The 54650-nt window shown below is 68.6% G+C and carries 58 protein-coding genes (1 of these 58 running past the window's edge); 17 read left to right on the top strand and 41 right to left on the bottom strand.

All coding sequences use genetic code 11. The features are described 5' to 3' along the window. Nucleotides 1–510: 510 nt before the first annotated feature. Both ACYVII_RS15515 and ACYVII_RS15520 read right to left on the bottom strand, forming a co-directional pair. Nucleotides 511–795, bottom strand: a complete 285-nt coding sequence (locus tag ACYVII_RS15515; protein ID WP_460536716.1) for a DUF2277 domain-containing protein — start codon at nt 793–795, stop codon at nt 511–513. A 60-nt stretch (nt 796–855) separates the two neighbouring features. Beyond that, a complete protein-coding gene (locus tag ACYVII_RS15520; RefSeq protein ID WP_460536719.1) occupies nt 856–1371 on the bottom strand; it encodes a MarR family winged helix-turn-helix transcriptional regulator in 516 nt (171 codons plus the stop codon). Between the two features lie 153 nt (nt 1372–1524). On the opposite strand from ACYVII_RS15520, the gene ACYVII_RS15525 reads away from it, so the two are divergent. From ACYVII_RS15525 to ACYVII_RS15535, 3 genes are all read left to right on the top strand, one after another. Further along, nucleotides 1525–3051 carry an FUSC family protein gene (locus ACYVII_RS15525; RefSeq protein ID WP_460536721.1) on the top strand — a complete coding sequence of 509 codons (1527 nt, stop codon included), beginning with the start codon at nt 1525–1527 and terminating at the stop codon, nt 3049–3051. Between the two features lie 82 nt (nt 3052–3133). After that, entirely contained in the window at nt 3134–3568 is a 435-nt protein-coding gene (locus tag ACYVII_RS15530) for a DUF1707 SHOCT-like domain-containing protein (RefSeq protein WP_460536723.1), read from the top strand. Nucleotides 3569–3589: 21 nt separating this feature from the next. Beyond that, complete coding sequence (locus ACYVII_RS15535) at nt 3590–4060, top strand: Lrp/AsnC family transcriptional regulator (protein WP_460536725.1); 471 nt, start codon at nt 3590–3592, stop codon at nt 4058–4060. Between the two features lie 90 nt (nt 4061–4150). On the opposite strand, the gene ACYVII_RS15540 is transcribed toward ACYVII_RS15535, so the two are convergent. Genes ACYVII_RS15540 through ACYVII_RS15555 form a run of 4 tightly spaced genes read right to left on the bottom strand, consistent with a single transcriptional unit; the run spans nt 4151 to nt 7851 of the window. Beyond that, nucleotides 4151–5122, bottom strand: a complete 972-nt coding sequence (locus ACYVII_RS15540; RefSeq protein WP_460536916.1) for a glycine betaine ABC transporter substrate-binding protein — start codon at nt 5120–5122, stop codon at nt 4151–4153. A gap of 35 nt (nt 5123–5157) precedes the next feature. Then, on the bottom strand, nt 5158–5967 hold the full coding sequence (locus ACYVII_RS15545) for an ABC transporter permease (RefSeq protein WP_460536727.1): 810 nt from the start codon (nt 5965–5967) through the stop codon (nt 5158–5160). Continuing rightward, a complete protein-coding gene (locus ACYVII_RS15550; protein ID WP_460536919.1) occupies nt 5964–7169 on the bottom strand; it encodes an ATP-binding cassette domain-containing protein in 1206 nt (401 codons plus the stop codon). Before ACYVII_RS15550 ends, ACYVII_RS15545 begins: the two co-directional genes overlap by 4 nt. Before the next feature lie 34 nt (nt 7170–7203). Then, complete coding sequence (locus ACYVII_RS15555; protein ID WP_460536921.1) at nt 7204–7851, bottom strand: ABC transporter permease; 648 nt, start codon at nt 7849–7851, stop codon at nt 7204–7206. Between the two features lie 448 nt (nt 7852–8299). Here ACYVII_RS15555 and pdhA point away from each other — a divergent pair, with 448 nt between their 5' ends. The 4 genes from pdhA to ACYVII_RS15575 all read left to right on the top strand — a co-directional run bounded on the left by pdhA (nt 8300) and on the right by ACYVII_RS15575 (nt 12905). Further along, on the top strand, nt 8300–9472 hold the full coding sequence (pdhA, locus tag ACYVII_RS15560) for a thiamine pyrophosphate-dependent dehydrogenase E1 component subunit alpha (protein WP_460536729.1): 1173 nt from the start codon (nt 8300–8302) through the stop codon (nt 9470–9472). Next, nucleotides 9469–10491: an alpha-ketoacid dehydrogenase subunit beta gene (locus ACYVII_RS15565; protein ID WP_460536730.1), complete on the top strand. Its 1023-nt coding sequence runs from the start codon at nt 9469–9471 to the stop codon at nt 10489–10491. The genes pdhA and ACYVII_RS15565 overlap by 4 nt, the downstream gene beginning before the upstream one ends. Continuing rightward, nucleotides 10491–11840 (top strand): dihydrolipoamide acetyltransferase family protein, encoded by a 1350-nt coding sequence (locus tag ACYVII_RS15570; protein ID WP_460536732.1) that lies wholly within the window; start codon nt 10491–10493, stop codon nt 11838–11840. Before ACYVII_RS15565 ends, ACYVII_RS15570 begins: the two co-directional genes overlap by 1 nt. A gap of 249 nt (nt 11841–12089) precedes the next feature. Continuing rightward, nucleotides 12090–12905, top strand: coding sequence for an LLM class oxidoreductase (locus ACYVII_RS15575; protein WP_460536735.1), 816 nt, complete (start codon nt 12090–12092; stop codon nt 12903–12905). Nucleotides 12906–12927: 22 nt separating this feature from the next. Here the strand turns inward: ACYVII_RS15575 and ACYVII_RS15580 are convergent, their stop codons facing one another. From ACYVII_RS15580 to paaA, 6 genes are read right to left on the bottom strand one after another with little or no spacing between them, the layout of a single operon-like run. Next, nucleotides 12928–13692, bottom strand: a complete 765-nt coding sequence (locus ACYVII_RS15580) for an enoyl-CoA hydratase/isomerase family protein (protein ID WP_460536738.1) — start codon at nt 13690–13692, stop codon at nt 12928–12930. A 14-nt stretch (nt 13693–13706) separates the two neighbouring features. Continuing rightward, on the bottom strand, nt 13707–14888 hold the full coding sequence (gene paaE, locus ACYVII_RS15585; protein WP_460536740.1) for a 1,2-phenylacetyl-CoA epoxidase subunit PaaE: 1182 nt from the start codon (nt 14886–14888) through the stop codon (nt 13707–13709). After that, nucleotides 14888–15391, bottom strand: a complete 504-nt coding sequence (paaD, locus tag ACYVII_RS15590) for a 1,2-phenylacetyl-CoA epoxidase subunit PaaD (protein WP_460536742.1) — start codon at nt 15389–15391, stop codon at nt 14888–14890. The genes paaE and paaD overlap by 1 nt, the downstream gene beginning before the upstream one ends. Further along, nucleotides 15385–16206, bottom strand: coding sequence for a 1,2-phenylacetyl-CoA epoxidase subunit PaaC (paaC, locus tag ACYVII_RS15595; RefSeq protein ID WP_460536744.1), 822 nt, complete (start codon nt 16204–16206; stop codon nt 15385–15387). Before paaC ends, paaD begins: the two co-directional genes overlap by 7 nt. Further along, on the bottom strand, nt 16203–16541 hold the full coding sequence (paaB, locus tag ACYVII_RS15600) for a 1,2-phenylacetyl-CoA epoxidase subunit PaaB (RefSeq protein WP_460536747.1): 339 nt from the start codon (nt 16539–16541) through the stop codon (nt 16203–16205). The genes paaC and paaB overlap by 4 nt, the downstream gene beginning before the upstream one ends. After that, entirely contained in the window at nt 16541–17527 is a 987-nt protein-coding gene (gene paaA / locus ACYVII_RS15605) for a 1,2-phenylacetyl-CoA epoxidase subunit PaaA (protein ID WP_460536748.1), read from the bottom strand. Before paaA ends, paaB begins: the two co-directional genes overlap by 1 nt. Before the next feature lie 89 nt (nt 17528–17616). Between paaA and paaI the strand changes: the two genes are divergently transcribed. The 3 genes from paaI (at nt 17617) to ACYVII_RS15620 (ending at nt 20334) form a co-directional block, all read left to right on the top strand. Next, the gene (gene paaI / locus ACYVII_RS15610) at nt 17617–18051 is read left to right on the top strand and encodes a hotdog family protein (RefSeq protein ID WP_460536750.1); all 435 of its coding nucleotides are present in this window, start codon (nt 17617–17619) and stop codon (nt 18049–18051) included. A gap of 133 nt (nt 18052–18184) precedes the next feature. Beyond that, nucleotides 18185–19507, top strand: a complete 1323-nt coding sequence (paaK, locus tag ACYVII_RS15615; RefSeq protein ID WP_460536752.1) for a phenylacetate--CoA ligase — start codon at nt 18185–18187, stop codon at nt 19505–19507. Between the two features lie 203 nt (nt 19508–19710). Beyond that, nucleotides 19711–20334, top strand: coding sequence for a TetR/AcrR family transcriptional regulator (locus ACYVII_RS15620; RefSeq protein ID WP_460536754.1), 624 nt, complete (start codon nt 19711–19713; stop codon nt 20332–20334). A gap of 123 nt (nt 20335–20457) precedes the next feature. Here ACYVII_RS15620 and paaZ read toward each other — a convergent pair whose 3' ends face one another. After that, complete coding sequence (paaZ, locus tag ACYVII_RS15625) at nt 20458–22515, bottom strand: phenylacetic acid degradation bifunctional protein PaaZ (RefSeq protein WP_460536756.1); 2058 nt, start codon at nt 22513–22515, stop codon at nt 20458–20460. 171 nt (nt 22516–22686) lie between these two features. On the opposite strand from paaZ, the gene ACYVII_RS15630 reads away from it, so the two are divergent. Continuing rightward, nucleotides 22687–23043, top strand: a complete 357-nt coding sequence (locus tag ACYVII_RS15630) for a PaaI family thioesterase (protein WP_460536923.1) — start codon at nt 22687–22689, stop codon at nt 23041–23043. Between the two features lie 4 nt (nt 23044–23047). On the opposite strand, the gene ACYVII_RS15635 is transcribed toward ACYVII_RS15630, so the two are convergent. The 7 genes from ACYVII_RS15635 to ACYVII_RS15665 form a co-directional block, all read right to left on the bottom strand. Then, nucleotides 23048–23905: a 3-hydroxyacyl-CoA dehydrogenase family protein gene (locus ACYVII_RS15635; RefSeq protein WP_460536758.1), complete on the bottom strand. Its 858-nt coding sequence runs from the start codon at nt 23903–23905 to the stop codon at nt 23048–23050. Next, complete coding sequence (locus ACYVII_RS15640) at nt 23902–24675, bottom strand: enoyl-CoA hydratase/isomerase family protein (protein WP_460536760.1); 774 nt, start codon at nt 24673–24675, stop codon at nt 23902–23904. Before ACYVII_RS15640 ends, ACYVII_RS15635 begins: the two co-directional genes overlap by 4 nt. Before the next feature lie 336 nt (nt 24676–25011). Then, nucleotides 25012–26514 carry an IMP dehydrogenase gene (guaB, locus tag ACYVII_RS15645; RefSeq protein WP_460536926.1) on the bottom strand — a complete coding sequence of 501 codons (1503 nt, stop codon included), beginning with the start codon at nt 26512–26514 and terminating at the stop codon, nt 25012–25014. A 222-nt stretch (nt 26515–26736) separates the two neighbouring features. Then, the gene (locus ACYVII_RS15650; protein WP_460536761.1) at nt 26737–27117 is read right to left on the bottom strand and encodes a hypothetical protein; all 381 of its coding nucleotides are present in this window, start codon (nt 27115–27117) and stop codon (nt 26737–26739) included. A 143-nt stretch (nt 27118–27260) separates the two neighbouring features. Further along, a complete protein-coding gene (gene rarD, locus ACYVII_RS15655) occupies nt 27261–28322 on the bottom strand; it encodes an EamA family transporter (protein WP_460536764.1) in 1062 nt (353 codons plus the stop codon). Nucleotides 28323–28369: 47 nt separating this feature from the next. Beyond that, nucleotides 28370–28666, bottom strand: coding sequence for a co-chaperone GroES (gene groES, locus ACYVII_RS15660; protein ID WP_170024899.1), 297 nt, complete (start codon nt 28664–28666; stop codon nt 28370–28372). A 151-nt stretch (nt 28667–28817) separates the two neighbouring features. Then, nucleotides 28818–29381 carry a flavin reductase family protein gene (locus ACYVII_RS15665; RefSeq protein ID WP_460536766.1) on the bottom strand — a complete coding sequence of 188 codons (564 nt, stop codon included), beginning with the start codon at nt 29379–29381 and terminating at the stop codon, nt 28818–28820. Nucleotides 29382–29660: 279 nt separating this feature from the next. Between ACYVII_RS15665 and ACYVII_RS15670 the strand changes: the two genes are divergently transcribed. Continuing rightward, nucleotides 29661–30851, top strand: a complete 1191-nt coding sequence (locus ACYVII_RS15670; RefSeq protein ID WP_460536768.1) for a class I SAM-dependent methyltransferase — start codon at nt 29661–29663, stop codon at nt 30849–30851. A 54-nt stretch (nt 30852–30905) separates the two neighbouring features. On the opposite strand, the gene ACYVII_RS15675 is transcribed toward ACYVII_RS15670, so the two are convergent. The 9 genes from ACYVII_RS15675 to glmS form a co-directional block, all read right to left on the bottom strand. Further along, nucleotides 30906–31586, bottom strand: a complete 681-nt coding sequence (locus tag ACYVII_RS15675; RefSeq protein WP_460536770.1) for a DUF4190 domain-containing protein — start codon at nt 31584–31586, stop codon at nt 30906–30908. An 89-nt stretch (nt 31587–31675) separates the two neighbouring features. After that, on the bottom strand, nt 31676–32131 hold the full coding sequence (locus ACYVII_RS15680; RefSeq protein ID WP_460536772.1) for a DUF4190 domain-containing protein: 456 nt from the start codon (nt 32129–32131) through the stop codon (nt 31676–31678). A 248-nt stretch (nt 32132–32379) separates the two neighbouring features. Continuing rightward, nucleotides 32380–33441, bottom strand: coding sequence for a tRNA (adenosine(37)-N6)-threonylcarbamoyltransferase complex transferase subunit TsaD (tsaD, locus tag ACYVII_RS15685; protein ID WP_460536774.1), 1062 nt, complete (start codon nt 33439–33441; stop codon nt 32380–32382). Then, entirely contained in the window at nt 33438–33923 is a 486-nt protein-coding gene (gene rimI, locus ACYVII_RS15690) for a GNAT family protein (protein WP_460536776.1), read from the bottom strand. Before rimI ends, tsaD begins: the two co-directional genes overlap by 4 nt. After that, nucleotides 33920–34555: a tRNA (adenosine(37)-N6)-threonylcarbamoyltransferase complex dimerization subunit type 1 TsaB gene (gene tsaB / locus ACYVII_RS15695; RefSeq protein WP_460536778.1), complete on the bottom strand. Its 636-nt coding sequence runs from the start codon at nt 34553–34555 to the stop codon at nt 33920–33922. Before tsaB ends, rimI begins: the two co-directional genes overlap by 4 nt. 130 nt (nt 34556–34685) lie before the next feature. Then, nucleotides 34686–35201 carry a tRNA (adenosine(37)-N6)-threonylcarbamoyltransferase complex ATPase subunit type 1 TsaE gene (gene tsaE / locus ACYVII_RS15700; RefSeq protein WP_460536780.1) on the bottom strand — a complete coding sequence of 172 codons (516 nt, stop codon included), beginning with the start codon at nt 35199–35201 and terminating at the stop codon, nt 34686–34688. Continuing rightward, nucleotides 35194–36312 carry an alanine racemase gene (gene alr / locus ACYVII_RS15705; RefSeq protein WP_460536782.1) on the bottom strand — a complete coding sequence of 373 codons (1119 nt, stop codon included), beginning with the start codon at nt 36310–36312 and terminating at the stop codon, nt 35194–35196. The genes tsaE and alr overlap by 8 nt, the downstream gene beginning before the upstream one ends. Further along, nucleotides 36309–36686 carry a holo-ACP synthase gene (locus ACYVII_RS15710; RefSeq protein ID WP_460536784.1) on the bottom strand — a complete coding sequence of 126 codons (378 nt, stop codon included), beginning with the start codon at nt 36684–36686 and terminating at the stop codon, nt 36309–36311. Before ACYVII_RS15710 ends, alr begins: the two co-directional genes overlap by 4 nt. A 107-nt stretch (nt 36687–36793) precedes the next feature. Continuing rightward, complete coding sequence (glmS, locus tag ACYVII_RS15715) at nt 36794–38644, bottom strand: glutamine--fructose-6-phosphate transaminase (isomerizing) (RefSeq protein ID WP_460536786.1); 1851 nt, start codon at nt 38642–38644, stop codon at nt 36794–36796. Between the two features lie 59 nt (nt 38645–38703). Between glmS and coaA the strand changes: the two genes are divergently transcribed. Further along, the gene (coaA, locus tag ACYVII_RS15720; RefSeq protein WP_460536788.1) at nt 38704–39654 is read left to right on the top strand and encodes a type I pantothenate kinase; all 951 of its coding nucleotides are present in this window, start codon (nt 38704–38706) and stop codon (nt 39652–39654) included. A 46-nt stretch (nt 39655–39700) separates the two neighbouring features. On the opposite strand, the gene glmM is transcribed toward coaA, so the two are convergent. The 5 genes from glmM to aceB all read right to left on the bottom strand — a co-directional run bounded on the left by glmM (nt 39701) and on the right by aceB (nt 44992). Beyond that, complete coding sequence (gene glmM, locus ACYVII_RS15725; RefSeq protein WP_460536790.1) at nt 39701–41062, bottom strand: phosphoglucosamine mutase; 1362 nt, start codon at nt 41060–41062, stop codon at nt 39701–39703. A 29-nt stretch (nt 41063–41091) separates the two neighbouring features. Then, the gene (rpsI, locus tag ACYVII_RS15730) at nt 41092–41583 is read right to left on the bottom strand and encodes a 30S ribosomal protein S9 (protein WP_440292534.1); all 492 of its coding nucleotides are present in this window, start codon (nt 41581–41583) and stop codon (nt 41092–41094) included. 52 nt (nt 41584–41635) lie between these two features. Next, entirely contained in the window at nt 41636–42082 is a 447-nt protein-coding gene (rplM, locus tag ACYVII_RS15735; protein WP_460536792.1) for a large ribosomal subunit protein uL13, read from the bottom strand. Between the two features lie 208 nt (nt 42083–42290). Next, nucleotides 42291–43202, bottom strand: a complete 912-nt coding sequence (gene truA / locus ACYVII_RS15740) for a tRNA pseudouridine synthase A (RefSeq protein ID WP_460536794.1) — start codon at nt 43200–43202, stop codon at nt 42291–42293. 191 nt (nt 43203–43393) lie between these two features. After that, nucleotides 43394–44992, bottom strand: a complete 1599-nt coding sequence (aceB, locus tag ACYVII_RS15745) for a malate synthase A (RefSeq protein ID WP_460536796.1) — start codon at nt 44990–44992, stop codon at nt 43394–43396. Nucleotides 44993–45220: 228 nt separating this feature from the next. On the opposite strand from aceB, the gene ACYVII_RS15750 reads away from it, so the two are divergent. Together ACYVII_RS15750 and ACYVII_RS15755 are read left to right on the top strand one after the other, a co-directional pair. Beyond that, nucleotides 45221–45985, top strand: coding sequence for an IclR family transcriptional regulator (locus tag ACYVII_RS15750; RefSeq protein WP_460536798.1), 765 nt, complete (start codon nt 45221–45223; stop codon nt 45983–45985). Then, the gene (locus ACYVII_RS15755) at nt 45982–46770 is read left to right on the top strand and encodes an SDR family oxidoreductase (RefSeq protein WP_460536800.1); all 789 of its coding nucleotides are present in this window, start codon (nt 45982–45984) and stop codon (nt 46768–46770) included. The genes ACYVII_RS15750 and ACYVII_RS15755 overlap by 4 nt, the downstream gene beginning before the upstream one ends. A 41-nt stretch (nt 46771–46811) precedes the next feature. Here ACYVII_RS15755 and ACYVII_RS15760 read toward each other — a convergent pair whose 3' ends face one another. Both ACYVII_RS15760 and ACYVII_RS15765 read right to left on the bottom strand, forming a co-directional pair. After that, nucleotides 46812–47687: an HpcH/HpaI aldolase/citrate lyase family protein gene (locus tag ACYVII_RS15760; RefSeq protein WP_460536928.1), complete on the bottom strand. Its 876-nt coding sequence runs from the start codon at nt 47685–47687 to the stop codon at nt 46812–46814. A gap of 225 nt (nt 47688–47912) precedes the next feature. Then, entirely contained in the window at nt 47913–49253 is a 1341-nt protein-coding gene (locus tag ACYVII_RS15765; RefSeq protein WP_460536802.1) for a cation:dicarboxylase symporter family transporter, read from the bottom strand. A gap of 139 nt (nt 49254–49392) precedes the next feature. Between ACYVII_RS15765 and ACYVII_RS15770 the strand changes: the two genes are divergently transcribed. Together ACYVII_RS15770 and ACYVII_RS15775 are read left to right on the top strand one after the other, a co-directional pair. Further along, nucleotides 49393–51093: a sensor histidine kinase gene (locus ACYVII_RS15770; RefSeq protein WP_460536804.1), complete on the top strand. Its 1701-nt coding sequence runs from the start codon at nt 49393–49395 to the stop codon at nt 51091–51093. Further along, a complete protein-coding gene (locus tag ACYVII_RS15775; protein ID WP_460536807.1) occupies nt 51086–51766 on the top strand; it encodes a response regulator in 681 nt (226 codons plus the stop codon). The genes ACYVII_RS15770 and ACYVII_RS15775 overlap by 8 nt, the downstream gene beginning before the upstream one ends. Before the next feature lie 56 nt (nt 51767–51822). Here ACYVII_RS15775 and rplQ read toward each other — a convergent pair whose 3' ends face one another. From rplQ to rpmJ, 5 genes are all read right to left on the bottom strand, one after another. Further along, the gene (rplQ, locus tag ACYVII_RS15780) at nt 51823–52428 is read right to left on the bottom strand and encodes a bL17 family ribosomal protein (RefSeq protein WP_460536809.1); all 606 of its coding nucleotides are present in this window, start codon (nt 52426–52428) and stop codon (nt 51823–51825) included. A 45-nt stretch (nt 52429–52473) separates the two neighbouring features. Continuing rightward, nucleotides 52474–53463, bottom strand: coding sequence for a DNA-directed RNA polymerase subunit alpha (locus tag ACYVII_RS15785; RefSeq protein ID WP_440293699.1), 990 nt, complete (start codon nt 53461–53463; stop codon nt 52474–52476). A 124-nt stretch (nt 53464–53587) separates the two neighbouring features. Further along, nucleotides 53588–53986: a 30S ribosomal protein S11 gene (gene rpsK / locus ACYVII_RS15790; protein WP_170024924.1), complete on the bottom strand. Its 399-nt coding sequence runs from the start codon at nt 53984–53986 to the stop codon at nt 53588–53590. Between the two features lie 40 nt (nt 53987–54026). Further along, the gene (rpsM, locus tag ACYVII_RS15795; protein WP_440293700.1) at nt 54027–54401 is read right to left on the bottom strand and encodes a 30S ribosomal protein S13; all 375 of its coding nucleotides are present in this window, start codon (nt 54399–54401) and stop codon (nt 54027–54029) included. Nucleotides 54402–54553: 152 nt separating this feature from the next. After that, nucleotides 54554–54650: the 3' portion of a 50S ribosomal protein L36 gene (gene rpmJ / locus ACYVII_RS15800; RefSeq protein ID WP_460536811.1), read on the bottom strand. Its footprint extends 20 nt past the window's final position; the window shows 97 of its 117 coding nt (coding positions 21–117); its start codon lies beyond the right edge, outside the window; the stop codon is at nt 54554–54556.

Consider the following 54650-nt stretch of genomic DNA (forward strand, 5'->3'; position numbering starts at 1 on the left):
ACACCAGGGCCTCCGCTGCATGTCGGCATCCCGAGCCACTCTCGAGATGATCCACGAATCTGCACCGTGAGGCCCTGGGCCTACAAGACCAAACCCACAACCCCACACTCATAGGGTCTGAGCCGAGCGCAAAGCGAGCTCGCTCGCTTTGCCGAACCGATGGAGTCGGTTGAGCGGCGAAGTCGCGAACAGTTGCGAGTGAGCCGAGCGCGATGCGAGCTCGCTCGCGTCGCCGAGGCGATTGAGCAACTCGAGCGGCGCAGCCGCGAACACCGACGACTGAGGTGAGCGCCGGGCGAGCTTGCTCGCGTGGCCGAACCGATGGAGTCGGTTGAGCGGCGAAGTCGCGAACCCGCTTCCCGAACCCGCGTTGCCCTCCCGAAAACAGGCAGGAAGGCGCTTACCACCGGAGAACAGGCAGAATCTGCCTGTTCCGGGGAGATCTGCCTGTTTCCGCGGCCCCAAGGCGGACACCGGCGCGGCCGGGCCGCTCTCGTGCCACCGGCCGGCTCAGGCGGATGCCGCAGCGTAGCGGCCGGAGCGGATGGCGCGTGCCCTCGCCTTCGCCGCCTCCTCCTCGCGGTTCTTCGGCGGCGTCGTGGCCACGAGGTCGTCGAGGAGGTGCTGCGTGATGTGCGCGATCTCGTGCACGGCGTGATCGAAGGCATCCTGATTGGCCTTCGACGGCTTCGTCGTACCGGCGATCTTGCGCACGTACTGCAGCGCGGCAGCATTCACCTCGTCCGACGTGGCGGCCGGTTCGAAGTTGTGGAGGGTGTGGATGTTGCGGCACATACCGCGACCATAACCCCGGGAACGGTCGGCGGAACAGGGGTGTTCAGGGGTGAGCGACGGTCAGGCGACGGCCGGGTCCGAACGCCGCAGCTGTTCGTCGACGGGCTCCAGTGCCGCCTCACCCATCGCCATCCGTTCCATGATGCCGGCCGCGAGTTCGAGAACACCACGCTCCGTGGGCGACAGCTTCTTCATGGCCTCGGCGAGCCAGGCATCTCGCTGAGCGAGGTCGGCGGCGAGCGCCGCTCGCCCGGCATCCGTGATGGAGAGGATGTGCTCCCGGCGATCCGTCTCGCTGCGCTCGCGGGTGATGAGCCCCTCGAGTGCGAGCTCCGCGAAGATCCTCGACAGCGATTGCGGCCTTTGGCGCTCAACGACTGCCACCGCACCGGCGGGCAGCGGGCCGAGGCGGCTCAGTGTTCCGAGCACGCTGAGCTTGTTGCTGCTGAGCGACCCCAGCACACGCTCGGTGCGCAGTCGCCGCGCCAATCGCATAACGCCACGGCGCACAGCCTGCACCGATACGGATGCCTGCCGCTCGACGAGCACGTCCCCTCGCTTCCAGTTCGAATTCATTAAGCACTATCGTACTATCTAGTCTTCGTCGATGCTGGTTGTCCGGAATGCATATCGGCCAGAACTAGCCCAGCCGATGAGAAACCTGGAGCCGAAACCAACCAGCGGATAGGCCCATCGATCGGTACGAACATGCGAAACAGTTTACGAGCGTTGGCGCGCAGCCTCGTCGATCCCGGCCTGCTGCGCCTTCGGTCGACGGCCGTCACGTACGCCACCGTGCTGATCAGCGCCGCGATCGCCTGCGTGCCGGCCGTGCGGTTCGGCCTCGGGATCTCGATCGTGGTGCTCGCGGTGATGCTCTCGATCAGCTTCACGCCGGAACGGGCCGGAGCGAGCGCCCGGCAGCGCTGGGTCTCCATCGTGGTGCTGCCGCTTGTCGGGGTCGCGGCGGGCGGAGTCGGATCGCTGATGTTCGAGGCGCCCGTCGTCGGCGATTCGCTCTTCGTGATCGTGCTCTCCGGTGCGATTTGGATTCGCCGCTACGGCCCGGTCGCGACACGCATCGGGACGCTCATCGCGCTCCCCTTCGTCACCGTGCTGATCGTGCCGGCACCGATCCAGCCGGGGGAAGGGTTCGCACCGTGGGCCGCCGCGACGGCGTTCGTCGTGGCCGTGGTCGCCCTCGCCCTGCAGTGGGCGGCACGGGCATCCGGATTCCTGCCGCGCCCAGCGACCGGTCCGGTCGCCGGCAGTCGGACTCCCTCTGCGGCGGCCCGCTCGACGATGCGCCCACGCGGCAGCACGCGCATGGCCGTGCAGATGGCGATGACACTCGCGGGCGCCTTCCTCATCGGTCACCTCGTGTTCGGCGAGCACTGGTTCTGGGCTGTGCTCACCGGCTACGTCGTCGCCAGCGGAAACCGTGGGCGCGGCGACGTGCTGTTCAAGGGCATCCATCGCACGCTCGGCGCCCTCGGAGGCACGGTGCTCGCGACCGGGTTGTCGACGTTCGCCTCGCGCGGCGCCGAGACCGGGCTGACCGCGGGGATGTCGGTGCTCGCCATCGGCGTCATCCTCGCGCTCGGCCTGTGGCTGCGCCCTACCGGCTACGGCTGGTGGGCGGCGGCGATGACCGCGATGATCTCGATCCTGCACGAACTGGAGGGCACCTCTCCCGGATCCGCGATGCTCGTGCGGCTCACTGCCATCGTGGTCGCCGGCGCCTTCGCGATCGCCGTCGCGTGGTGTGTGCTTCCGGTGCACACCGCGACAGTGCTGCGCGGACGCGTCTCCGCCGCGCTTGCCGCGCTCACCGACCTGCTGGTGGCGTGCATCAGGCAACCGGAGGAGGTCCCCGGCCACCGCGCGGCCCTCGACACCGCGCTCACGGGCATCCGGCAACTCGGTCCCACCCTGCGCCTGGAGCGCACGGCCCGCCTTCGCAACAGGGAGAGGGCGCATCGCGCCGACATCATTCCCGCATTCGAAGCGTGCTGGGAGCCGGCCGACGCGATCGCCGCGCGAGTGGAGCACGGGCATCCGTTGTCACCCGAGGAGACCCGCGAACTCGGCGCCCTCGCTCGCCGGGCCGGAGCGTGCCGCAGGATGCTCGTTGGCGCGCCTCCACCGCCACTCACCGACGCGCCACGCGCGTTCCCCGAGCTGCATGCGGCGATCACCGGCCTGGAGGCTCCTCTTCCGCTCATCGCCCGGTCGCCCGAGCCGCAGCCGTCGTGAGCGAGCGGATGCCGGTGCCTGCGGCAGCCGCTCTCCCGCGCGGACACTGGCATCCACGCCCGGAACCGGGCAGGCTGTGCTCATGGTCGACTACGCGAATCCCCTGCGGCCGAACGAACGCATCGCCGACCGCGATCGGCAGGATGCCGTCTCCGCGCTCTCACGCGCCCGCGACGAGGGCCGGCTCACTGCCGACGAGTTCGAGCAGCGCTCAGCTGCGGCGAGGTCGGCCGTGACCTGGAGCGACCTGGCACCGCTTTTCACCGATCTGCCGCGGCCGGCGACGCCGTCGGAATCCGTGCCCCACGACGACTGGGGCAGGCACTCCCGGGCGCTCGGCGGGGCGTGGGGAGCGACGATCATGTCGTTCGTTCCGTTCGTGGCCCTCGGGCTGTTCTTCATCGGCGGGTACGCGTTCAACGGCTGGACGTGGAGCTGGCTGTTCTTCCTGCTGATCCCTCTGGTCGGAGCGATCATCTACGGACCGGGAGCCGAAGCGCGCCGTCGACGGTACTGAGGGCGAGGGGCTTCTGTGGCGATGAACGTGGACAAAGTCGACCGGGCGATCATCGCGCAGCTCAGCGCCGATTCCCGTCTTTCCGTGCGGGCTTTGGCGGAGCGCGTTCACGTGTCGCGCAGCGCCGTCGCGAACCGGCTGCAACGGCTCATCGCCGACGGTGTCATCGAGGGGTTCGGCGCCCGCGTTGACCGCAAGGCGATCGGGCTGCACGTCACGGCTCTCGTGATCGTCAAGGTGGAACGGCAGCCGGGCTGGCAGGATGTCGCCTCCGCACTCACGGCGCTCCCGTTCGTCGAGTCCGTGCTCGCGGTCAGCGGCGACATCGACTTCGTGGTGACGGTGAGCGCACCCGATCACGAGAGCCTCAGCGACGTCATCATGCGGCAGCTTCACGAGGTGGACGGCGTGGCATCCACCCGCTCCTATATCGTGCTCGAGTCGTGGGACGGCACGGCGCCCGGCATCGCCCGCGACTCCTGGGACGTCTGAGCGCCGTCTCCTTCGTTCAGGTCGCAGTTTTCGTCGGAATCCGACGCTCATAGCGACAAAAAGTGCGACTTGAACGAGACTCACCGACCGCTACTGGGGTGACGAGATGAAGCCCTGTTCTTTCATCCAGTCGAAGGCGACGGTCGCGGGCTCCTCTCCCTTGACGTCGACCAGGTAGTTCAGCTTCTGCTGCTCGGCGTTCGAGAGCTTGTCCGTGATCTGGGCGAAGATGTCGGCGAGCTGCGGGTACTGCTGCAGCGTCTTGGTGTTGACCACCATGGACACGTTGTACGCAGGGAAGAAGTGCTTGTCGTCGTCGAGCACCGTGAGGCCGAGCGCTTTGATGCGGCCGTCGGTGGTGAAGACCTCGCCGAAGTTGCAGCTGCCGCGATCCGTGGCCGTGTACACGGTGCCGGTGTCGAGGATCTTCACGTTCTTGGTCGGGACGCCGTCGGGTGAGCCGAGGGTGAGGCCGTAGTGCGCCAGCATCGGCTTGAATCCGTCGGAGCGCGAGTTGAACTCGGACTCGACGCAGAAGGTGCGCTCGTCAACCGGGAGATCCTTCAGCTGGGACAGCGAGGTGATACCGCCGAGCTTCTTGACCGCCTCGGATCGCACGGCCAGCGCGTACGTGTTGTTCAGCTTGGCCGGCGGAAGCCAGGTGAGCCCGTTCTTGCGGTCCTCGTCGCGCACCGCCTCGAACTGCTTCTGCGGATCAGGGATGCCCTGCTTGTGGTCCAGGTATGTCAGCCATGCGGTGCCCGTGTACTCCCAGGTCAGCTGTCCCTTGCCGCTGAGCATGAGCTGACGCACGGCGACGCTGCCTGGCACGTCCGTCATGTCGGTGACGTCGAACCCAGCGGCCTTGGCGGCCAGCACCGCCATCTTGCCGAGGATGAGCTGCTCGGTGAAGTTCTTCGCGGTCACCGTGATGGAGGCACCGGCCGGCAGGTCGTCGATGGGATGGATGGATCCCTCGGCCACGGCGGGAACGAAGGCGGTCGCCGGCTGCAGCCCGCACCCGGTCAGGGTCGTCGCTGCGGCGACGGAGGCCGCCAGCATCAGAGCGCGCCGGATCGATCGCGTACGAGGCTTCTTCACGCTTGCAGTCCTTTCGGGCGGGCGTAGTGCTCGACCACGCGACCCGCCCAGTCGACGAGAAGCGCCAGCAGCGCCGTGAGCAGCGCCCCCGAGATCAGCACGCGGGGCAGGAACAGGTTGACGCCGGTCGTGATCAGAAGGCCCAGTCCCCCGGCGCCGACGAACGTCGCCAATGCGGCGGAGCCGACCAGGAGCACCAGTGCGGTGCGGATGCCCACGAGCATGACGGGCACGGCGAGCGGCAGCTCGACGCGGATCAGCACGGCCAGTGCGCTCATCCCCATGCCCCGGCCGGCCTCAACGAGGCGCTCATCCACGCTCTGGATCCCGATCATCGTGTTGCGCAGCACCGGCAGCGCCGCGTACACGACCAGCGCCACGACGGCCGCCCAGAATCCGAATCCGAGCCAGAACGCCAGCAGCACGATCAGGCCGACCGCCGGCGCCGCCTGCCCGACATTCGCCAGGGCGAGAATCACGCCGCTAGCGCGGATGAACGGCCGACGCGTGAGCAGGATGCCGAGGGGAACGGTGATCACCAGCACGATCGCGGCAGACACGAATGTGAGCGCGAGATGCTGGCCCGTGTAGGCGAGGAGATCGTGCGGATTGAGCGTGCTCCGCTCCGTCGGGGACAGGTGCGCGGTTGCGAGCCACACCACGAAGCCCGCAAGGATCAGCGCCACGACGATCGGTTGGATCAGCAGCCCGCGCCAGCTTCGCGCGCCGCCCGGCGCGTCCCCGCGGACGGGCTCGGCAAGCGTCGTCTCGCCACGAGTCGTCTCGGCACCCAGCGTGTCCGTCACGCGGCGCCGTCCGTCACGATCTGGAGCGAATCGGTGTTGGTGCCCACCGGTGCGACCGCCGTGCCGCGGGCATTCGCTCGCGCGGTGGCGATGGCATCCATGATGACCTCGACGGTGATCATGCCCGCGAACGAATCGCGGCGGCCGGTCACCAGCGCGGCTCCTGCATTGGAGACGAGCATGGTGTCGAGGGCGTCGTTGAGCGTGGAACCCTGGCCCACCACGGGAAGCTCCGGATCGGCAGACGCCGAGATCGTCGTGAGCCGGCCGAGCTGCCGGCGCGACGGCCAGCTCAGCGGCCGCTGCCTGTCGTCCAGGATGACCGCGTGGTCGTGACCGGCCGCGACGATGCGTTCGAGCACGTCGACCGCCGCCTCGCCGGGGTGCCCGATGATGGCGTCGGCGAGCGCGACATCCTTCACGCGGTTCAGCGTGAGCTGCTTCAGCCCGGCACCCGACCCGATGAAGTTCTCCACGAACTCGTTCGCCGGCTCCGCGAGGATGCGCTCGGGACTGTCGTACTGCACGATGTGCGCGCCTTCGGAGAAGACCACGATCCAGTCGCCGAGCTTCACCGCCTCGTCGAAGTCGTGCGTGACGATCACCATGGTCTTCTGCACCTCGTCTTGGATCTTCAGCAGCTCGTCCTGCAGCCGCTGCCTGGTGATCGGGTCGACGGCGCCGAACGGCTCGTCCATGAGCAGAACGGGCGGGTCGGCCGCGAGCGCCCTCGCCACGCCGACGCGCTGCTGCTGACCGCCGGAGAGCTCCCGCGGATACCGGTCGCGGTAGGCGGCGGGATCGAGCGAGACCAACTCGAGCAGCTCGTCGACACGGGCGGCGATCTTCGCCTTCGGCCAGCCGAGCATCTTGGGCACGAGACCGATGTTGGATGCCACGGTCATGTGCGGAAAGAGTCCTCCCGCCTGGATGACGTAGCCCATGCGACGACGCAGCTCATCGCCGTCGATCGTCGTGACGTCTTCGTCGCCGAGCTTGATGCGACCCTCGGTCGGCTCGATGAGCCGGTTGATCATCTTAAGCGTCGTCGTCTTGCCGCAGCCGGACGGGCCGACGAGCATGACGATCTTCCCCGCGGGGATCTCGAGCGTGATGCCGTCGACGGCCGCCTTGGCCTGTCCCGGATACCGCTTGGTGACCTCGTCGAGAAGGATGCTCGTCGAGGTCGCGCTGGTGGACACGGTCGCCGACTCGGGTGCGTCGGCGAGTGCGTTGTTAGTGGCTGACACGAATACCTCGCGAAATGGTCAGGCGGCCGAGGCCGAGGAGAAGGAGATCGAGGATGAGGGCGAGGACGATCACACCGAACACGCCGACGACGACGGACTCGAGCGAGTTCGCACCACCCAGCCGGGAGAGCCCGGAGAAGATGAATCCGCCGAGGCCCGGTCCCAGCGCGTACGCGGCGACCGCGGCGATTCCCATCACCATCTGGGCCGAAATGCGCACCCCGGTCAGGATGATCGGCCAGGCGATCGGGAACTCGATCGTGAACAAGACCCGCAGCCGGCTCATCCCGATGCCGCGCGCCGATTCGACCACCGAGCGGTCGACGGTGCCGAGACCGACGATCGCGTTGCGGAGGATCGGGAGCACAGCGAAGAACGTGACCACGAACACCGAGGGGGCGACGCCGAATCCGAGCGGCGTGATCAGCAGGCCGATCAGCGCGAACGACGGGATGGTGAGTCCCACGGCCGAGACGCCGTTCGCGATCGAGCTCAGCTGCGGAACGCGGTACACCAGGAACGCGATGAGCATCGCGATCAGGACGGCGAGCGCGAGCGACTGCACCACGAGTGAGAAGTGCTGCCACGATGCGAACCAGATCTGGCCCCATCTATCGACCAGAAAGTTCCACAACATGCATCGCCCTTCACACCGGTTACGTATCGTCAGTCCCTCGTCGCCGCGGTCATGCGCTCCGGGCAACGAGCAAGAACCCTAGCGATGCTCGAGCACCGGGTCACAGTCGAGTCGGGCGTCTCGCGCCGCCTTCTGCGCCAAATCGTTATATTCGGGCCCAGCGGAATGGCTGATGAAAGCGGATAAAGAGATTTCGACGGCAGGAAAGGATAACGATCGGTGCGGCGGCAGCCGATTCGTCGTGATCCCGGTCCGCCGCCGTCGGTCTCGAGGCGTTCGACCGGCGCAGGCCTGCAGTGGATCTACGGCTGCTGCGGTGGACGAATGGCACGTTCCACGACCGGTTCCGTGCCTGATTGTCGCGACAGGCGCGCCACTTCTGCCGTCTGAATCGACGTGAGCGGATGCCCACCCGGACGCTCCTGCGGCAGCCCACGATGGAAGGGTGAGTGACGAGGAAGTCATGGGTGGTGCACGTCCTCCGGGGCAGGCTGCGCCGCATCCTGTCGTGCCGACCGCGGAGTCGATCCGGCTGATCGACGAGCACGGGAGACGAGCCGGGAACGACCGAGCCGCGGGGTTCGAGCTGCCTGATGCGGGCATCCTGCTCGATCTCTATCGCCGCATGGTGCTGGCACGGCGTTTCGATGTGCAAGTGAGCGCCCTCACCAGGCAGGGCAGGCTCGCGACCTACCCCAGCGCACTCGGCCAGGAGGCGTGCGAGATCGGCGCAACCGCCGCGCTGGCCGAGGCGGACTGGCTGTTCCCGACCTACCGCGACTCGATCGCGCTTCTCACCAGGGGCGTGAAGCCGATTCAGGTGCTGTCGTTCTTCCGCGGCGACTGGCACTCGGCGTTCGATCCCGCTGAGCACCACGTGGCTCCGCAGGTCACTCCCCTGGCGACGCAGGCGCTGCACGCCGTCGGCTTCGCTCACGCCGCGAAGCTCAGAAGCGAGCCGACCGCCACCCTTACCTTCCTCGGCGACGGCGCCACCAGCGAGGGCGACGCGCACGAGGCGTTCAATTTCGCGGCCGTATGGCAGACGCCGACGGTGTTCGTCATCCAGAACAACGGCTATGCGATCAGCGTGCCGTTCGCCAAGCAGTCTCACGCCCGCACCCTGGCCGACAAGGCGATCGGCTACGGCATGCCCGGCTGCTTCGTCGACGGCAACGACGTGGCGGCCGTCTACGCCGTGGTGACGGATGCTCTCGAGCGTGCCCGCAGCGGCGGCGGCCCGACGATGATCGAGGGCCTCACCTACCGCATGGAGGCGCACACCAACTCCGACGACCCCACCCGCTACCGCACCGACGACGAGGTCGAGCGGTGGCGGGTGCTCGATCCGATCAGCCGTCTGGAGTCGTTCCTGGCCGACGAGGGCGTGCTGACCGAGACGCTGCGCGCCGAGATCGCGGATGCCGCCGAGCAGCTCGCGGCATCGACGCGGGAGGCGATGAACGAGTCGCCGCATCTGGATCCGCTGGAGCTGTTCGACCACGTGTACGCGTCGCCGCGTGCATCACTGGCGGAGCAGCGGGCGTACCTGGCGGCCGAGCTGGCGGCATCCGGATCGCCCCTGGCGTCCGCCGACGACACGAGGAGCAGGTCATGACGATCGCACACCACACGGAACCCCCGGCGACTGCGACGCGGCAGGCGCCGGCATCCATCACCCTCGGTGGCGCACTGAACGCGGCACTCTCCGACGCGCTGGCCGACGACCCGAGCGTCGTCGTCTTCGGCGAGGACGTCGGACCGCTCGGAGGCGTCTTCCGGGTCACCGACGGCCTCGCCGCGCGGTTCGGCGAGACGCGCGTGTGGGACTCCCCTCTGGCGGAGGCCGGCATCGTGGGCACCGCGATCGGCATGGCCATGAACGGCATGCGGCCGGTCGTCGAGCTGCAGTTCGACGCGTTCAGCTATCCGGCGTTCGAGCAGATCACCTCGCACCTGGCCAAGATGCGCAATCGCACGAAGGGACGCGTTCAGCTGCCCGTGGTCATCCGCATTCCGTACGCGGGTGGCATCGGCGGCGTCGAGCACCACTCCGACTCGTCCGAGGCGTACTGGACGCACACGCCAGGCCTCACCGTGGTGACGCCGTCGAACCCGGCCGATGGCTACTGGATGCTCCGCCAGGCCATCGCCAGTGACGACCCGATCGTCTTTCTGGAGCCGAAGAGCCGCTACTGGATGAAGGATGCCGTCGACCGCGAGCATGCGCCCGCCCCGCTCGACCGTGCCAGGGTCATCCGCACCGGAACGGACGTGACGCTCATGGCGTACGGCCCGACGGTGAAGACCGCGCTGGATGCCGCGGAGCTCGCCGAACTCGAGGATCTCTCGGTCGAGGTGATCGACCTGCGCACCCTCTCGCCATTCGACGACGAGACCGTCGGCGCGTCCGTGCGCAAGACGTCGCGGGCGGCGGTGATCCACGAGGCGGCGCAGTTCGGCGGCTACGGCGCGGAGGTCGCCGCACGTGTCACGGAGCGCAACTTCTTCCACCTCGCGGCGCCGGTTCTGCGCATCACCGGGTTCGACATCCCGTACCCGTCGCCGAAGCTCGAGGAGTACTACCTGCCGACGGCGGAGCGCGTGCTCGCGGCGCTCGACACATGGGAGTGGTGATGGCGGGCATCGAGCGCTTTCTGCTGCCCGACCTCGGCGAGGGGCTCACCGAGGCGACGATCGTGTCCTGGCTGGTGCAACCAGGAGACATCGTCGCGGTCGACCAGCCGGTCGTGGAGGTGGAGTCGGCGAAGTCGATCGCCGAGTTGCCGTCGCCCTACGCCGGACGTGTCGATGAGCTGCACGCGGCGGTCGGCGACACGGTGAAGAAGGACGACCCGCTCGTCACGATCGCGGTCGGCGCGGCCACGCCCGCCGGCTCGGATGAACACGACGAACCATCGGTGGAGACGTCGCCGTCTCCGGAGGCCGCCGAGCTGGTGCCGGGCACGGCGTTGCGACCGGATGCCGCGGGCGCGTCCGGCGCCGTGCTCGTGGGCTACGGCGTCAGCGAGTCGACGCGCACGTTCGCGCGTCCGGCCGGCGGTCGGTTCGGGCGCGGTCGCCGGCAGCACACCGGAACGACGACCCGCTCCCCCGTGGTGTCACCGATCGTGCGCAAGCTGGCGCACGACAACGGCTTCGACGCGACCCAGCTCAGCGGCAGCGGTCCCGGCTCGCTCGTGATGCGGGAGGACGTCGAGAGGGAGATCGCGGCGCGCCACGGAGCGACCTCGCACACAGGCGTCGGCGAGGCGCGTAGCGGCGATGCACGGGCATCCGACCAGCGCATCCCGATCACGGGCGTGCGCAAGATCGTCGCCGAGCACCTCACCCACTCCAGGCAGACGATTCCGGATGCGACGATCTGGCTCGACGTCGACGCCACCGAACTCGTGCGAGCCAAGGAGCGGCTCGCCGAGAGCACCGGGGAACGGTACAGCGTCACGGCGCTCGTCGCACGGTTCGTCGTCGCGGGTTTGCGCCGGTTCCCGGTGCTGAATTCGTCGGTCGACGAGGCTGCTGGGGAGATCGTGCAGCACTCGGCCGTGAATCTCGGGCTGGCGGCCCAGACGGGTCGCGGGCTGATGGTTCCGGTCGTGCACGACGCGCAGGCGATGACGCTGAACCAGCTTCGGGATGCCGTCGCCGCCCTCGTCGAGCACGCCAAGACCGGCGACTACCCGTCCTCGGCACTCACCGGGGGCACGTTCACGCTGAACAACTACGGGTCGCTCGGCGTCGACGGGTCGTCGCCGATCATCAATCACCCCGAGGCAGCGATGCTCGGCCTCGGCCGTCTGATGGAGCGTCCGTGGGTCGTGCAGGGCGAGCTGGCGGTGCGCACCGTGACGACGCTCTCACTCGTGTTCGACCACCGGGTGTGCGACGGGGACGTGGCATCCGGGTTCATCACCTACGTTGCGCGCTGCATCCAGGAGCCGCTGCTCGCCCTCACGGAGCTGTAGCCGGGCGCAGGGCCTTCTCACCGTCGCGCAGTGTCTCAGAAGGTGCCAGCTCGAGGCGGCGACGGTCGCGTGTTCGCAGACACGAGTACTGACGGTGTCGCATAACCTGCGGGCTCTTGGCTCGGAACCCGCAGGAACTGAGACACGCCAGCGACCCGCCGAGGCGTACTCGCTCCGGCTGACGATCCCGCCCCGGAAGCACTCCATCTGGAGGATGCGCTGCCCCGCGCTACGAGACAGGCTGACGCTATGACATCATTCCGATTCGGCGTGGTCAGCGGCGCTCACGGCGACGCCCGCGCCTGGGGCGAGACGGCGCGACGACTGGAGACGAGCGGGTATTCCGCGCTGCTCATTCCCGACACGCTGTTCACCCCGTCACCGTTCCTCGCCCTCACGGCCGCCGCGGCGGCGACCACGACGCTGCACATGGGCACCTGGGTGCTCTCGGCTCCGCTGCGCACTCCGGCTCAGACAGTGCGGGAGACCCGCACCATCGCCGAGCTCTCGAACGTGCGGTTCGAGTTGGGCATCGGTGCTGGCCGACCGCAAGGAGACGGCGACGCCGCGACGCTGGGCGTCGCGTGGGGCTCGCCGCGGGAGCGCGTCGATCGAGTGCAGGCGACGCTGGAGGCCGTGAAGGTGGCGTTCGGCGACGAGGTACCGATCACGCTGGCGGCAAGCGGGAACCGGATGCTCCGTCTCGCCCGTGAGCACGCCGGCACCGTTGCGCTACCGCTGAACCCGACCGCGCTCATGTCCGACGTCGACGCCGCGGTCGAACGCTTGCGCGCTGCAGCGGTGAGCGACCGGCCGCTCCCCGAGCTGGCGCTGCAGATCTCCGGCGTCGGCGACGATGTTCCGGAATGGCTGCGAAACAATGCCGGCGCCACGCCCGAGGCGCTGCGCGACGCCGGCGCGGTGGGCCTGCTCTCCGGCGACGCATCGCGGGATGGGGATGCCCTCGTGGCGCTGCGCGAGAAGACCGGCGTCTCGTTCATCACGATCTCCGACGAGTTCTCCGAGAGGCTCGCGCCGCTCGTCGCCGCGCTCAGCGGGCGGTGAGGGGCCGAAGGCGGACAGTCCGTCAGCGGCCGGTGAATCGGGGGCGGCGCTTCTCGCGGAACGCGGCAAAACCCTCCGCGTAGTCGTCGGTCGTCGAAAGGGCGACCTGGGCATCCGTCTCTTCGGCCACGGACTGCCACAGCCCGACTCGATCGTCGCGGATGCGTGCGACGAGCCGCTTCTCCACGAGGAACGCGGCCGTGGGGCCTGCCGCGACGGCAGCGGCCTTCTCCCGGGTGAACTCGAGAACGTCGTCGGCGGGCACGACGCGGCTGAAAACGCCGGATGCCACGGCATCCGCCCCGCTCATCAGCTCGCCGGTGTAGATGAGGTCGAGTGTGCGGTGCGCGCCCAGCCGCTCGACGAACAGCGCATGCCCGCCGGAGTCCAGCGCGGCGCCGAGGCCGGCGAACGGCGATCCGATCTTCGCCGAATCGGCGACGTAGACGACGTCGCACGCTATGAGCAGGCCGAGGCCGACGCCGAGACAGGCACCCGTCGCCACACCGAACGTCGGAGCGGGGAAGTCGCTCAGCCGGTGCTGCAGGGCCGTGAGCCGGTCGAGGTAGCCGCGCGGGTCATCCGTCGCCGGATCCACCTGCGACACGTCGCGACCTGCGCAGAACGCCCTGCCCTCCCCGCGCAGCACGAGCGCACGCGCGCCGAGCGCGGACTCGAGGGAGGCATCCAGCTCGTTCAGCCCGTCGAGATCGAGCGCATTGAGCTTCTGCGGCCAGTCGAGCACGACCTCGGCGACGTCACCGCTGCGTTCCACGCGTACCGGCATGGCGTTCCTCTCCTTCAGGCGTCGTAGTCGACCACGACCTCCTCGCTCGTCGGGATCGACTGACACGTCAGAACGTAGCCGCGATCCAGTTCCTCCTGCTCGAGCGCGTAGTTCTCAACCATGTCGACCGTGCCCTCGCGGAGCACCGCGCGGCACGTGCCGCACACTCCGCCGGCGCACGCGAACGGTACATCGCCTCTCACCCGGAGCGCGGCATTCAGGATGCTCTCCTGCGAGTGCTCAGCGGTCGTCACCGTCGAGGTCGTCCCATCGAGCCGGAACGAGATCGTGCACGTCTTCTCGCCGGGGTCGACCACGATCGGTCGCCCGCGCTGCGGCGATGGGCTGCCCGGCTCCCCCGTGGTGAACAGCTCGTAGCGGATGCGATCGGCCGGCACCCCGCGTGCGCCGAGCGCGTCCCGACACAGCTGCACGAGTTCGAACGGCCCGCAGAGGAACCACTCGTCCACATCGTCGACGGGAACCAGATCGTCGAGAATGCGGTTCAGTTTGCCGGCATCCAGGCGGCCGCTGAGCAACTCGGAGCTTCGACGCTCGCGGGTCAGCACGTGGTACAGCGCGAGCCGCGACGGGTACCTGTCCTTCAGGTCGGCGAGCTCGTCGACGAACATGGTGTCCATCGCCGTGCGGTTGGAGTAGACGAGCGAGAACCTGGTCGTCCCCGACGCCGCGAGAACGCTCTGCGCCAGCGCGATGACGGGCGTGATGCCGCTTCCCGCCGCGATCGCGGCACAGTGCACCGGCCCGGCCCCGTCACCCGACGTCACCCGCGACGTGAACCGCCCCTCCGGGCTCATCACCTCCAACGTCATGCCGGGGTGGAGGTTCTCCAGCGCCCAGGTCGAGAACACGCCGCCGAGGTCCCGCTTGATGCCCACCTTCAGCTCACCGGTGGTGCCCTGTTCACCGATCGGGTGGGATGCCGGTGCCTGGCAGATCGAGAAGCTGCGGCGCAGCACGTCACCGTCGATCTTCGTGCGAATCGCGATGTACTGCCCCGGCTCGTAGTCGTACGCGTGCGCCAGCTCGGCGGGCACGGCGAACGTCACCTCGACGGCATCCGGCGTCAGCTGCCGAACTGCCGAGACCGTCAGCGGGTGGAATGCCCCACGTCGCTTCGACTGCGATGGCAGCGGCGACGACTCCGCCGGTGCCTCCGCAGGTGGGGCTGCCATCAGTGCGCCTTGAAGTGGTCGAACGGCTCTCCGCACTTCTGGCACACGTACAGCGCCTTGCACGAGGTGGACCCGAAGTGCGAGAGCTCGCGGGTGTGCAGCGATCCGCAGTGCGGGCAGCGGATGCCCAGTCCCAGCCCCACGCGCCCGTCGCGCGCACGCGGCCCCGGCGGCGCGATTCCGAACGCCTCGAGCTTCTCCTTGCCGGCCTCGCTCATCCAGTCCGTCGTCCATGCGGGAGCCAGTACTGTGCGTACGTCCACGTTCCGGTATCCGGCATCCGTGAGCGTCGTCGCGATGTCGTCGCGCATCGCGTCGACGGCGGGGCAGCCGGAGTACGTGGGCGTGATCTCGACCCGCACCGTCGCATCCGCACCCTCTCCGGCCACGTGCACGGAGCGCAGCACCCCGAGGTCCTCGATCGTGAGCACCGGCACCTCCGGGTCGCGCACCTCGGCGGCGAGCGCCCACACGCGGCGTTCTTCCGTGGTCGCAGTCACCATGTCGCCCCCGGATGCTGCCTCGCGAGCACCTGCATCTCCGCCAGCAGGTGCCCGAACGCCTCGGTGTGCACACCGCGCCGTCCGCCGCCGCCGGCAGCGGGAACCTCGGGCAGCTCGAGCCCGGACTCCGCGATCACCGCGGGCACCGTGCGGTCGAAAGCGTCGCGCAGGGTCTCCGGCGGCACTGCCACGCCGTCGAGCGCATCGGCTGCCGGGTCCGCGCGAAACAGCTCGTCGACGAACGGCCACATGGCATCCAGGCCCGCCTGCATGCGCTCGTGCGAGACATCCGTACCGAGTCCCAGACGCCTGGTCCACTGCACACTGTGGTCGAGGTGGTACTCGACCTCCTTTGCAGCCTTCGCGGCGATCGCCGCGAGCGTCGGGTCGGCGGATGTCTGCAGCCGCGCGTACAACGCGTCGAAGTACACCGAGGCGATGAGCTGCCTGGCGATGGTGTGCGCGAAGTCGCCGTTCGGGCGCTCGAACAGCTGGTGATTGCGGAACTCCTGCTCGTCGCGGAAGTAGGCCAGATCGTCCTCGCTCTTGTCCCACGCGGAGCCCGCGTAGGTGAGGAACGAGCGCGCGTGGCCGAGCAGGTCGAGGCCGATGTTCGCCAGCGCCACGTCTTCCTCGAGCTCAGGGGCGTGCGCGATCCACTCGCCGAGGCGCTGCGCCAGGATGAGCGCGTCGTCGCCGAGCCCGAGCGCGTAGTGTGCTACCTCGTCGCCCGGCCGCTGCAGTCCGTCGGCGAGTTCCCGCTCGATCGTCTCGGCCGAGACGGCAGTGGAGACGGCGCGTTTCGTGTGCCTCACAGGTGCGGCACCCCCTCGGAGGCGGTGTAGTACGTGGCGTGCCGGAACTCCTTGCCCTCCGCGGACTCGAAGAACGCACCACGGGCATCCACATCGGATGCCGTGATCGCACTCGACGGAACCACCCACACCGAGACGCCCTCGCCGCGCCTCGTGTACAGGTCGCGGGCGTTGCGAACCGCCATGACGGCATCCGGTGCATGCAGGGACCCCGCGTGCACGTGCGACAGCCCGCGGGAGGAGCGGATGAACACCTCCCAGAGCGGCCACGTCTCGCGACCCGTCACGCCGGCCTCACGGCCGGCGGCGTCCGCGTCCGAACCGCGTGCGGCCATCACGCGATCCTCTCCAGGGCGGCCGACCGGTCGGCGTCCTCTCGCTCGGCATACGCCCGGGCGGCCTCCCGCACCCAGGCGCCCTCCTCGTGTGCGGCACGACGGTTGGCCAGGCGCACGGTATTGGCCTGGCCGTGGCCGGCCAGCACGGCGTAGAACTCGTCCCAGTCCAGCTCGCCGAAGTCGTAGTGCCCGCGCTCCTCGTTCCACTTCAGGTCGGGGTCGGGCAGTGTCACGCCGAGGATCTCCGCCTGCGGCACGATCATGTCCACGAACCGCTGCCGCAGGTCGTCGTTGCTGAACCGCTTGATCTTCCACGCCATGCTGCGCTGCGAGTTGGGAGACTCAGCATCCGTCGGCCCGAACATCATGAGCGCGGGCGCGTACCAGCGGTTCACGGACTCCTGCGCCATCCGCTGCTGCGCCGGCGTGCCGCGCATGAGCGTGAGCAGGATCTCGAATCCCTGCCGCTGGTGGAACGACTCCTCCTTGCAGATGCGCACCATGGCGCGGCCGTACGGGGCGTACGAGCAGCGGCACAGCGGCACCTGGTTGCAGATCGCGGCGCCGTCGACGAGCCATCCGATCGAGCCCATGTCGGCCCAGGTCGGCGTCGTGTAGTTGAAGATCGAGGAGTACTTGGCTTTGCCGGTGAGCAGCTGCTCGTACATGGTCTCGCGGTCGATGCCGAGCGTCTCGGTGGCGGAGTAGAGGTACAGGCCGTGTCCCGCCTCATCCTGCACCTTCGCCATCAGGATGGCCTTGCGCTTCAGGCTCGGTGCGCGCGTGATCCAGTTGCCCTCCGGCTGCATGCCGATGATCTCGGAGTGGGCGTGCTGCGACATCTGGCGGATGAGCGTCTTGCGGTAGGCATCCGGCATCCAGTCCGTGGGCTCGACCCGGGAGTCCTCATCGATCAAGCGCTGGAAGGCCAGCTCCTCCTCGGCCAGGTCGCCGGTCAGGTCGTCCGCAGTTGCTGTGGACATCGTCGTCTCCGCTTCTATACTTACCGAACGTTCAGTTAGTATATCAACACCCGGTCGATGACGAGCGGGCACGTTCGATGAGGAGCGACATGAGCAGCCAGACGATGATGCAGCGCGACAGGGCATCGGCGGCCCTCGGCATCGAGGTCGTCACTGACGAGGCCGGTTATGCGGTGGTGCGGATGCCTGTGCGCGACGACATGCTCAACGGCTTCGACATCATCCACGGCGGCCTCGTGTTCGCGCTCGCCGACACCGCGTTCGCGATCGCCTGCAACGAGGACGACGACGTCACGGTCGCCGCGGGTGCCGACATCACGTTCCTCAAGTCGACGAGCGCGGGCGCCGTGCTCACCGCCACCGCCCGCCGCGTCGTGCGCAGCGGCCGCACCGGGCTGTACGACGTGAGCATCGTCGACGACACCGGCGACCGCGTCGCGGAGTTCCGCGGGCGCTCCGTCACCACCCGGCGGCCCGCGCCGCCTCTCGAGCCCGCGCAAGCCATGGCAGACCACCGAAACTAGGCGTTTGCGCCGGCACTACGTGCCATACACGTGGTCTCGGCGCATACGCCTAGCCTCACCTGCGGGGCGCGGCAGCGGGGCACCACGCGGGCAATCCGTAGGCACACCGGCACCACTGAACAGGAGGCCGTCGATGACGACGACACAGACCACGGCGCTGCGGATGACGCCGGCCGACCCCGAATCCCTCGACCCGGCCGAGCGGATGAGCGTGGACGAGTTGCGCGCCCTGCAGCTGGAGCGGCTGCAGTGGACGGTGCGGCACGCCTACGAGAACGTGCCGCTGTACACGCGAAAGCTGGACGAGGTGGGAGTCGCGCCCACGGACATCCGCTCGCTCGACGACGTGCATCTGCTGCCCTTCACGACGAAGGCGGACCTGCGAGAGACGTACCCGTTCGGCATGTTCGCGGTGCCGATGTCGAAGGTGGCGCGCATCCACGCATCCAGCGGAACCACCGGACGGCCAACTGTCGTCGGCTACACCATCGGCGACCTGGAGCGCTGGGGCGATCTGGTGGCGCGATCGCTGCGGGCCTCCGGCGTGCGGCCCGGCATGAAGGTGCACAACGCGTACGGCTACGGCCTGTTCACGGGCGGGCTCGGCGCCCACGCCGGCATCGAGCGGCTCGGTGCCACGGTCATCCCGGTCTCCGGGGGGCAGACGGCCAGACAGGTGCAGCTCATCGTCGACTTCAGGCCGGATGCCATCATGTGCACCCCGAGCTATCTGTTGACGATCGCGGATGCCATGGAACAGGCCGGCGTCGACCCGCGCTCCACCAGCCTGAGAGTGGCGATCCTCGGTGCCGAGCCGTGGACGAACGAGCTGCGCCGCACCATCGAGCAGCGCATGAACCTCGACGCCGTCGACATCTACGGGCTCAGCGAGGTAATGGGGCCGGGCGTCGCGAACGAGTGCGTGGAGACGAAGGATGGCCCGCACATCTGGGAAGACCATTTCCTTCCGGAGGTGATCGACGCGAACGGCCGGCCGCTGCCCGACGGCGAAACCGGAGAACTCGTGTTCACCTCGCTCACCAAGGAGGCGTTTCCTGTGCTGCGCTACCGCACCCGCGACCTCACGCGGCTGCTTCCCGGCACGGCGAGAGCTGCGATGCGGCGTATGGAACGCATCACCGGACGCAACGACGACATGATCATCCTTCGTGGCGTCAACCTGTTCCCGACGCAGATCGAGGAGCTCGTGCTCAGCATCGAGACACTGACCCCGCACTTCGTGATCGAGCTGACGAAGTCCGGCGCGATGGATGCCATGACCGTGCGCATCGAACGCCACCCGTCCCTTCCCCGTGAGACGTGCGAGGCAGCCGCCGTGGTGTTGGCCGAGCGGATCAAGAGCCGGCTCGGCTCCACTGTGGAGATCAAGCTGGAGGAGCCCGGAACGCTGCCGCGCAGTGAAGGCAAGTACAAGAGGGTGTATGACCTGCGGTGACGCCCCGACGTGCGCCCGCCGGCCCGCGACCCCGGCCCGCGACCCCGGCCCGCGCGAAAACAGGCAGGAAAGCGTGTTCCCCGTGAGAGCAGGCAAGATGTGCCTGTTCCGGCGCGATGTGCCTGTTTTCGGGCGGTGTCGAGTCTTGTCCGCACGGCCGCGCACGTACTGAAAGCACGCACGTACTGAAAGACTGACGCATGATGACCGAGGCGAAACCAGAAGCACCCGAGGTGAAGCGAGGGCGTCCGGGCTACGACCAGCGCGGCGTGCTCGAGGTTGCGGTCGCGGCGTTCAACGAGTTCGGCTACGACGCGACCTCGATCGGAGTGCTGGCCGAGCGGCTGGGGCTGTCGAAGTCGGCGATCTATCATCACGTGGCATCCAAAGACGAGCTGCTCGAACTCGCGCTGAACGAGGCGCTCGACGGTCTCGAAGGCGTGCTGCTCGAGGACGGCGCCCGCAACGGCGCCGCGGCCGATCGCCTCGCACACGTTCTGCGCGGTGCAGTCCTCGTGCTCGTCGAACGGCTGCCTTACGTCACGCTGCTACTGCGTGTTCGCGGCAATACGCATGTCGAGCGCAGGGCACTGGCGCGGCGTCGCGCCTTCGACCGCTCGGTGGCCGTCCTCGTGAAGGATGCCCGCGACGAGGGATCCCTGCGCGCCGACATCGATCCGGGCATCGCCACCCGTCTTCTCTTCGGCATGATCAACTCGATCGTCGAGTGGTACCGGCCAGGCGGACCCGAGAGCGCCGCGCAGCTCGCGGACGACGTGCTCACGGTTGCGCTCGACGGGTTGCGGGTTGCTCGCCCGAGGGCGTAGTCAGCGTCGGCCGAAGGCACTGACGGTCGGAGCCGCAACCCCGAAATTGGCGCGCCGTCTTGCCTCTTCAAGCGGCTTCATCTTGCCGACAGCCCGGGAGAAGTCGAAGTACGCCTCCAGGGCCTACTCCTTCGCCACCAGGGTCAGCACGTCGTACGTGGCCACCGTCTCGTCGCGCTGGTTCGTCAGCACGGCGTCCCAGCGCACCTCGCCGTAGTCATCCGTCTCGCGCGGCGTGATCTGCTTCGCCGTCAGGTCGACCCGGATGCTGTCACCGGGCGACACCGGCGTCAGGAATCGCAGGTTCTCGAGTCCGTAGTTGGCCAGCACGGGCCCCGGGTCAGGATCGACGAAGAGCCCGGCGGCGAACGACACCAGCAGGTAGCCGTGCGCGACCCGTCCGGGGAAGAACGGGTTCGCGGATGCCGCCTCCTCGTCCATGTGCGCGTAGAACGTGTCACCGGTGAACTCGGCGAAGCGCTCGATGTCCGCCATCGTCACCGCGCGCGACGGGGACGAGATGCGGTCGCCGATGCGCAGCTCGGCCAGCGACTTGCGGAACGGATGCCTGCCACCGGCATCCGCAGCCGCACCGGCGTGCCACTCCCCCGTGATCGCCGTGAGCATGTCAGGGGACCCCTGGATGGCGCTGCGCTGCATGTGGTGCAGCACCGCCCGGATACCGCCCAGCTCCTCACCGCCTCCCGCACGGCCCGGGCCGCCGTGCACGAGGTGCGGCACGGGGGATCCGTGGCCCGTCGAGGTGCGGGCGTCGTCGCGGTCGAGAACGAGCACGCGCCCGTTGTAGGCGGCGATGCCGGAGACCAGGTCGACGACCTCGGCGGGATCGTGCGACGCGACGCTCGTCACAAGCGAGCCGCGGCCCGCGTTCACGAGGGCGATGGCATCCGCGGTCTCGCTGTAGCCGAGCACGCTCGCGACGGGACCGAAAGCTTCGATGCGGTGCACGGCATCCGTCCATGGATCCTCGAACTCGAGCAGGATGGGCGCGACGAACGCACCGTCGGTGTCCGCGCCGCGGCTGCCGTCTGCACGCACGACCTCTGGCGCGTCGAGCGAGCCGAGCACGATGCGTCCGCCGGCGTCGACGAGGCGGCCGACCTGCCGGAGCACCTCCTCGCGCTGCTGCAGAGAGGCGAGCGGACCCATGGTGACGCCGTCGGCACGCGGGTCGCCGATCACCACGCGCTGCGCGATCCGGTCGCCGATCGCGGCCATGACCGCGCCGCGCATCCGCTCGGGCACGATCACGCGGCGGATGGCGGTGCACTTCTGACCGGCCTTCACCGTGAGCTCGGCGACGACGCTCTCGACGAAGGCGTCGAACTCCGGTGTGCCGGGTGCGGCATCCTTGCCCAGCACCGACGCGTTGATGGAGTCCGTTTCGCTCGTGAACCGCACGCCGCCGGTGCGCACGGACTCGTTCCCCCTGAGCCGCTCCGCCGTCGACGCGGATCCGGTGAACGACACCAGATCGCCGAGCCGGAGCGCGTCGAACAGCCCGGGAACGCTGCCGGAGACGAGCTGCAGCGTGCCGTCGGGCAGCAGTCCGGAATCGACGAGGATGCGAACATACGCCTCGGCGAGGTACCCGGTCGGGGTGGCGGGCTTGACCAGTGTCGGAACGCCGGCCAGGAACGCGGGCGCGAACTTCTCCAGCGACCCCCAGACCGGAAAGTTGAACGCGTTGATCTGCACCGCGACCCCGGGCAGCCGGGTGTACACATGCCGCCCGAGGAATGTGCCGTCCTTCGACAGCCGCTCCGCCGGTCCGTCAATGACGACCTGCGTGTTCGGCAGCTCACGCCTGCCCTTCGATGAGTAGGTGAAGAGCACGCCGATGCCGCCGTCGATGTCGACCATGGCATCCGTCTTCGTCGTTCCGCTGCGTGCCGAGAGCTCGTACAGCTCGTCCTTGCGCTCGGTGAGTGCCTGCGCGAACTGCTTGAGCAGCAGTGCGCGCTGATGGAACGTAAGCCGGCCGAGGGATGCCTGCCCCACCGAGCGCGCGTACTCCAGCGCCCCCGGGAAGTCGAGTCCGTTCGTGCTGACGCGGGTCACCACCTCACCGGTGGATGCGTCGCGCACGTCGACGGCGTCGCCATCGTCGTCGGGCGTCCACCAGGCTCCCTGCACGTAGCTGGGCAGTATGTCGGTCATCGTGTGCCTCCTGCTGTGGGGTTCGCGTTCGCGAGGCTGCACGCCCTCCCCGAGACCGTGGGAATCACCCGCTGTCTCGGGGCTGCCATGCGGTCTCGTGGCGGCTGGTAGCCTGCGGCTGTGAGTGACGACGAGCCGTGGCGCATTGAACTCGGCGAGCTCGACGTCAAGATGGGCGTGACGATCCTCGAGCAGTCTGCGGAGCGCGTCGTCGCCACCATGCCGGTCGAGGGAAACCGCCAGTCGTTCGGGCTGCTGCACGGCGGAGCATCCGTCGCGTTCGCCGAGGCGCTCGGGTCGTGGGCTGCTGTCATCCACGCGGGTCCCGGCAGGTCGGCGGTCGGCCTCGACATCAACGCCACGCACCACCGTTCGGCGCGATCCGGCCTCGTCACCGGTGTCGCAGAGGCGATCAGCCTCGGGCGCCGCGTGACCTCGCACGCCGTCACGGTGACCGACGAAGACGGCCGCCTGCTCTGCACCGCGCGCATCACGAATCTCATCGTGGATCGCCGTCCCGACTCCTGAGCGATCACGGCGCGTCCCACTCGAAGAAGCCCCGGCCCGTCTTGCGGCCGAGTTCCCCTGCGGCCACCTTGTCGCGCAGCAGCTGTGGCGGCTCGAACCTGTCGCCGAGCCGGCCGTGGAGGTACTCGGCGATGCCGAGCCGCACATCCAGACCCACGATGTCGGTGAGCCGGAGCGGTCCGACCGGATGCCGGTAGCCCAGCTCCATCGCCCGGTCGATGTCTTCAGCGCTCGCCACGCCATCCTCGAGCATGCGAATCGCCTCCAGCCCGAGCGCGACGCCGAGCCGGCTGGATGCGAAACCCGGGGCGTCCGCGACCGTCACGGCGGTCTTGCCGATGGCCGCAACCCAGTCCTGTGCTGCGCTCAGGATCGTCTCGGCGGTCGCGGCTCCGCGCACCACCTCCACGAGCTTCGAGGCCGGAACCGGATTGAAGAAGTGCAGCCCGAGGAACCGTTCGGGCTCCGGTAGCGTCGCCGCGAGGTCGTCGATCGAGATCGACGAGGTGTTGCTCGCGATGACGGCGTCTGGCGCCGACCGGGCCACTCGCGCCAGGGAGTCGACCTTGAGCGGGAACTGCTCCGGCACCGCCTCGACCACGAGGCCGCACTCCGCGAACGCCGTGTCGGCCGTCCCCACCGACAGCCGATCGTTCAGCGCTTCGACGCTCTCCTCCGTCGTTCCGCGCTCGACGCTGGCCCTCACTGCACGAAGCACGCGAGCGGATGCCGCCTCGCACTGCTCGTCGTCACGCTCGACGACGCGCACGAGGCATCCGGAGACCAGGAACGCGTGTGCGATTCCGGCGCCCATCGTTCCGCCGCCGAGCACGCCGACGACCCTCGGCAGGCTCGCCGTCATCGTGCGCTCCCGTCCGTCGCGCCCTGCTTGCGTTGCCTTCGCTCCAGAAAGCCCGTCATCCGCCGGTGCTTCTCCGGCGACTCGAAGAGTACGGCCTGCTCTCGAAGGTCGATCTCGGGATGCTCGTCGGCCGGCGCCGCGAACACCGCCTTCGTCGCGATCGTGGCCGCGGCATCCATCGAGGCGATCCGGTCGGCCAGCCGGTGCGCTGCCGCCATCAGCTCGGATGGCTCGACGACCTCGCCGAGCAGGCCCGCCTGCAGCGACTCCTGGGCATCGAGGCGACGACCGGCCAGCAGAAGCTGCTTCGCCAGCGGCTCCCCGATGAGCTCGCGGAGCCGCCAGGTGGCGCCGGCAGCGGCGATGATGCCGAGCCCGGTCTCAGGGTTGCCGAACACGGTGCGCGGCGTGCCGATGCGGAAGTCCGCCGCGTACGCGAGCTCCGCACCGCCACCGAGAGCCCACCCATCGACCGCGGCGATCACGGGCATCGGCAGACGCGCGATGCGTATGAACAGGCGTGTGTTGATGCCGGCGAGCGCGTCCTGCGCCGTGCGGTCGCGCAGCTCCGCGATGTCGGCACCCGACGCGAACACGCCGTCGCCGCCGGCGAGGATCAGGATGCGCGGCTCGACCTCCAGCTCGGCACACACCCCGTGCAGCTCGTCGACCATGCGCTGGTCGATCGCATTGCGGGTCTGCGGCCGGTCAAGCGTGACCACCATGCGATCGTCGCCGCGCTCGATGCGGGTAGTCCGAGCGTCGGTCATCCGCTCCCGCCCTTCATCGCGCCAGAACTGCCACAGCCAGGTCTGCACGGCCGCCTTTAGTTACCGACCGTTCGGACAGTAATTCTCGCAGAGCGACCCGGCCCGGTCAAACGGCGGGGACTTCCGGACACCGAATACCGCAACACGTGAGACGCACCGCTGAAGCATGTCTCAGATCCTGCGGGTTCGGGATCCCGAAGTCGCAAGAAGTGAGACACGCTGCTCAAGCATGTCTCACAACCTGCGGGTTTGGCGTCCTGAAACCACAACAAATGAGACACGCTGCTCCAGGACCGGCGTAGCGGCGTCAGCGAGGAACCGGCGGCGGCCGGCGCGTCAGCGGGTGTAGTTGGGCGCCTCGACGACCATCTGGATGTCGTGCGGGTGCGACTCCTTGAGGCCCGCCGGCGTGATGCGCACGAACCTGCCGCGCTCCTTGAGCTCCGGGATCGTGCGCGCGCCGACGTAGAACATCGACTGCCGAAGGCCGCCGGTGAGCTGGTACGCGACAGAGGAGAGCGGTCCGCGGTAGGCGACGCGGCCCTCGATGCCCTCGGGGATCAGCTGGTCGTCGCTCGGCACATCCGCCTGGAAGTAGCGGTCACGCGAGTACGACGTCTTCTTGCCGCGCGTCTGCAGAGCGCCGAGCGAACCCATGCCCCGGTAGTTCTTATACTGCTTGCCGTTCACGAAGACCAGGTCGCCCGGGCTCTCGTCGCATCCGGCCAGCAGCGAGCCGAGCATGACGGTGTCGGCACCGGCGACCAGCGCCTTCGCGATGTCGCCCGAGTACTGCAAGCCGCCATCCGCGATCACCGGAACCCCGGCGGGACGTGCGGCGAGGGATGCCTCGTACACGGCAGTGATCTGCGGAACGCCGACGCCGGCGACGACCCGGGTGGTGCAGATGGAGCCGGGACCGACGCCCACCTTGATGGCGTCGGCACCGGCATCCACCAGCGCCTGAGCTCCGGTGCGAGTGGCGACATTGCCGCCGATCACCTCGACGTGTGCCGAGCGCGGCTCACGCTTGAGCCTGTGGATGATCTCCAGTACGCCCTTGCTGTCGCCGTTGGCGGTGTCGACGACGATCACGTCGACGCCCGCGTCGACCAGGGCCATCGCCCGGTCCCAGGCGTCGCCGAAGAAGCCGATCGCCGCACCCACGCGCAGCCGGCCCTCGGAGTCCTTGGTGGCGTTCGGGTACTTCTCGCTCTTGTCGAAGTCCTTGACCGTGATAAGCCCGCGCAGCTTGCCTTCTGCGTCCACCAGCGGCAGCTTCTCGATCTTGTGCTGCGCGAAGATCGCGATCGCGGAGTCGGGGTCGACTCCGACCGGGGCGGTGATCAGCGGCGCCTTCGTCATCACGTCGCGCACAAGGGTCGACGACTTCTCGAACTGCGAGACGAAGCGCATGTCGCGGTTCGTGATGATTCCGACGAGCCTGCCGTCATCCTCGACGACGGGGAGGCCCGAGACGCGGAACTGGCCGCACAGAGCGTCCACCTCTTCGACCGTCGCGTCGGGCGTGGTCGTCACGGGGTTGCTCACCATGCCGGACTCGCTGCGCTTCACCTTGTCGACGAAGGTCGCCTGGTCCTGGATGGAGAGGTTGCGGTGCAGCACCCCGAGGCCACCCTGCCTGGCCATCGCGATGGCCATGCGCGACTCGGTGACGGTGTCCATGGCGCTGGAGAGCAGCGGGGTTGCCACGCTGATGCGCTTGGTCAGGCGCGAGGACGTGTCGGCCTCACTCGGAATCACATCCGTGTGCCCCGGCAGGAGCATCACGTCGTCGTACGTCAGTCCCATGAATCCGAACGGGTCCGCCTGGTCCATCTCTCCCCTGTTCTCGTCTGTGCTCGTCTTCTCGTCTGTGCTCGTCGCATCCGGCTCGCATGGAGTAGCCACGGGCTTCGCTGCAGGGTCCTGAGCGCGGATGTTCCATGTTAACGCCGCGCATCGGCTCAGCATTCCGGATGCCTGTGCCCGGCTGCGCGCGCCTGTGCGGCCGCTCAGGTCGGCCGATCCGCTCGAACACCGGCCGACCGGAGGCGGCGCTCAGGCGGGAACCGGTGCCCCGACACCCGGAGCCGGACGCAGCGCGGCCGCCAGCCTGCGCACCCCCGAACGGATGCGCCGTCCGGTGCGTTTGAACCAGTCGTCGTCGTCCTTGTCGCGGTTGAGCACGAGTACCACCACACGCATCGCCGCGATCGCCAGCCAGAGCGCCGCGAAGAACGTGTCGCCCTGCATCACATCGAGCACCGCGATGGCGCCGGAGATCACGGCGACCAGCATCGCGAGCACGATGTAGCGGCTGCGCCACACGTAGCGTTCCCGCGAACCGCGCACCGCGCGGCGGTAGAGAGCAAGCGCGTAAGACTCCGCGAAGCTCGTACCGAGTGCAGCGCTGACGAGCAGCAGCGCGCCGATCGACATGCCTCCACTATGCGCCCCGCGCCCGACGATCGGCCCAGAATCCCCATTCCCGACAGTGCGCGTCCATTCACCCGAGGGTGCGGGTCCGTCCGCCCGAGGGTGCGCGTCCGTCCGCCCGAGGGTGCGCGTTCGTTCAGGGAGTCCTATTCCGGTAGCGGGTCGGAGGAGACTGCATCCGTCGACGGCGCATCCCCCGCCGCCGCCGCACGTCGATCGCGTCGCACCGCGAGCACCACGTCGACCGTGAGCACGACGAGCGCGACCCAGACCAGGGCGAATCCGATCCAGCGCTCCAGCGTCATCGTCTCGTGCAGGAGCACGACTCCGACGATGAGCTGCAGGATCGGCGTGAAGTACTGAATGAACCCCATCACGATGAGCGGCAGCCGGCGCGACGCCGCGGCGAAGAACAGCAGCGGCACCGCCGTGATCACGCCGACACCGACGATGCCGATGGCGTGCAGCAGGCTCACGTGGCCGAATGTGATGCCCGTCGTCACACCGACCACGATCAGCTGCACGATCGCGACGGGCGTGAGCCACGCGGTCTCGAGCGTGAGGCCGCTGAGGGCATCCACGTTGCGCCCCACCTGCTTCTTGACCAGGCCGTACAGTCCGAACGAGAACGCCAGGAGAAGCGCAATCCAGGGCAGCCGACCGTATCCGACAGTCAGCACGACAACAGCGACGACCGAGACGCCGATCGCGATCCACTGCGTGATGCGCAGGTGCTCGCGCAGCACGATCACGCCGAGCAGAACGGTCACGATCGGGTTGATGAAGTAGCCGAGGGATGCCTCAACCACCTGACCCGACGTCGTCGCGTACACGTACGTCTGCCAGTTCACGTAGATGAGCGCGCCGGCCGCACCCATGATGAGCACGATGCGCGGACGCCTCAGGATGACCGCGAAAGCGCGCCACGCCCGTGTGACGACGATCGCGATGGCGCAGAACACGAGCGAGAACACGACGCGCCAGGCGACGATCTCGAACGGACCGGTCGGCGCGAGCGCAATGAAGTAGATCGGGAGGAATCCCCAGATGAAGTACGCCGAGACCGCATACACGATGCCGCGACCGGCACGAGCGGGCGCGGCTACAGCTGGTGACGTGGTGGGGTCGTTCCCCGCGGATTCGGACACCGCACAATCGTAGGGCGAAGCCACCGACACGGACGCCGAAGGGGCCCGGATGCCAGGCATCCGGACCCCTTCGAAGCGTTACGTCTGCTGCGACAGCAGACTGAGCGTCAGCGCTCGATGACGGCCAGCACGTCGCGAGCCGAGAGCACCAGGAACTCGTCGCCGCCGAACTTCACCTCGGTGCCGCCGTACTTGGAGTAGAGCACCTTGTCGCCGACGTTGACGTCGAGCGGAACGCGGTTGCCGTTGTCGTCGATGCGACCGGGTCCGACGGCGATGACCTCGCCCTCCTGCGGCTTCTCCTTGGCGGTGTCCGGGATGACCAGGCCGGACGCAGTGGTCTGCTCAGCCTCGACCTGCTTGATAACGATGCGATCCTCGAGCGGCTTGATGGAGACCGACACGGTTGACCTCTTTCTGTACTTTGTACTGAAGACGTAGTTAGCACACTGACAGTGAGAGTGCTAATGAGCAGTGTAGGCGCACCGTTGGCACTCGTGCAACGTGAGTGCAAGCAAGGGACGCGATTCCACGAGCGGCGGTGCTCGAGCCGCGCTACGACGGATCGGAGAGCGCGCGGTACGCCCGATCGAGGTAGGCGACCGGCTCGCCCGGTTCTCCGGCATGAATCTCGAGCACCTCCGCCAGCACGAGCACGGACGATCCGACCGGAGTGCTCTGAAGGATGCGACACCGCAGCGCGACGCGCGCGCTCGGCAGATGCGGTTCCCCGGTGGGCAGCGCCGACCAGCCTTGTTCCGGAGTGAAGCGGTCCGTTCCCGAGTGCGCGAAGACATCCGCCAGCCCCACGTGCGCGGCGTCGAGCAGGTGTATGAGATGGGTCGGCGCCGACAGGATGCCGCCGGCACTTCCGGTCGCACGCGTCACGGAGAACGCCAACGCCGGTGGATCTGCGCTCACGGATGCCACGCTCGAGGCGGTGAGTCCGACAGGCCCGTCTGCGGTGAGCGCGGTGATCAGCGCGATGCCGGCAGGATGCAGCCGGAAGGCGTCCTTGAAGGCTTCTGGGGTCGCCCTTCGGGGAGCCGGCACGGCGATGCGCCGAGCCAGGGCCTCGGGAGACGAAGCGGGAGTTGCCAGGGGTTCAGTTGCGGTCATGCGTTCGGGTCGTGTCTCGGGTTCCGGGAGGTGTTCGGGTCGTGCAGGTGAGGGCGGAGGGAGGTGCGGGCATCCTCGGGCGGTTGCCCAGAGTGGCGCTCGATGCAATACCCGTGCCGCCCTCCGCTCTGATGAGCCTAGGACCTCAACCAATGTTGAGGTCAACTCGTACCGGCCGTCCGGGGAGAAGAACGCGCACCCTCGCCGGAACGAACGCGCACGCTCGGCGGAACGCCACGCGCACCCTCGCGCGTGGAGTTGTCGCGATAGGTTGTCGCAGTGGAACGCGCGGAACTGGTCGAGCTGCTGAGCCCGGAGGGTCTGCGGCTGCTGGACTCCCTGCCGCCGTACGAGAGCGCGGCCGACGTGGTGCACATGGTGAGCGCGTTGCGCAAGCAGGGGCATCCGCCCGGGCTGGTGGCGACGGTGCTGACGCAGTCCAAGCTGCGCGGCAAGGCCGCGGCGAAGTTCGGTCCGTTCGCTTCGCGCATGCTGTTCACGGAGGCAGGGCTGGAGCAGGCGACCCGCCTGCAGGTGGCCGCCCGTCACGCGGCACGCTTCGCCCGAGCCGGCCTCACCCGGGTGGCCGACCTGGGGTGCGGCATCGGAGGCGACGCCATGGCCATGGCCGCGCTCGACCTCGACGTCACCGCAGTGGACGCCGACGAGGTCACGGCCGCGATCGCGAGCTACAACCTCGCGCCCTTCCCGAACGCCACGGTGCGCCAGTCACGGGCCGAAGACGCAGAGCTGACCGGGCAGGACGCCGCCTATCTCGACCCAGCGCGCCGCACCTCCGGGCACGCGAACACGAGACGGCTCTCCGACCCGGCCGAGTGGTCGCCGAGTCTCGACTTCGTCTTCGGTCTTGCCGAGCGGATGCCCGTGGGCGTCAAACTCGGACCGGGCGTCGACCGTGCCCTTATCCCCGACGGCGCTGAGGCGCAGTGGATCTCGGTGGACAGGCAGGTGGTGGAGGTCGGCGTCTGGACCGGGCCGCTCGCACGAGACGGCATCCGCCGCGCGGCGCTCGTCATGCACGGAGACGAAACGACCGAACTCACCGGCGGGGCCGATTCCGCCGACGAGCCGACCGGGGACCTCGGCGAGTATCTGTATGAACCGGACGGCGCTGTCATCCGTGCGCGGCTGATCGGCGACCTCGCCCGCACGCTGAAGGCGAGGATGCTCCGCCACGACATCGCTTACATCACGGCCGACACCCTGACGCGCACCCCGTTCGCTGACGCGTTCCGGGTCATCGAGGAGTTGCCGGTCAAGGAGTCGGAGCTGCGCGCGGCGCTCGCAAGTCGCCGGATCGGAACCCTCGAGATCAAGAAGCGCGGAGCGGATGTCGACCCCGCGGCACTGCGCAAGCGGCTCCGGCTGAGGGGGGAGGCATCCGCCACCCTCGTGCTCACCCGGATCGGCGCACGCCATGTTGCGCTTCTCGTCGAGCGCGCGGGCTGAGACGAACGAGAGCCGTTCCGATGATGCGGAACGGCCCTCGTGTCGTTTCGGTGCTCAGTAGCCGGAGTTGTAACTGGCCGAGGCGATCGCGCCGATCACGATGATGAGAATCCAGAGCAGGATGAAGGCGACGGAGACGAAGCCGAGGATGATTCCGGTGAGCCAGAATCCCTTCGCCTGCGGCTCGCGCGACTTGCCCAGGAATCCGAGCACGATACCGGCGATGCCGAACAGCACGCCCCAGCCGACCGAGATGACGCCGACGATGCCGCCGATCAGAGCCAGGATGCTCAGGATCGGGGTCTTCGAGGGCGTCGGCGCGTACGGCTGCCCGTACTGCGGAGCGCCGTACGGAGGCTGCACGGGAGCCCCATACTGCGGGGCAGGCGGCTGCTGCGGAGCATAAGGCTGCTGGGGCGCGCCGTAGGGCTGCTGCGGGGCACCGTACGGCTGCTGCGGGGCACCGTAGGGCTGCTGCGGGGCACCGTACGGCTGCTGCGGCGCGCCATACGGCTGCTGCGGCGCGCCGTACGGCTGGGGCGGAACGGGCGGAGCCGGCGGGGCGCTGTACGGTTGCTGAGGAGGCACGTTGGGCTGCGGAGGCTGCGGAGGAGCAGCGGACGGCTGCTGCGGCACCGGAGGTGCCGACGGCGGTGCGACCGGCGGCTCCTGCCGGGGCTCGCCACCCGGCGCGGGCACCTGCTCCGGGTTCTGCGGAGCATTTGGATCGGACATCGGACCTTCCTTCGTCAGTAGACGTCAGCGGCGCAGCGCTCGGAACGAAATCCGAGTCGCCGCGCCGCAGATGGATCGGTGGTGCTGAATCAGTAGTTGTTGAGTGACGAACCCACCGACGCGAGGATCGCCACGAGCACGATGATGACGATGATCTCGAGCGCGATGGCGACGAAACCGAGGATGATGCCGGTCAGCCAGAAGCCCTTGGCCTGCGGCTCCCTGCTCCGCCCGATGAAGCCGAGGATGACGGCCGCGATGGCGAACAGACCACCGAAGTAGAAGAAGGAGCCGATGATTCCGACGATGCCGCCGATCAGCGACAGGATGCTCAGAATCGGAGACTTCTGCACGGGAGCGGCGTACGGCTGCCCGTACTGCGGAGCCTGGGGCGCGCCGTACTGGGGTGCGGCCGGCTGCTGTGGTGCACCGTACTGCGGCGGCGCGGGCTGCTGAGGTGCAGCCGGCTGCGGCGCGGCCGGCTGGGGCGCCGGCGGCTGCTGCGGCGAGCCCGCCGGGTCCTGAGGAGCGTTGGGATCGGACATGTGCTTGATCCTTTCGAATGGGCCGGCCGTCAATAGCGGCCGGTCGTGCATCGCTCGGGATCGAACCTGAGCGAAAGCTGTGTATGCCAATGCTGGCATCCGCCTTCAGGGGTGTCAATGCATGCCGCGCGCGGCGTGTCGAACCGTTACCCCGGTGAGCGAATGCGCATTCCGCACGCTATTCGCCGTCGCGAAGCACCGCGATGGGTACCTGTCCCCATGCGCGCCGGACCATCCTGTGGATGTTCTCAGACCTGCACGTCGGTCACAGGCAGGGTCGAGTCCGCACCGAAGTCGAGTCCGCTCGGAGCGTGCCCAGCCATGATGCGCTGCGCGGCGAGCGCCGCGATCATCGCGCCGTTGTCGGTGCACAGAGACAAGGCGGGGATGCGCAGCCGGATGCCCGCGGCATCCGCTCGTTCCTGCGCCAGCTGTCGCACGCGCGCGTTGGCGACCACTCCGCCGCCGAACAGCAGCCGCGGCACCTCGCGGTCGATGCACGCGGCGATCGCCTTGCGCAGCAGTACGTCGGCGACGGCCTCGCGGAAGCTCGCGGCGACGTCGGCGACGGGAACGGGCTCGCCGGCATCCTCTCGCCGCTCCACCCAACGTGCCACGGCGGTCTTCAGCCCCGAGAACGAGAAGTCGTAGCGGTGCTTCGCCAGGTCTTTGGGCAGCGAGAGTCCGCGCGGAAAGCGGATGGCATCCGGATGCCCGTGCGCGGCGACTCGGTCGATCTGCGGCCCCCCGGGGTACGGCAGCCCGAGCACGCGCGCGACCTTGTCGAACGCCTCACCGGCCGCGTCGTCGATGGTCTCACCGAGCAGTTCGACATCGTCGGTGAGGCTGCGCACGTGCAGCAGCGAGGTGTGGCCGCCGGAGACGAGCAGCGCGATCGTCGGCAGCTCCAGCTCACGGCCCGGACCTCCGTCGGCGTCGAGCAGGTCGGCACCGACGTGACCGACGAGGTGGTTCACGCCGTACAACGGCTTGCCGAGCGCGACGGCGAGCGCCTTGGCCGCCCCGACGCCGACCATGAGTGCGCCGGCGAGCCCTGGCCCGCTGGTGACGGCGACGGCGTCGACCTCGTCCAGACGGATGCCCGCACGCTCGACCGCCTCCGTGATGGCCGGCTCCAGCGCTTCGAGGTGCGCACGCGCGGCGACCTCCGGCACGACTCCGCCGTAGCGGGCGTGCTCCTCCATGCTGGAGGCGATCACGTTGGCGAGCAGCCGGGTGCCGTGCACGATGCCGACGCCGGTCTCGTCGCACGACGTCTCGATGCCGATCACCAGTGGTTCGTCGATCACGCAGCGACCTCCCCGAGCGTGAGGCGCATCACGATCGCGTCGACGTCGTCGGGCTGGTAGTAGTGCGGGCGCACCGCGAGCGACACGAAGCCCAGCGAATCGTAGAGCCGCTGGGCGTTCGGGTTGTCCGCCCGCACCTCGAGGAACACCTCGCGGGCGCCGCGGCGTGATGCCTCGCCGATCATGGCGACCATGAGCGCGCGGCCCAGGCCCAACCGCCTCGCAGCCGGGGCGACCGCGATCGTCTGGATGTCGGCATCCCCGGAACCGGGGACCGCCCGCAGGCCGGAATACGCCACCACGTCCCCATCGCGCTCCACCACGAGGTAGCAGGAGTGCGGCGCGGTCAGCTCGGCGCGCATGAGGGCGGGCGACCAGGCATCCGTGACGAAGATCGAGGTCTCGAGCGCCATGATCGCCTCGAGATCGTCCGCGGTGGCCAGCCGGAGACCGGCGACGGCGTCGGCCTGCACCGCGCTCATGCCGTCACCCGCTTCGGACCACTCGAGGGCGTGACGTCGGGCGAGCGCAGGTAGAGCGGACGATCTTCAGCGAATGGACGCCTCGCCGCGTACAGCCATTCCGCGAGCATGCCGAGCTGCCCGGCCGAGACGGATGCCGCGTCGTATCTCGGCACGTCCGCGCCGTGCAGGGCGACGCGTTCGAGCTCGTCGGGCTTGGACAGCCCCGGCCCGCCGGTGCGCAACGGGATGCCCAGCTCGTCGACGCCGCCGTACGTGCTCCAGTACAGCTCGCGCCTGCGGGCATCCGTCACCACCAGCAGCGGGCCCGTGTGTCCCCAGGCGTATCGCTCGAGTGCGACGGCGTCGTGGCTCACGATCGGCACGACGGGCTTGCCGATGCCGAGCGCGAACGCCTTCGCCGCCGCAATGCCGACGCGCAGGCCGGTGAACGGCCCTGGGCCCATGCCCGCGGCGACTCCGGACAGCTCGGCGGGGACGACGGATGCCTGCGCCAGCGCGTCCCGGATCATCCCGCCGATCACCTCGGCGTGCCGCATCGTGTCCGCGACGCTCAACTCGCTGAGCACGCCGCCCTCCCGGTCCACCACGGCGACGGATGTGCCGGCCGAGGTGTCGATCGCGAGGAGCATCGTTCCAGCGTAGTCAAGCAGCGCGCGCTCCCTCCGGCCGACGCCGTGTCGGCTCGGACGCCATGGTGCAAAATGCGTATTTTGCGTATTTTGCAACAGGTCATTTTCGGGAGGGTCGCCACGGGTCAGGTCAGGCCCAGCGGGGACCGTGCGGCGTGACCGTCACGGTGCGCGGCTCCTCTGGGGCGTCCTCGTCCAGGCCCGCGTAGGACGCCGACGCCTCTCCCGCACCGGTCGGGCGGTCGATCGCGACGTCGAGCCACGAATCGGCGACGCCGTCGAGCATGCCGCTTCCCCACTCCACGACGACGACCGAGCGGGCGAAGTCGATGTCGAGGTCGTCGAGCTCCAGCGCGGAGCCGAGCCGGTAGGCATCCACGTGCACGAGCGGCGTTCCGCCGTTCAGCGACGGATGCGTACGCGCCAGCACGAAGGTCGGGCTCGTCACCGGGCCGCGTACGTTCATCGCCTCGCCGATGCCACGCGTGAGAGTGGTCTTGCCCGCGCCGAGCGGACCGGACAGCACGACGAGGTCGCCCGCCTGCAGCAGGCGCCCGAGCTCGTGGCCGAACGCCTCCATCGCGTCGGACGTGGGCACCGTGCGCGAGCCGGCCAGAGGCATCCGACCCCGGCCTGCGTCAGACATAGCGTCTCGTCACCCGCCTGCCCAGCCTCGTCACGATCTCGTATCCGATGGTGTCGGCGGCGCGCGCCCAGTCCTCGGCCGAAGGTGCACCCGTCGCCGGATCTCCGAACAGCACGACCTCGTCGCCGACCTGCACCGGCTCGTCGCCCACGGCGATCACGATCTGGTCCATCGCCACGCGGCCGGCGATCGGATGCCGCCGCCCGCCGATCGAGACCTCCGCGCGCCCGGATGCCTGCCGCGGCACGCCGTCCGCGTACCCGACAGGAACGAGCGCGAGCGTCGTGTCGCGGGGCGCCCGGTACGTGTGCCCGTACGACACGCCCTGCCCCGCCTTGATGCGCCGCACCGCGACCACGCGGGAGCGCAGCGTCATCGCGGGGCGCAAGCCGAACTCGCCCGGATCCCGGTCCGGGAACGGGGAGACACCGTAGATCGCGATGCCGACCCGCGCCGTGTTGTATCGGCAGCGCGGCAGGGTGAGCGCCGCGCCGCTGGCCGCCAGGTGCACGAGCTCCGGGTTCAGGCCGGCGCGGGCTGCCTCGGCGAGCCCGCGGTCGAACGCGTCGGCCTGGGCGGCATCCGATTCTGCGTCTGTGCCGGAGAGGTGGCTGAAGACGCCGGCCACACGCAGCAGGCCGGCCGTCTCTGCGACGCGCGCGGCGCGAACGACCTCGGGCCAGGCATCCGGGGCGACGCCGTTGCGGCTGAGACCCGTGTCTAGCTTGAGGTGCGCCACGGCAGTGCCGCCGGCTCGCTTCGCGGCGGCGGTGAGCGCGTCGAGCTGGGCGAGGGTCGAAACCCCCACCTCGATGCCGGCGGCGATCGCCGCGTCGAAGTCGGGATCCGAGTCGTGCAGCCAGGCGAGCACGGGCGCCGTGATTCCGGCCTCGCGCAGTTCGATGGCCTCGGCGAGATCGGCGACGCCGAGCCGGTCCGCTCCCCCGGCCAGGGCGGCGCGGGCGACCGGCACCGCCCCGTGCCCGTAGCCGTTCGCCTTGACGACGGCGATGAGGTGCTCGGTGCCGATGGCCCGCCGCAGCGTCTCGACGTTGCCACGGATCGCGCCGAGGTCGACCACGGCCTCCCGCAACGGCGAGAGCTCGCTCATCGTGAGCCCCCGCCGGCCGCGTCGTCGGTCTCGGCGACCACGAACGCGCAGGCAACGCCCGCGTCGTGCGTCATCGTGAGGTGCCATCGGGTGATCCCGCGCGCCGCCGCCTCCTCGGCCACAGCGCCGTGCAGCACAAGCCCGGGGTTGCCGTGCTCGTCCGGCACCACCTCCACATCGGATGCCACGACCACGTCGGCCCGCCCGAGCGCCTTGACCACTGCCTCCTTCGCCGCGAACCGGGCCGCGAGCGAATGGATCGGCAGTCCCTGTTCGCTCTGGGCGAACAGGCGAGTGAGCAGCTTCGGGGTGCGTGCGATGGCGCGGTCGAAGCGCTCCAGGTCGACGATGTCGACACCGATGCCGGCGATCACGAGCGGCGCCCTCGCGCCGTGGTGCGGTTCGCACGATCGCGTCCGCTGCAGGGGACGCAGGCGTCCGCAGCGGAACGGGCCGCACGCGCGCCGCGGTGTCGCATCCGCTACTCCACCGTGACCGACTTGGCCAGGTTGCGCGGCTGGTCGACGTCGAGGCCCTTGGCGGTCGCGAGCTCCATGGCGAAGATCTGCAGCGGGATGACCGCGAGCAGCGGTTCGAACAGCGGCGCGGCCAGCGGGATGCGCACGACCTCGTCGGCGAACGGCAGCACGGAGGCGTCGCCCTCCTCGGCGATCGCCAGCACCCGAGCGCCGCGGGCGCGGATCTCCTGGATGTTCGAGACCACCTTCTTGTGCATCTCGTCGCTTCCGCGCGGGCTGGGCACGACGACGAAGACCGGCTGGCCGGGCTCGATGAGCGCGATCGGGCCGTGCTTGAGCTCGCCGGCCGCGAAGCCCTCGGCGTGGATGTACGCGAGCTCCTTGAGCTTCAGCGCGCCCTCGAGCGCGATCGGGAAGCCGACGTGCCTGCCCAGGAACAGCACCGCGCGGGTGTCGCTCATCCAGTGCGCCAGCTGGGCGATCGCGTCGCTGGACTCCAGCACGCGCTCGAGCTTGCCGGGGATCGCGGTCAGCTGGTCCAGATTCGCGTGCTGTTCGGCATCCGTCAGCGTTCCGCGCAGCCGTGCCAGGTGCAAGCCGAACAGGTACAGAGCGGTGATCTGCGCGACGAACGCCTTCGTGGAGGCCACCGCGACCTCGGGCCCGGCGTGCGTGTACACGGCGCCGTCCGACTCGCGCGGGATCGTCGCGCCCTGCGTGTTGCAGATCGACAGTGTCTTGGCTCCGGCTTCGCGGGCGAACTTCACCGCCATGAGCGTGTCCATGGTCTCGCCGGACTGGCTGATCGAGACGACCAGCGTCGACGGCGTGATCACCGGGTCGCGGTAGCGGAACTCGTGGCTGAGCTCCACCTCGACCGGGATGCGCGCCCACTTCTCGATCGCGTACGCGCCCACCTGACCCGCGTACGCCGCGGTGCCGCACGCGATGATCGTGATGCGCTCGATGCCGGTCAGCAGGTCGTCGAGGTCCTCGAGCTCGGGGATGACGGCGCGGCCTTCGTGCACGCGGCCGCGCAGGGTGTTGGCGACGGCATCCGGCTCCTCCGCGATCTCCTTGGCCATGAAGCTCGGCCAGCCGCCCTTGTCGGCGGCCGCGGCATCCCACGCCACCTCGAACGGCTCGACCTCGACGGTGTCGCCGGCGAAGTCGGTGACCGTGACGTCGGTCGGCGTGATCACCACGATCTGGTCCTGACCGATGGCGACCGCGCGACGGGTGTGCTCGACGAAGGCGGCGACATCCGACCCGAGGAAGTTCTCGCCGTCGCCGAGCCCGATGACCAGAGGCGAGTTGCGGCGCGCTCCCACCACGACGCCGGGCTGGTCCTCGTGCACGGCCAGAAGCGTGAAGGCCCCGTCGAGCCGCGAGACGACCCGCCGGAACGCCTCGGCCAGATCGCCGGTCTCGCGATACTCACGGCCGAGCAGCGCAGCGGCCACCTCGGTGTCGGTCTCGCTGGCGAAGGTGAAGCCGTCGGCGGCCAGTTCCTCGCGGAGCGCCGCGAAGTTCTCGATGATGCCGTTGTGGATGACGGCCAGCTTGCCGTCGTCGCCGAGGTGCGGATGCGCGTTGCGGTCGGTCGGACCGCCGTGCGTCGCCCAGCGGGTGTGGCCGATCCCGGTGGCGCCGTCGGCGATCGGATGCCTGCCCAGCTCGTCTTCGAGCACGCCCAGCTTGCCGGCGCGCTTGGCGACGCCCAGCCGGCCGGTCGCCGCGTCGATGACGGCGACGCCCGCGGAGTCGTAGCCGCGGTACTCCAGCCGCTTCAGACCGCCTAGCAGCACCTCAAGGGACCGGTCGCTGCCGACGTATCCGACGATTCCGCACATGGGGACCGATTCTAGCGGGGCGACTCTGACACTCCCCTCGCTCACTACACTTGATGCCCATGGCCCCGAACGGCGCGACGCAGTCCGCGCGGATCACCCCGTTCGTCGAACTCGATCGTTCCGCCTGGGCCGAACTGGCCAGAAGCACACCTCAGCCGCTCTCCGAGCTGGAGATCGCCCAACTCCGCGGGTTGGGCGACACCCTCGACATTCGCGAGGTGGCAGAGGTCTACCTCCCGATGAGTCGCCTGCTCAGCATGTACGCGACCGGCACGCAACAGTTGCAGCGCACGACGAGTGACTTCCTGGGTGAGCGCACCGAGCGCACCCCGTTCGTGATCGGCGTCGCCGGGTCGGTCGCCGTCGGCAAGTCGACGACCGCGCGACTGCTGCGCGAACTGCTCAGCCGCTGGCCCACCACCCCGAACGTTCAGCTGGTCACCACCGACGGATTCCTGCTGCCGAACGCGGAGCTGGAACGCCGCGGCCTGATGGGCCGCAAGGGCTTCCCGGAGTCGTACGACCGTCGCGCGCTGCTGCGCTTCGTCACCGCGGTGAAGAGCGGCGTCGATGAGGTGCGCGCGCCGTTCTACTCGCACCTCAGCTACGACATCGTGCCGGACGCGCAGGTGGTGGTCAGGCATCCGGACGTGCTCATCGTCGAGGGCCTCAACGTGCTGCAGCCGGCAGGCGGGGGCAACCGCCTGGCAGTCAGCGACCTCTTCGACTTCAGCGTGTACGTGGATGCCCGTGCCTCCGACATCGAGCGCTGGTACGTCGAGCGGTTCCTCAAGCTGCAGCGCGGCGCATTCGCCGACCCTCAGTCGTACTTCCACCGCTACGCGAGCCTCACCGAGGAGGAGGCTCGCGCGCAGGCGCTGTCGATCTGGCACGCGATCAACGAGCCGAACCTGCTGCAGAACATCCGTCCGACGCGGTCGCGGGCGAAGCTCGTGCTGCGCAAAGACAGCGACCACACGGTGTCGTCCGTGCTGCTCCGCAAGCTGTAGCGCCCGCGCCGGCTCGTTCTCCCGAGAGCACGCTCGCGTGCGCGGGCTACAGCGCGAGCTGCACGCGCACGACCTCGGCGAGCGTCCGAGCGTGATGGTCGGCGGTCTCCTGATCCGCGGCCTCCACCATGACCCGCACCATCGGTTCGGTTCCAGAGGGACGCAGCAGGACGCGCCCGGTCTCGCCCAGCGCGGCTTCTGCCGCAGCGATCGCTGCGGCGATCACGTCGTCCTCGTGCAGGCGATGGTGGTCGACGCCTCGCACGTTCACCAGGATCTGCGGATACACGGTCATGCAGCTCGCCAGCTCGTGCAGGCTCTTGCCCTTGCGCGCCATCTCGCTCACGAGGTGCAATCCGGTCAGGATGCCGTCGCCCGTCGTGGCGAACTCGCGCATGATGACGTGACCCGACTGCTCGCCGCCGAGCGAGAAGTCGTTCTCGTTCATCTTCTCGAGCACGTAGCGGTCGCCGACACTGGTCTGCACGACGTCGATGCCGTGCTCGGCCATGGCCAGCCGCAGCCCGAGGTTGCTCATCACCGTGGTGACGAGCGTGTTGTGCTTGAGAACGCCGCGCTCCGCCATGCTCAGGGCGAGGATCGCCATGATCTGGTCGCCGTCGACGATGTTTCCGTTCGCGTCGACCGCGAGGCACCGGTCAGCATCGCCATCGTGCGCGATGCCGACGTCGGCACCGTGCGCCACGACCGCCTCGGCCAGGTTGTCGATGTGGGTCGAACCGACCCCGTCGTTGATGTTGATGCCGTCCGGGTCGTCGCCGATCACGGTGACGCGAGCACCGGCATCCGTGAACGCCTCGGGTGAGATGCCCGCGGCAGCGCCGTTCGCGCAGTCGAGCAGCACGTGGATGCCGTCAAGCCGGTGCGGCAGGCTGGCCAGCAGGTGCAGCACGTAGCGGTCTTCGGCATCCGCGAACCGGCGGATGCGACCAACCTCGCCACCGGTCGGCGTGAGCTTCGGCTTGCCGAGTGCGGCCTCGATGCGGTCCTCGACGACGTCGGGCAGCTTGGTGCCGCCGCGCGCGAAGATCTTGATCCCGTTGTCGGGCGCCGGGTTGTGCGACGCGGAGATCATCACACCGAAGTCGGCGCCGATGTCGGCGATCAGGAACGCCGCGGCCGGGGTCGGGATGACTCCGGCGTCGAGAACGTCGACGCCGGAGCTGGCCAGACCGGCGGCCACCGCCGCCAGAAGGAACTCACCCGAGACGCGCGGGTCGCGCGCGACAACTGCCACCGGGCGCTTGCCCTGCGCACGCCGGGCCTCCGCGCTGCGTCCCTGCCCGAGCACGACGGCGGCCGCCTGGGCGACGCCCAGGGCGAGGTCCGCCGTCAGCTCGGCGTTCGCCAGTCCGCGAACGCCATCCGTACCGAAAAGACGCGCCATAGCAGCTGCGGGCCTTCTGGGAGGCCGGATCAGCGCTTCGAGTACTGAGGAGCCTTGCGGGCCTTCTTGAGACCGGCCTTCTTACGCTCCTTGACCCGCGCGTCGCGGCTCAGGAAGCCGGCCTTCTTCAGCGTCGGGCGGTTGTTCTCGACGTCGATCCCGTTCAGCGCACGGGCGATGCCGAGACGCAGCGCGCCGGCCTGGCCGGAGGGGCCGCCGCCGGTGATGCGAGCGATGACGTCGTAGCTGCCGAGCAGATCGAGCACCTTGAACGGGTCGGTGATCAGCTGCTGGTGCAGCTTGTTCGGGAAGTAGTCGGCGAACTCACGGCCGTTGACCGTGATGTTGCCGGAGCCCGGAACGAGGCGCACGCGGGCAATGGCCTGCTTGCGACGGCCGACGGCCGCACCGGGAACGTTGAGAACCGGGCGGGGCGCGGCGGGCGCCTCGGTAGCCGGCGTTTCGGTTGTGAAGCTCTGCGGCACGTCCTGGGCCTCGAGCTGGTCGGAGATCTTCGCCACGATGGAATTCAGTCCTTGTCTAAGTCGAGAAGAGTTCTGGTGAGGCCGGCGCTTACTGGGCGACCTGGTCGAAGGTGTACGGCTTCGGCTGCTGAGCCGCGTGCGGGTGCTCGCTGCCCGTGTAGACCTTGAGCTTGCGCAGCTGGGCGCGGCCGATGGAGTTCTTCGGCAGCATGCCGCGAACGGCCTTCTCGACGGCGCGAACAGGGTTCTTCTCGAGAAGCTCGGAGTACGAAACGGCCTTCAGACCGCCCGGGTAGCCGGAGTGGCGGTAGGCCTTTTTCTGCAGCGCCTTCTGGCCGGTCAGGGCGACCTTGTCGGCGTTGACGATGATGACGAAGTCACCGGTGTCGACGTGCGGAGCGAACGTCGGCTTGTTCTTGCCGCGCAGAATGGCGGCGGTGTGGCTGGCCAGGCGGCCGAGCACCACGTCGGTGGCGTCGATGACGACCCAGTCGCGCTGGATCTCGGATGCCTTCGGGCTGAAAGTGCGCGTCACAGTAGTGGCTGCTTTCTTGTGTCGTGGTTGGGTTGGTCGTGAATCCCGCTCCGGCGCGGAGTTGCCGTTTCGATGAAGCGGAAACGCCACTGGTGGAGGGCTCAACTACGGATGCCGCGCCGCAGTCGGCGGACACCAACGGTCAAGCTTACCCGACGCCTTGGATTCCCGCGAATCGTCGCCGGATCACCCGATGGGCCGGCCCCGATCAGAGCACCCGGCGGGCACGGGTCTGCTCGGCACGCGCCGCGAGCTCGGCGCCGTGCGGATACCCCACCTCCATGAGAGTGAGTCCTTTCGCCGGCATCACCTTGAACGCGCTCGTCCGCGCACCGACGTCGCGCAGCAGTACGAGGTCGTCGCGCTCGAGCTTCCCCTCCCCCACCGCGACGCACGCTCCGACGAGAGCCCGCACCATACTGTGGCAGAACGCGTCGGCCTGCAGGCGCGCGACGAGCACGCCGTCCGCGTCCCGGCGCCAGGAGAACTCCTGCAGTGTACGGATGGTCGTCGCCCCCTCACGCGGCTTGCAGTATGCGGCGAAGTCGTGGAGGCCGAGCAGGGTGCCTGCGGCGGCATCCATCTGGTCCGCCTCGAGCGCGGCCGGGTACCACAGCGTGCTGGAGCGGGTCATCGGGTTCTTCGGGGTGGCGGCATCTGCGATGCGGTACTCGTATCGCCGCCAGAGTGCGGAGAAGCGGGCGTCGAACCCCGGTTCGGCCAGTTCGGCCGAACCGACCACGACGTCGGCGTCTGCGGCGCCGAGGATGCCCGTGAGCCGCCTGCGCAGAGCGGCTGCGGCATCCGCGTCGTCGGCCGCGTTGCGAGGCTTGCGCGGGCGCAGCAGGGCGTCCACCTGATCGACGGTGAGGTCCACGTGGGCGACCTGCCCGAGCGCGTGCACACCGGCATCCGTGCGCCCCGCGACCGTCAGCGTGGGCGCCGGCTCGTGGCGGCGGAAGAGAGTGTGCAGGGCCTCCTCGAGCACGCTCTGCACGGTGCGCAGCCCCGGCTGTCTGCTCCAGCCGTTGAACCCGGAGCCGTCGTACGCGATCCCGAGCCGGATGCGTGTGGCGGGGAGCGGTGCGACATCGGTCTCGGTCGCGCCCTCCCCTGCCACTCGGTCATTCTATGAGGCGGCGAGATGACTCAGATGCCCGGCTGCGGATGCGGTCCGCGCCGAAAGCGGCGACGGCATCCGCTGCCCCCGCTCCCGACTGGGGCGGCAGATCCGGCCTGAACCGGTCGGCCGTCACGTAGACGGTACGCACGGGCTGACGCGAGCCGTCGGGGCAGCGGAACCAGCCGTCGTCACGCCACGATCTCGTAGGCCGGCGTCGTCAGGAAGTCGATGTAGTCGTCCTCCGTCGTCAGCCTGCGGATCAGCTCGCGGGCCGGCACGTAGTACCGCTCGAACGACGAGGCGTCCACTTCGCTGCGCAGGCGCTCCGACTCCTCGTCCAGCAGACGTCCGACGAGCTCCGGCGTGGCCTCATTGCCGGTGTCGCTGTACCGCACCCGGTTGTGCACCTGCTGCCACACCTGCGAGCGCGAGATCTCTGCGGTCGCGGCGTCTTCCATGAGGTTGTGGATCGCGACGGCGCCGTTGCCGGAGAGCCACACCGCGGTGTAGGCGACAGCCACGTAGAGGTTGAGGCGCAGTCCGGCCTCGGTCACGTCGCCGGGCGTGGACGACACGTCGAGCAGCTGATCCCCCGTGACGCTGACGTCTTCGCGCAGCTTGTCCAGCTGGTTCGGCTTGTCGCCCAGCACGGCGTCGAACACGTCCATGCAGACCGGCACGAGGTCGGGGTGCGCCACCCACGAGCCGTCGAATCCGTCCGTCGCCTCGCGCAATTTGTCGTCGCGCACCTTGGCGATCGCCGCATCCGTGACTAAAGGATCCTTCCGGTTCGGGATGAACGCCGCCATCCCTCCCATGGCGAACGCGCCGCGTTTGTGGCAGGTGCGCACCAGCAGTTCGGTGTACGCGCGCATGAACGGTGCCGTCATGGAGACGTCGGCGCGGTCCGGAAGGATGAACTCGCTCCCCGCGTCGCGGAAGTACTTGATGATGCTGAAGAGGTAGTCCCAGCGGCCGGCGTTGAGCCCGGATGCATGCTCCCGCAGCTCATAGAGGATCTCCTCCATCTCGAACGCCGCCGGGATCGTCTCGATCAGAACAGTGGCGCGCGCCGTTCCGTGCGGGATGCCCAGCTCGGCTTCCGCGAACGTGTACACGTCGTTCCAGAGCCGCGCCTCGAGATGGCTCTCCGTCTTCGGCAGGTAATAGAACGGTCCCTGCCCGGACTTCGCCAGGTGCGCGGCGTTGTGGAAGAAGTGCAGTCCGAAGTCGACGAGCGCGCCGACCGCATCCCGGCCGTCGAACTGCAGGTTCGACTCGTCCATGTGCCAGCCACGCGGACGCACGATCACGACCGCGGTCGGCGCATCGGTGCGCAGCGCGTAGGTCTTGCCCTCCGGCGAGCTGTAGTGCAGGGTGCCGCGCGCGGCATCCTTGAGGTTCACCTGCGAGTCGATCACGTTGGACCAGTGCGGGGTGTTGGCGTCTTCGAGGTCGGCGAGCCACACCTTCGCACCGGAGTTCATGGCGTTGATCGCCATCTTCGCCGGGGTCGCGGGGCCCGTGATCTCGACCCGGCGGTCGCGCAAGGCCTCCGGCGCGTCCGCGACGCGCCAGTCGCCGGAGCGCACCTCGGCGGTCTCGGGGAGGAAGTCCAGCCGGCCGGTGCGGGCGACCTGCTCGCGGCGCACCCGCCTGGCCGCGATCAGCTCGTCGCGGCGGCCGGCGAACCTCGCGTGCAGCGCGTCGACGAACGCGAGCGCCTCATCGGTCAGGATCTCGTTCGCCCGCTCCACGGTGCTTTGTCGTTTCGCTGTCACGGACACGGCGTGTACTCCTCTGCCTGACGGATATTCAACAACTTTCGCAATATGGATATTATTCTCTACGTACCGGAATTACAAACCAACCGCACCAGCCCCTTCCCGCTCCGCGGTCTGCGGGTCTCTTGGAGAAGCATCCGCAAACTCGGACAGGGGTAAGGAAATGCAGCGCGGTTCGACAAGCGGGGCTTTTCGCATGATGGAATGATCGAACCACGATCAGGAGGAACTGTGACCGATACGCAGGCCAAGGCACCGCCGCGAGTGCAGTCGGTGGAGCGCGTGTTCGAACTGCTCGAGCTCATCACGGATGCCGGCGGCGAGGTGACGCTGAGCGAGCTCGCCGCGTCGACGGACCTGCCGCTGCCCACCATCCACCGTCTGCTCCGCACGCTCGTCTCCCTCGGATACGCACGCCAGGTGCCGAACCGCCGCTACGCGCTCGGACCCCGTCTCATCCGTCTCGGCGAGGGCGCCAACCGCATTCTCGGTTCGCTCGCCCGGCCGCAGCTGGCCTCGCTCGTCAACGACCTCGGCGAGAGCGCGAACATGGCCGTGCTCGACGGCGACATGGTCGTCTACATCGCCCAGGTGCCCTCGCAGCACTCGATGCGCATGTTCACCGAGGTCGGCCGCCGAGCCCACGCGCACGACACCGGCGTCGGCAAGGCGATGCTCGCCCAGCTACCCGAAGACACGGTGCGCGGCATCGTCTCCCGGGTCGGGATGCCCACGCCCACCGCCCACAGCATCGGCAACGTCGACGACCTGCTCACCGAGCTCGCCGCCATCCGCGAGCGCGGCTACGCGATCGACGACGAGGAGCAGGAACTCGGCGTGCGCTGCTACGCCATCACCGTTCCCGGTGCACCGTCGCCGACGGCCATCTCGGTCTCCGGTCCGCTCGCGCGCGTCGACGAGGACTTCGGCGAGCGCGCCGTTCCGCTCCTGAAGGCCGCCGCGGCGCAGATCGCCTCGGAGCTGAACGTCGCATGAGCGGCGCCGGCGGCGCCGATGCCGACGCCACGGGGTCGCCCCATGAACGCGTCGCCGTCGTGACGGGTGCCGGCTCCGGCATCGGCCGTGGCGTCGCCCGCGCGATGCTCGACGACGGCTACCGCGTGGCGCTTCTCGGGCGGCACAGGCACACTCTGGAGGCGACGGCGGACGGGCATCCGCGCGCCCTCGTCGTCCCGGCCGACGTCTCGGACCCGGCCGCCGTCGACGACGCGTTCGGCCAGGTGGAGGCCGCCTGGGGACGCGTCGACGTGCTCTTCAACAACGCCGGCATGTTCCCTCCAGCCGCGTACGTGGACGAACTCGACCTCGCTGACTGGAACGCCGCCGTCGCCGTGAATCTGACCGGTGTCATGCTGTGCAGCGCGGCGGCGATGCGCATCATGAAACGGCAGCGTCCACAGGGCGGCCGCATCATCAACAACGGCTCGATCTCCGCGCACGTTCCGCGGCCGCTCGCCGCCGCCTACACCGCGACCAAGCACGCCGTCTCAGGGCTCACCAAGTCGCTCGAACTAGACGGCCGCGACTTCGGCATCACGTGCGGCCAGATCGACATCGGCAACGCGGCCACCCGCCTCACGGACGACCTCGGGGAGGATGCCGGTGCCCTGCAGCCCAACGGATCGCTGCTCATCGAGCCGACGTTCCCGGTCGAGGATGCGGCACGCGCCGTGCTCTTCATGGCGAACGTGCCGGCATCCGCGACCGTGAACTCGCTGGTGATCACGGCATCCGGCATGCCGTTCGTCGGCCGCGGCTGAGGCGCCCGACGAGCCGTCGGCGTGCGGCGATGGGATGGGCGTCAGCGAGGAGGCGGTGCGACTCCGAACGCCGCTGCCAGTTCGAGGATCTTGCGGGCACGACCGAGGCGAGGCAGGTCGCTGCCGTCGCGGATGATGCGTCCCCTGGCCTCGAAGTCGTCGAGGAACTCCTTCGCCCAGGCGACATCGGTGGGCGTGGGGCTGATGACCTCGTTGATGATCGGCACCTGGTCGTTGGTCAGGCAGAGTTTGCCCGTCATGCCCATGCTGACGGTGACCTGCGACTGCTCGCGCAGCACAGGATGGCTCGTTCCGACCGTCGGGCCGTCGATCGGGCCTGGCAGTTTGCCGCACCGGCTGGCGACGACGAGCTTCGCGCGCGGGTAGGCCATCGCCATGTTGTCGGCGGCCATGCCCGTGTCGCGGCGGAAGTCGCCCGAACCGAACGCGAGCCGGAAGGCGCCCTCGGCGCGCGCGATGTCGGGGGCGCATTCGATCCCGATCGCAGACTCGACGAGCGCGATCACTCGGGTGCGAGCCCCGAGCACGTGGTAGGTGTTCGTCACCTGAGACGGGTCTTCCGTCTTGGCGAGCATGACTCCCTGCAGGCCGGGAAGCTCGCGCAGAGCGCGCAGATCGTCGGCCCAGTAGGGGGTGGTCACATCGTTGACGCGCACCCACGCCTCACCGCCGCCGACCAGCCAGCGGGCGACATCCTCACGCGCTTCCTCCTTGTGCGAGGGGTCGACCGCGTCTTCGATGTCGAGGATGACCGCATCTGCCGATCCGTTCGCCGCCGTGTCGAAGTCCTCAGGCTTCGTGCCGGGCACGAGCAGCCACGACCGGGCGTGCTCTGCCGGGGGGCGCGGTAGGCGCTTCGGGGTCGAAGCGGGAGTCTGCGACTCCTCCGCGATCATGTCGTCCACACTGACTCCTGGGACTCGCTATTCCGGATGCTTTCGCAATCTGGAATATGGATGTTGCGTAGTGAAAATACTACGAGGTTCTGTTCAATTTCAAAGCGGGCACCGCGGCTGACCGCGGTGCCCTTGCTCGCGTACCGGGAAACGGAGCCTCGGCCGTGAGCTGGGCACGCGGGCAAGTCTACGAAAGCGAGCCCGCGTGGCCCTGCGCGCTGCGGTCTATTCCTTGGCTACCGGTGGGGTGAGCTGGCGTTCCGGCGTCTCATCTGTGGAAACGCTCATGGTCTGCTCATCGAACGGCAGCTCGCCGTGGAGCACTCGGTGCGCACGGCTCTTGTCGATCTCCCTGGTCCAGGTGCCCACCAGCACGGTGGCGACCGCGTTGCCGGTGAAGTTCGTCAGCGCACGGGCCTCCGACATGAACCGATCGATCCCGACGATGAGGCCGACACCGTCGAGCAGCTGCGGACGGTAGACCTGCAGTCCCCCGGCGAGTGTGGCGAGACCGGCTCCGCTGACCCCGGCAGCGCCCTTCGACGCGATCATCATGAACAGCAGCAACGCGAGCTGCTCGCCGATCGACATCGGCTTCCCGACGGCGTTGGAGACGAAGATCGACGCCATCGTGAGATAGATGGCGGTGCCATCGAGATTGAACGAGTAGCCGGTCGGTACGGTGATGCCGACGACCGGCTTCGAGACCCCCAAATGCTCCATCTTGGCGATCAGCCGGGGAAGCGCCGCCTCCGACGACGATGTCGAGAAGATGATCAGGTACTCCCGCGCGAGGTACTTCATCAGGCTGAAGATGCTGATGCCGCTGGCCAGGCGCAGCACTGTCCCGAGCACGAGCACGATGAACACGACGCACGTGATGTAGAAGCCGCCCATCATGGTCGCCATCCCCACGAGTGCTTTGCCGCCGCTGGCGCCCACCACCGCCGCGATCGCGCCGAATGCGCCGAGCGGTGCCACCCACATGATCATCATGAGGATCCGGAAGACCAGCACCTGAGCGATCTCGATCACCTTCAAGACGGACCGACCAGCACCACCCATGCGCTGCAACGCGAACCCCGTGATGAGGGCGATCAGCAGAGCCTGCAGCACGTTCCCACTGGTCAGCGCGGAGAACAGGGAGACCGGGATGATGCCGAGGATGAAGCCGGATGCCGTCGAGTCGCCCGTCGAGGCCGCCTGGTAGTGCGCACCCGAGAGATCGAGCCCGCTTCCCGGGTTCAGCAGGTTGCCAACTAGGAGTCCGATACCCAGGGCGAACGTCGACATGATGATGAAGTAGCCGAGGGCGAGCCCGCCGATCTTGCCGACCGTTGCCGCTTTCGAGATGGATCCGACGCCCAGCACGATGGTGCAGAAGATCACCGGCGTGATCATCATCTTGATCAGGTTGACGAACCCGGTTCCGATCGGCTGCAAGGCGACCGCGAATCCAGGGAAGATGAGCCCGACTGCGATGCCGGCGACCACGCCGACGATCACGAGCAGGTAGAGGAGATGCGTCTTGTCCAAGCGCTTCTGTCGTAGTGGCGTCGTTGCCATCTGGGGATTCCTTTGATCTAGCCTGCGTCTCGCAGGTCGTCCGACGGGATCGCCCCATACTCGCCGTGGCCAGTTTCGTCTCGATGCTTGTGTTCATACTGTTCGCGCCGCAGCGTTCCGTCAGGGGAGAGAATGACGTGTGATCAAGCGGCTGATCCATCGAGGTAGCGTCGCCTCCAGGCTCTTCGCCGCGCAGTCCGTCTTCGTGCTCGCGCTCAGCGGCGTCGCCCTGATCGGTCTCTGGCTGGATGCGAACCAGCGCGTCGACCAGACCGCCCGGGCGCGCACGCAGTCGGTCGCGGCATCCATCGCCGACGACCCCTACGTCGTGGCGGCCGTGCAGAAGCCAGACCCCTCGGCGACGCTCGAGCCGTACGCCGTGCGGCAGATGCGCGACTCCGACGTCGACTTCATCACGATCATGAGCAAGGCCGGTATCCGCTACACCCATCCGGATCCCGCAGAGATCGGCAAGAGGTACATCGGCACCATCGGACCGGCTCAGCGCGGCCATCCGCTGACCGAGACCTACACGGGCACGCTGGGCCCGTCGGTTCGCTCGGTCTTTCCGGTCTTCGGCGCCGGTCACAAGGTGGTGGCGCTCGTCTCGGCCGGTGTCACCGTGGGTAGCGTGGCCGCCACGGTGAACGCGCAATTGCCGTTCGTCGTCGGCTCAGCCCTCGTGCTGCTCCTGCTCGGCGGCCTCGAGGCGCTGCTGCTGCATCGTTACCTGAATCGGGTCACGCACAGCATGGGTCCGGAGCAACTCGAGCGCATGTTCTCGTACTACGAGGCGGTGCTCTACTCCGTGCGGGAGGGGCTGCTCCTGGTGGATGCCGACGGCGCGGTCACCCTCTACAACCAGCCGGCCGCTCAGCTGCTCAACCTGCCGATGCCGGATGTGAACGACAGGCAGGCCAGGATGCCGGTGGCCGAGATGCCGATACCGGAGACGTTGCGCGACATCCTCGCCGGTGGCGGCCGCGTCCACGATCTGGTGCAGCTGACGGATGACCGCGTGCTCGTCATCAACCAGGAGCCGGCGAGAGCGCCCGGTGGTTCGCGCCTGCCAGCCAGGCTCGGAACGGTGACCACGATCCGCGATCACACGGAGCTTCAGCAGCTGACCGGTGAACTGCAGACGATGCGCACACTGGCCGACTCACTGCGCGCCCAGACCCACGAGTTCTCCAACAAGCTGCACACGATGGTGTCGCTGATCGAACTCGACCGCACCGACGAGGCCCTGGACTTCGCGACCGAGGAGTTGCAGGTCAATCAGCTGCTGGCCGATCAGGTGGTCGGTGCGATCGACGAACCCGTGCTGGCCGCACTCGTGCTGGGCAAGACGAGCCAGGCCCAGGAACGGGGAGTGCAGCTTCGGGTGAGTACCGAGTCGGCGAGCATGCGACCGAACCTGAACCAGGCCGATCTGGTCACCATCGTCGGCAACCTGCTCGACAACGCGATCGACTCCGCCGCGGATTCGGCGGACTCCTGGGTCGCCCTCGAACTGTCGATGGGGAGCGAAGGCGGCGTCGGTCCGGCGTTTCTGATCCGGGTCTCCGACAGCGGTCCTGGCATAGCGCCCGAACACGAGGACGTCATCTTCGAGCGCGGATACTCCACCAAGCAGTCCGGCCACAACCGCGGATACGGCCTGGCTCTCGTCGCTCAGGCCGTTCGCCGCAGCGGCGGGTCGATCCGGCATCTGAAGGGCGCGACGGGCGCTGTCTTCGTCGTCGCCCTGCCTCTGCCCGCTACGACGGCCCACCCGGGATCGGCAGAGTCCGAAGACGACGCGACAGCATCAGGCAAGGCCGCGGCATCCGATGATTAGCGTCCTGGTCGTCGAAGACGAGGAGATCGCGGCCGCCGCGCACGCGGAGTACGTGCGGCGGGTCGAGGGATTCCGGCTCGCCGGCGTTGCCAGAACCGGTGAAGAGGCGATGCGGATGCTCCGCGCGGCTCGCGCCGGCGACATCGACCTGGTGCTGCTCGACATGAACCTCCCCGACCTGCCGGGCCTCATTGTCGCGGGGCGGGTTCGCGCCCTCGGAATCCCGGCTGACATCATCGCGGTCACGGCCGTGCGGGAACTGGGTATGGTGCGTGGCGCGCTCTCCCTAGGGGTCGTGCAGTACCTGATCAAGCCCTTCACCTTCGCCGCGCTGCGGGACAAGCTGGAGCACTATCGGCAGTTCAGGCAATCGCTGCCGCATGGATCCGTTCAGACGACGCAGGCGGAGGTCGATCGGGCACTCGCGGCGCTGCGCGCCCCGTCGCCTCTTTCGATGCCCAAGGGCCTGTCGCCCGACACGCTCGAGCGGGTGACGGACCTGCTGCGCACCGAGGGTCACGCGTTCTCGGCCGCCGAGGTCTCTTCGACTCTCGCCATCTCGCGCGTCACAGCACGGCGATACCTGGAGCACCTGGCGGACAGCGGCCTCGTCCGCAGGTCGCCTCGCCACGGAACGCCGGGACGTCCTGAGCTCGAGTACCGACTGAAATGAGCGGAGCCCCCGGCCATCCATCGGATGTCCGGGGGCTCCAGCGTCATGCGCTGACGCTACTTCGTGGCATCCTCGCCGGCGTCGACGCTCTCGTCGTCGGTGCCGGTGGCCTCGACCGCCTCGGCAGCCTCCTCCGAAGCCTCGGCCTCAGCTGCCTGCTCCTCGGCCGGTGCGCTCTCCGGGGTCTCCTCGACCTCGGCGGCGGCCTCGTCGTTCGTAGCAGCCTCGGCGGCTTCGGCCTCCTCAGCGGCGACCTTCGCGGCCGGCGACGGCGGCGCGGCGGGAGCCTTGCGCTTCGGCGTGACCGGCTCGAGCACGAGCTCGATGACCGCCATGGGGGCGTTGTCGCCCTTGCGGTTGCCGATCTTGGTGATGCGGGTGTAGCCGCCAGCACGGTCGGCCACCTGCGGTGCGATCACGTCGAAGAGCTCGTAGACCACACCCTTGTCGTGGATGGTCGCGAGCACGCGACGGCGAGCGTGCAGGTCGCCGCGCTTGGCGAACGTGATCAGGCGCTCGGCGAGCGGACGAAGGCGCTTCGCCTTGGTCTCGGTCGTCGTGATGCGCTTGTGCGTGAACAGCGCAGCGGCCAGGTTCGCGAGCAGGAGTCGCTCGTGGGCAGGGCCGCCTCCGAGACGGGGACCCTTGGTCGGCTTAGGCATTGTCTTTCTCCGTTGTCAGTAAGGGGATGAGCTGCGTGCGACGACTCAGCGGTACTCGTCGTCGCCGGCGCTGTAGAAGTGGGTGCCGTCGAACCCGGGGACCGAGTCCTTGAGCGACAGGCCCATCTCCGTCAGCTTGTCCTTGACCTCATCCACCGACTTCTGACCGAAGTTGCGGATGTTCATGAGCTGCGTCTCGGAGAGCGAGACCAGTTCGCTGACGTTGTTGATGCCCTCACGCTTGAGGCAGTTGTACGACCGCACCGAGAGCTCGAGGTCCTCGATCGGCATCGAGAGCTCGGAGCTGAGCACCGCGTCGACCGGCGCGGGGCCGATCTCGATGCCCTCGGCCTGCGAGTTGAGCTCGCGGGCCAGGCCGAACAGCTCGGTGAGCGTGCGACCGGCGGAGGCGATGGCATCCCGCGGGCTGATCGCCGGCTTGGTCTCCACGTCGACCACGAGGCGGTCGAAGTCGGTGCGCTCACCGGCACGCGTGGCCTCCACGCGGTACGTGACCTTGAGCACGGGCGAGTAGATCGAGTCGATCGGGATCTGCCCGGCCTCGCTGTACTCGTTGCGGTTCTGCTGTGCAGAGACGTAGCCGCGGCCGCGCTCGATGGTCAGCTCGACCTCGAAGCGGGCGTTCTCGTTCAGGGTCGCGATGACCAGCTCGGGGTTGTGGATCTCCACGCCGGCCGGTGCGGAGATGTCCGCGGCGGTGACCTCACCGGAGCCCGTCTTGCGCAGGTAGGCGGTGATCGGCTCGTCGTGCTCGCTGGAGACGACCAGTCCCTTGATGTTGAGGATGATCTCGGTGACATCCTCCTTCACGCCCGGGATGGTGGTGAACTCGTGCAGCACGCCGTCGATGCGGATGCTCGTGACCGCCGCGCCCGGAATGGACGACAGCAGCGTGCGGCGGAGCGAGTTCCCGAGCGTGTACCCGAAGCCCGGCTCGAGCGGCTCGATCACGAACCGCGAGCGGAATTCCGAGATGTTCTCTTCGGTGAGCGTGGGGCGCTGTGCGATGAGCACTATTGATTCCTTTCGGCTAAGCGTCCGCTATATGACGCTTGCTCTGTTCAGGTATTGAGTTATATCCACTCGCGGGCGGCGACCGCGAAGCGGCCGCCGCCCGCTTGAGCGGCAAGTGTCACTGTCAGACGCGGCGACGCTTCGGCGGGCGGCAGCCGTTGTGCGCCTGCGGTGTCACGTCGTTGATCGAGCCCACCTCGAGACCCGCGGCCTGAAGCGAACGGATCGCGGTCTCGCGGCCCGATCCCGGTCCCTTGACGAAGACGTCGACCTTCTTCATGCCGTGCTCCTGCGCCTGGCGGGCGGCCGACTCGGCGGCCAGCTGGGCCGCGAACGGCGTGGACTTGCGGGAGCCCTTGAACCCGACGCCACCGGAGGACGCCCAGCTGATCACGGCGCCGTTGGTGTCGGTGATGGAGACGATCGTGTTGTTGAACGTCGACTTGATGTGGGCCTGGCCCACTGCGATGTTCTTCTTTTCCTTCTTGCGCGGCTTGCGAGCGGCCGTCTTGGGTGCTGCCATGTTTTCCTACTCCTGAGATCTCGAAGCGCTGGCTGAGGGCCTAGCGGGCCTTCTTCTTGCCGGCGACGGTGCGCTTCGGTCCCTTGCGGGTGCGCGCGTTGGTCTTGGTGCGCTGGCCGCGCACGGGCAGGCCGCGACGGTGGCGCAGGCCCTGGTACGAACCGATCTCGACCTTGCGGCGGATGTCGGCGGCGACCTCGCGGCGAAGGTCACCCTCCACCTTGTAGTTGCCCTCGATGTAGTCGCGGAGGGCGACGAGCTGGTCGTCGGTGAGGTCCTTGACCCGGACGTCACCGGAGATTCCGGTTGCCTTCAGGGTCTCGAGCGCCCGGGTGCGGCCGATTCCGTAGATGTAGGTGAGTGAGACCTCCACGCGCTTCTCGCGCGGGATGTCGACGCCTGCTAGACGTGCCATGTGCGGCTTCTCCTGTTGATCAGGTGGAGGTGTGGAACAGCATCGGTGCCCGGGCCTCCGACCCGAGGTGTCCACCGCTCACACGGTTTTGCGATGCTGCTGTTCTTCGCGATGTTGAGTTGTGTGCCGGATGTCAGGCATCCGGAAACCTTTTAGCCTTGCCGCTGCTTGTGGCGCGGGTTCGATGAGCAGATGACCATCACGCGGCCGTTGCGGCGAATGACGCGGCAGTGCTCGCAGACGGGCTTG

Source organism: Humibacter ginsengiterrae (assembly GCF_054780115.1).

What these genes read in the sequence shown, in the direction of transcription:
- ACYVII_RS15665 (WP_460536766.1), bottom strand. Translation starts at nt 29,381, where the DNA reads ATGACCGCAACTGAACCCCTGGCAACTCCCGCTTCGTCTCCCGAGGCC.
- ACYVII_RS15775 (WP_460536807.1), top strand. Translation starts at nt 51,086, where the DNA reads ATGATTAGCGTCCTGGTCGTCGAAGACGAGGAGATCGCGGCCGCCGCG.
- ACYVII_RS15630 (WP_460536923.1), top strand. Translation starts at nt 22,687, where the DNA reads ATGGGCGTGACGATCCTCGAGCAGTCTGCGGAGCGCGTCGTCGCCACC.
- ACYVII_RS15575 (WP_460536735.1), top strand. Translation starts at nt 12,090, where the DNA reads ATGACATCATTCCGATTCGGCGTGGTCAGCGGCGCTCACGGCGACGCC.
- rpsM (WP_440293700.1), bottom strand. Translation starts at nt 54,401, where the DNA reads ATGGCACGTCTAGCAGGCGTCGACATCCCGCGCGAGAAGCGCGTGGAG.
- coaA (WP_460536788.1), top strand. Translation starts at nt 38,704, where the DNA reads ATGGCCCCGAACGGCGCGACGCAGTCCGCGCGGATCACCCCGTTCGTC.
- rimI (WP_460536776.1), bottom strand. Translation starts at nt 33,923, where the DNA reads ATGAGCGCGGTGCAGGCCGACGCCGTCGCCGGTCTCCGGCTGGCCACC.
- glmM (WP_460536790.1), bottom strand. Translation starts at nt 41,062, where the DNA reads ATGGCGCGTCTTTTCGGTACGGATGGCGTTCGCGGACTGGCGAACGCC.
- alr (WP_460536782.1), bottom strand. Translation starts at nt 36,312, where the DNA reads ATGAGCGAGCTCTCGCCGTTGCGGGAGGCCGTGGTCGACCTCGGCGCG.
- guaB (WP_460536926.1), bottom strand. Translation starts at nt 26,514, where the DNA reads ATGGACCAGGCGGACCCGTTCGGATTCATGGGACTGACGTACGACGAC.
- ACYVII_RS15760 (WP_460536928.1), bottom strand. Translation starts at nt 47,687, where the DNA reads ATGATCGCGGAGGAGTCGCAGACTCCCGCTTCGACCCCGAAGCGCCTA.
- ACYVII_RS15580 (WP_460536738.1), bottom strand. Translation starts at nt 13,692, where the DNA reads ATGCCGGTACGCGTGGAACGCAGCGGTGACGTCGCCGAGGTCGTGCTC.
- paaE (WP_460536740.1), bottom strand. Translation starts at nt 14,888, where the DNA reads ATGGCAGCCCCACCTGCGGAGGCACCGGCGGAGTCGTCGCCGCTGCCA.
- rplQ (WP_460536809.1), bottom strand. Translation starts at nt 52,428, where the DNA reads ATGCCTAAGCCGACCAAGGGTCCCCGTCTCGGAGGCGGCCCTGCCCAC.
- ACYVII_RS15675 (WP_460536770.1), bottom strand. Translation starts at nt 31,586, where the DNA reads ATGTCCGATCCAAATGCTCCGCAGAACCCGGAGCAGGTGCCCGCGCCG.
- paaI (WP_460536750.1), top strand. Translation starts at nt 17,617, where the DNA reads ATGAGCAGCCAGACGATGATGCAGCGCGACAGGGCATCGGCGGCCCTC.
- ACYVII_RS15570 (WP_460536732.1), top strand. Translation starts at nt 10,491, where the DNA reads ATGGCGGGCATCGAGCGCTTTCTGCTGCCCGACCTCGGCGAGGGGCTC.
- tsaE (WP_460536780.1), bottom strand. Translation starts at nt 35,201, where the DNA reads ATGTCTGACGCAGGCCGGGGTCGGATGCCTCTGGCCGGCTCGCGCACG.
- paaZ (WP_460536756.1), bottom strand. Translation starts at nt 22,515, where the DNA reads ATGACCGACATACTGCCCAGCTACGTGCAGGGAGCCTGGTGGACGCCC.
- ACYVII_RS15765 (WP_460536802.1), bottom strand. Translation starts at nt 49,253, where the DNA reads ATGGCAACGACGCCACTACGACAGAAGCGCTTGGACAAGACGCATCTC.
- ACYVII_RS15530 (WP_460536723.1), top strand. Translation starts at nt 3,134, where the DNA reads ATGGTCGACTACGCGAATCCCCTGCGGCCGAACGAACGCATCGCCGAC.
- ACYVII_RS15535 (WP_460536725.1), top strand. Translation starts at nt 3,590, where the DNA reads ATGAACGTGGACAAAGTCGACCGGGCGATCATCGCGCAGCTCAGCGCC.
- paaB (WP_460536747.1), bottom strand. Translation starts at nt 16,541, where the DNA reads ATGGCCGCACGCGGTTCGGACGCGGACGCCGCCGGCCGTGAGGCCGGC.
- glmS (WP_460536786.1), bottom strand. Translation starts at nt 38,644, where the DNA reads ATGTGCGGAATCGTCGGATACGTCGGCAGCGACCGGTCCCTTGAGGTG.
- paaK (WP_460536752.1), top strand. Translation starts at nt 18,185, where the DNA reads ATGACGACGACACAGACCACGGCGCTGCGGATGACGCCGGCCGACCCC.
- ACYVII_RS15680 (WP_460536772.1), bottom strand. Translation starts at nt 32,131, where the DNA reads ATGTCCGATCCCAACGCTCCTCAGGACCCGGCGGGCTCGCCGCAGCAG.
- ACYVII_RS15540 (WP_460536916.1), bottom strand. Translation starts at nt 5,122, where the DNA reads ATGCTGGCGGCCTCCGTCGCCGCAGCGACGACCCTGACCGGGTGCGGG.
- ACYVII_RS15565 (WP_460536730.1), top strand. Translation starts at nt 9,469, where the DNA reads ATGACGATCGCACACCACACGGAACCCCCGGCGACTGCGACGCGGCAG.
- ACYVII_RS15755 (WP_460536800.1), top strand. Translation starts at nt 45,982, where the DNA reads ATGAGCGGCGCCGGCGGCGCCGATGCCGACGCCACGGGGTCGCCCCAT.
- ACYVII_RS15515 (WP_460536716.1), bottom strand. Translation starts at nt 795, where the DNA reads ATGTGCCGCAACATCCACACCCTCCACAACTTCGAACCGGCCGCCACG.
- ACYVII_RS15635 (WP_460536758.1), bottom strand. Translation starts at nt 23,905, where the DNA reads ATGACGGCGAGCCTGCCGAGGGTCGTCGGCGTGCTCGGCGGCGGAACG.
- ACYVII_RS15520 (WP_460536719.1), bottom strand. Translation starts at nt 1,371, where the DNA reads ATGAATTCGAACTGGAAGCGAGGGGACGTGCTCGTCGAGCGGCAGGCA.
- ACYVII_RS15650 (WP_460536761.1), bottom strand. Translation starts at nt 27,117, where the DNA reads ATGTCGATCGGCGCGCTGCTGCTCGTCAGCGCTGCACTCGGTACGAGC.
- ACYVII_RS15620 (WP_460536754.1), top strand. Translation starts at nt 19,711, where the DNA reads ATGACCGAGGCGAAACCAGAAGCACCCGAGGTGAAGCGAGGGCGTCCG.
- tsaB (WP_460536778.1), bottom strand. Translation starts at nt 34,555, where the DNA reads ATGCTCCTCGCGATCGACACCTCGGCCGGCACATCCGTCGCCGTGGTG.
- ACYVII_RS15640 (WP_460536760.1), bottom strand. Translation starts at nt 24,675, where the DNA reads ATGACCGACGCTCGGACTACCCGCATCGAGCGCGGCGACGATCGCATG.
- rarD (WP_460536764.1), bottom strand. Translation starts at nt 28,322, where the DNA reads ATGCCTGGCATCCGGGCCCCTTCGGCGTCCGTGTCGGTGGCTTCGCCC.
- paaD (WP_460536742.1), bottom strand. Translation starts at nt 15,391, where the DNA reads ATGGTGACTGCGACCACGGAAGAACGCCGCGTGTGGGCGCTCGCCGCC.
- paaA (WP_460536748.1), bottom strand. Translation starts at nt 17,527, where the DNA reads ATGTCCACAGCAACTGCGGACGACCTGACCGGCGACCTGGCCGAGGAG.
- rpsK (WP_170024924.1), bottom strand. Translation starts at nt 53,986, where the DNA reads ATGGCAGCACCCAAGACGGCCGCTCGCAAGCCGCGCAAGAAGGAAAAG.